The sequence below is a fragment of the Streptomyces sp. CNZ287 genome (assembly GCF_007827615.1).
On record NZ_VISV01000004.1, the window covers coordinates 1 to 57,206 of the forward strand.

The following is a 57,206-nucleotide window of genomic DNA, read 5'->3' on the forward strand; positions in this document are numbered from 1 at the left end:
TGCGTATACCCACCGGAACCCGACACGTCATCACGCTTCTGATGCGGCTGCCCCCACTGCACCTTCCGCTTGTTCCGCCGCGACTCCGGCGCCACGTACGCCTCGATACCGATGATCGGCGTCACCCCCGCCGCCGACGCCTGCACAAAGAAGTCATACGCACCATGAAGATTCCCATGATCCGTCATCGCGATATGCGACATCCCCATCTCACGACACGCCGCGAACATATCCTTCAACCGCGCCGCCCCGTCCAGCAGCGAATACTGCGTGTGCACATGCAGATGCGTAAAAGGCGGCTTGGCCACGACGGAGGACCTCCAGCAGACGGTGGGCGCGAGGGCTCGGGCAGGACGCTGGGAAGTCTAGGACGCGGCACTGACACCGCGGCCCCCGGCCGCACTGAACCCGGGCCTCCCCTTTAGCACCGGTTTACGGTCCGCCGTGGCACAATCACGCACGATGGAACACGCGGCCGTAACGATCAGGGTGATGCGCGCGGCGGTCTTCACCGCGCTGTGCATCAGCCTGTCCGCGGGCGCCCACGTGCTCCTCTCCGCCAACCCCCTGCCCCTGGGCATGCTGGCCGCGCTCTCCGCCGGCGTCTTCGCCGTCGCCTTTCTGCTCGCCGGCCGCCGCGAGCGCGGCTACTGGAGCATCGCGGCCCTGCTCGTGCCGCTGGAGCTGGCGGCGGACACCGTCTTCACCACCGGCCAGCACACCTGCTACGGCCAGTCCGGCGGCCCGGTCGCGGGCTCCATGCGCTCCCTGGGGCTCGATCTCCTCTGCTCCGGCGAGTTCGGCACCCCGCTGGCCCGGATGACCGCCCGCGGCGAGGCCCTGGCGGGTACCGCCGCCAGCCCCTGGCTGCTGCTCGGCGCCCACGTCGGCGTCGGCCTGGTCGCCGCCGCCTGGCTGCGCCGCGGGGAGGCGGCCCTCGCCGGGCTGCTGCGCGCCGCCGCGGCCGTCGCCTTCCGGCCGCTGCTGCTGGCCGTCGCGATCGTCACCGTCGCCCCGGTGCGGAGCACCGGCCGCCCCGGCCGCCGGCCGGACCGTACCCGCGCCGGCCGCCCCCAGCCGCACCTGCTCCACTCGGTCCTGCGGCGTGGCCCGCCGTGCCCGGCCGCTGCCTGATCCGGCAGCCAGGCCGAAGAAGCACGGACACAGCCACACCGACCACAGAGGGACCTCACCACCATGAGCAAGCGGAACAGCCAGGAAGCCAAGCGGGCTGCGCGCGAGCGGCTGCGCATCGAGCGCGAGAAGCAGGCCAAGAAGGAGAAGGTGCGCCGGCAGCTCTTCGTCGGCGGTGCCGTCGTCGGTCTGCTGGCCGTCGTCGGCGGCGTCGCCTTCGCGGTGACCACGCTCGGCGGCGACGACGGCACCGACAAGGACTGGGGCGCGGCGAAGAACGCCAAGCTCGTCCAGCCGGCGAACGCCGAGGGCGACAAGGGCACCACCGTCGTACTCGGCGGCAAGGACGCCGAGAAGACCGTCGACGTCTACGAGGACCTGCGCTGCCCCGCGTGCGCGCAGTTCGAGCAGCAGCTGGGCGAGCGGATCAAGAAGGGCGCCGAGGACGACAAGTACCAGCTCCGCGTCCACCTCGGCGCGATCATCGACGGCAACTTCGGCGGCAACGGCTCCAAGAACGCCGCCAGCGCCCTGGGCGCGGCGCTGGACGTCAGCACCGAGGCGTTCAAGGAGTACCACGGCCTGCTCTACTCGGCGGACCACCACCCCGCGGAGAGCGAGGACAAGTTCGCCGACAACGAGTACCTGCTGGACGTCGCCAAGAACGTCGACGAGCTGAAGGGCAACAAGCAGTTCCAGAAGAACGTCAACAAGGGCACGTTCGACAAGTGGGCCCTGGAGATGATCGACAGCTTCAACGACGCCGGCATCGAGGGCACGCCGACCATCAAGATCGACGGCAAGAAGGTCGAGAGCAACGCGCTCCCGGCCGAGCTGGACAAGCTCGGCGCGTAGGACCCCGCGTCACGTGGCGGAGCGCACGTCCAGCTCCGCCACGAACGCATCCGCCACCTGCCAGGCGGACTGCGCCGCCTCCGCGTCGTAGTCCGCCAGGCCCGGGTCGGTGAACAGGTGCCCGGCGCCCGGGTAGCGGAAGACCTCCACGTCGGCGCCGGCCCGGCCCATCCGCAGATACCAGGCCGTCAGCCAGTCGTGCGTCTCGTACGGGTCGGGGTCGGCCACGTGCAGTTGCACCGGCAGCTCGCCGGAGGCGGCCGCGGCCCCGTCGGCGATGTCGGACGTGCCGTGCATCAGCAGAAGTCCCCGCGCGTGCCGGTCCGCGAGCGCCAGGTTCTGCGCGAGCGCGCCGCCGAGCGAGAAGCCCGCGTACAGCACCCCGCCAGCCGAGTACGGCGCCGCGGCCTTCACGGCCCGCGCCAGCAGCTCGTCGGTGCCGATCTCGTCCCTGACCTCCTGGCCCTCCTCCTCCGTTTCCGGGGTACGCCCGTCGTAGAGGTCGGGCACGACCACCTCGTGCCCGGCGGCGCGCCAGCGCTCCGCGGTTTCGTGCACGGCCGGACGCACTCCGTACATGGAGTGGAAAAGCAGAATCGTCATCCGCCCATCGTGGCAGATACGGTCGGGAAGGTCCGCAGACGAAGGAGGCTCACGTGTCCACCGAGGATGTGCTCCGGCCCGTCCTGGTCATCGGGGGCGCCGTGGCGGTCACCGCGATCGCCGGGGTCGTGGTCGACCTGCTGCTGCGCCGGGCCGACGCCCGGCATCCCGAGACTCCGATATGGGGCCTGCTGCGAAGCTGCCGGGCGCCGCTGCAGTTCGCCCTGCTGACGTCGATCCTGCTGGGCACGTACAAGCGCGCGGACCTGGCGCACGGCGACGACAGCCGCACGATCGTCACCCGCGTGCTGACGCTGCTGCTGATCGCATCCCTGGCGTGGCTGCTGACGAAGGTGCTCGCGGCCGCCGTGGAGCTGACGTACCACCGCTACAAGGCCAGGGCCCGCGACTCCGCCCGCCGCCGGCGGGTGCGCACGCAGCTCACGCTCATCCAGCGCGTGGTGGTGTTCGTCATCTGCACGGTCGCGGTCGCCTCGATGCTGCTGACGTTCCCGCAGATGCGCGCGGTGGGCACCTCGATGCTCGCGTCCGCCGGCGTCATCGGCATCATCGCGGGCATCGCCGCCCAGTCGACGCTGGGCAACCTCTTCGCGGGGCTGCAGATCGCCTTCGGCGACCTGGTGCGCATCGGCGACACGGTCGTCGTGGAGGAAGAGTGGGGGACGGTCGAGGAGATCACGCTGACGTTCCTGACGGTGAAGACCTGGGACGAGCGCCGCATCACCATCCCCGTGTCGTACTTCACCAGCCAGCCCTTCGAGAACTGGTCGCGCGGCGGCCCCGAGCTGACCGGCACGGTCTTCTTCCACCTCGACCACTCCACGCCCGTGCGCGAGCTGCGCGAGCGGCTGCACGAAGTGCTGCTGGGCTGCGCGCACTGGGACGGGCGCGGCTGGAGCCTGGTGGTCACGGACACCACGCCGACCACGATGCAGGTACGGGCGCTGGCCACCGCGCGGGACGCCGACGCGCTGTGGGACCTGCGGTGCATGGTGCGCGAGGAACTGATCACCTGGCTGCGGGAGAAGCATCCCTACGCGCTGCCGAAGGTGATGACAGCGCAGGCCCCCCTGGACGGCGCCCGGAAGGGCCCGGACGTCGAGGTGCCGTAGGACACGGTCGACGCCTTCGCGGCGCGCAGCGTCATTTGGCGCTCCAACCGCGGCTCGGCCCCGGCGTCGGCGGCCACGTCGAGCCGCCGGACCAGCCAGGGCAGCTCAGGCCCTGGCAGAGCAGGGTGGCCAGGACCACGGCGACGACGGCGGCGGCCGCGCCCAGCGAGCGCCCCGTCGAAGTCGCCGGAGGCGACGACGGTGTGCATCTCGAGCCCGATCAGGCCGAGGACGCCGTCGGGGTCCGTGGCGTACTCGCCAGCAGCCCCGCGGCGCCGGCCACCGAGAAGCTGCCGGAGACGGTCGCGGCGATCGCCACGTGGGAGAGCACGATCGCGGTGACGTCGTTGAACAGCCCCTCGCCCTCCAGGATCGACACCAGCCGCCGCGGCAGCCCCAGCAACCCGGCGATGGACGTGGCGGCGATCGGGCCGTGCGGCGCCACCAGCGCGCCCAGCACCATTGCGGCGGCCAGCGGCAGCCCGGGGACGACGGCGCGTGAGCTGGTCCATGGCCGTCGCGCCGCCGCGGCCGTCAGGCGCTGTCCGCGCGTACGGTGTCCAGGGCCTGCCGCAGATCCTCGGGGTAGTCCGACTCGAACTCGACCCACCGGCCGTCCTCGGGGTGCTCGAAGCCGAGCCGTACGGCGTGCAGCCACTGCCGGTCCAGCCCGAGCCGCTTGGCGAACACCGGGTCGGCGCCGTAGGTGAGGTCGCCGACGCAGGGGTGGCGGTGGGCGGACATGTGCACGCGGATCTGATGGGTGCGGCCGGTCTCCAGCTTGATGTCGAGCAGGCTGGCGGCGCGGAACGCCTCCACGAGGTCGTAGTGCGTGACGCTGGGCTTGCCGTCGGCGACGACGGCCCACTTGTAGTCGTGCACGGGGTGGCGGCCCACGGGGGCGTCGATGGTGCCGCTGAGCGGGTCGGGGTGGCCCTGGACCAGCGCGTGGTAGCGCTTGTCGACCGTACGCTCCCGGAACTGCTGCTTCAGCAGCGTGTACGCGCGCTCCGACTTGGCCACCGCCATCAGCCCCGAGGTGCCGACGTCCAGCCGGTGCACCACGCCCTGCCGCTCGGCGGCGCCGGAGGTGGAGATGGCGTACCCCGCGGCGGCCAGGCCGCCGACGACGGTGGGCCCGCTCCAGCCGGGGCTGGGGTGGGCGGCGACGCCGACGGGCTTGTCCACGACGACCACGTGGCCGTCGTCGTAGACAACGGCCATCCCGGGCACCGGCTCGGCGACGATCCGCACCGGCGCCGCCGGCGCCGGCATCTCGACCTCCAGCCAGGCGCCCGCCGTGACCCGGTCCGACTTCCCGGCCTCCCGCCCGTCGACGAGGACCTTGCCGGCGCCGGCCAGTTCGGCGGCCTTGGTCCTGGAGAACCCGAACATCCGGGCGAGCGCGGCGTCGAGCCGCTCGCCTTCGAGGCCGTCGGGTACGGGCAGGGTGCGGATCTCGGGCACGGTACTCACCCGGGAAGTATCGCAGGCGCGTACGGCCGCCCCGGTCAGCCGCGGTGGATCGTGCCGTTCAGCCGCGGTGGATGGTGCCGTCGGGGTCGAGGCCGCGGAAGGAGAGGATCACGATGAGGATGCCACCGCAGACGATCGCGGAGTCGGCGAGGTTGAAGACCGCGAAGTGCTCGGGGGCGATGAAGTCCACCACGTGGCCCTCGAAGAAGCCCGGGGAGCGGAAGAGCCGGTCGGTGAGGTTGCCGAGCGGGCCGCCGAGCAGCAGGCCGAGCGCGATGGCCCAGGGCAGGCTGTAGAGCTTGCGCGCCAGCCGGGCGATGACGCCGATGACAATGACGGCGATCAGCGTGAAGATCACGGTCATCGACTCGCCGATGCCGAACGCCGCGCCGGCGTTGCGGACGACCTGGAAGCGCAACAGGTCGCCGACGACCTCGACGGAGCGGTTGTCCGGCTCCAGTCGGGCCACCACGATCAGCTTCGTGACGAGGTCGAGGGCGTAGACGAGGGCGGCGACGCCGAGGAGCACGCCGATACGGCGCGGCCCGCGGGCCGCCGCCTCCGGCACACCGTCCCCGGCCTCCGCGGCCGTGTCGCCCGCGGTCGCCTTCCCGGCCGGGTCGGCGGTGTCGGCGTCGGCCTTCTCGTCCGCGGCGGATGCTGCCTCGTCCTCCCCGCGGGGCTCCGTGGCGTCCCCGCTGATCCGCTCCGCCTCTGTCACGTGTGTGCCCTCCGGTGCGCTGACTGGGGTCGAGCGTACGACACACTCGTACGAGCCGTCGCACCACAGCCCGCAACCGCCGCCGTCCGGCCCCGTCAGCGCCTCCGGCGATCCCTCAGCGGCGTTCCTGCCGCTGCTTGCACTCCACGCACAGGGTGGCCCGCGGGAACGCCTGCATCCGCGCCTTGCCGATCGGCTTGCCGCAGGACTCGCACCGTCCGTACGTGCCGTCCTCCAGCCGGACGAGGGCACGCTCGGTCTGCACCAGCCGCTCCCTGGCGCCGGCGGCGAGCGCCATCTCGTGCTCGCGGGAGATGTTCTTCGTCCCCGTGTCGGCCTGGTCGTCCCCGGCGCCGCCGCCGGAGTCGCGCATCAGCCCGCTGACGGCCTCCTCGGAGGCGCGGATCTCCGAGCGCAGGCTCGCGACCTCGTCCAGCAGGCCCTGGCGGGCCTCCTCGATCTCCTCGGGAGTCCAGGGGTCCTCCCCCGGACGCACGGCCAGCTCCCCCGGCTCGGCCGGGGCTGCCGTCCCGCCCGCCGCCTCGGCCACCGAGGTCTCCACCACCTGCGTCTTCTTTGCGACCACCGTCTTGGCTCCCGTCTTCTTCCCCGGAGACGTCCTGGCGGACGTCTTCTTGGCCGCCGCCTTCTTCGCCGGCTTACGCGCCGGAGCGGCGGCCCGTGCCGCGGTTTTCCTCGCGGGCTCGGTCCCTGCGGCCGGCGCCTTCCTGGCCGCGGCCTTCTTCGCGCGCGGCGACTTCCCGGCGGGGACGGCCGCGCCGGCCGCCTCCGCGGTCGCCGCCGTCTTCTTCCCCGCCGTCTTCTTCGTAGCCTTCTTCGTGGTCTTCTTCGCGGCCTTCTTCGTGACCTTCTTCGCGGCCTGTTTCTTCGCCGCCCGCTCCTCCGGGGCCGTGGACCGGCCCGCGGCGGCCTTCCGCACCGGCGCCTTCTTTGCCGCCTGCTTCGCCGTGGTCTTCTTCGCTGTGGACTTCTTCGCCGCCGGCGCGGTCTTCTTCGCAACCATGGCCGGGACCCCTTCACATATTGTGATCTTGTTCGCGAACGGTGCCGGAACGATAAATCGACACTGGGTCCGCGGCAACAGGGCACGCCATGGCTGACCGGTCTCAAAACGTTGTGCCCAGCCCCGCGCCGGGTAATCCCGGGCTTCCGCTCGCACGTGCGGTTTGCCGGCGCTGGGCCGAACGGCCCAGCGCCCCGCCGCGGAAACCCGGTCGGCGGCGCGTACCCCGGGGCCGTACACTGTCGGCAGCGACAGGCGTGGATGGGGACGAGTACCTCCGTACGCAGCCGAGGAGCGACCCGGGGACGGTGCGAGCCCGGGCGGTGTGCGCGGAGCGAAGATCACCCCGGAGCCGCCGGAGGAAAGCCCCCGGGCGAGTAGAACCGGCAGCCGCTGCCCCAATGAGGGGGCGGTGGGCGCGCCCCGCGCGCTCCGCCGCCAAGGAGGGTGGTACCGCGGGAGCCCCGGCTCTCGTCCCTCCGGTTCGGCCGTCAGCACGCCAGCCGGAGGAAGAGTCCCCGATGACCACGCCCCTGTACCGCCCGGTACCCGCCCAGGTCGACCTGCCCGCCCTCGAGCACGCCGTGCTCGACTTCTGGCGCGAGCAAAAGGTCTTCGCCCGCTCCCTGGAGCAGTCGGAGGGCCGGCCCGAGTGGGTCTTCTACGAGGGTCCGCCCACCGCCAACGGCATGCCGGGTGCGCACCACATCGAGGCCCGCGTCTTCAAGGACGTCTTCCCCCGCTTCCGCACGATGCGCGGCTACCACGTGGCGCGCAAGGCCGGCTGGGACTGCCACGGGCTGCCGGTGGAGCTGGCCGTGGAGAAGGAGCTGGGCTTCAACGGCAAGCAGGACATCGAGGCGTTCGGCATCGCCGAGTTCAACGACAAGTGCCGCGCCTCGGTCCAGCGGCACACGGACGCCTTCGCCGAGCTGACCGAGCGGATGGGCTACTGGGTCGACCTGGACGACGCGTACTGGACGATGAACTCCGAGTACGTGGAGTCCGTCTGGTGGTCGCTGAAGCAGATCTTCGACAAGGGCCTGCTCGTCCAGGACTACCGGGTCTCCCCCTGGTGCCCGCGCTGCGGCACCGGCCTGTCCGACCACGAGCTGGCGCAGGGGTACGAGACCGTCGTCGACCCCTCGGTCTACGTCCGCTTCCCCCTCACCTCCGGCCCGCTGGCCGGCGAGGCGTCCCTGGTCATCTGGACCACCACGCCGTTCTCGCTCACCGCCAACTTCGCGGTCGCGGCCCACCCGGAGGTCACCTACGTCGTCGCCACCGACGGCAAGGAGAAGGTGGTCGTCGCCGAGCAGTTGACCGGCAAAGCGCTGGGCGAGGGCTGGGAGACGACCGGAGAGTCGTTCACCGGCGCCGAGATGGAGCGCTGGACGTACCGGCCGCCCTTCGGCCTGGTGGACCTCCGGGACGCGCACTACGTGGTCAACGCCGACTACGTCACCACCGAGGACGGCACCGGCCTGGTCCACCAGGCCCCGTTCGGCGAGGACGACTTCAAGGTCTCCCGGCAGTACGGCATCGAGGTCGAGGTCCCGGTACGCGCCGACGGCACCTTCGGCGAGGACCTGCCGCTCGTCGGCGGCCAGTTCTTCAAGAAGGCCGACGAGACACTGGTCGCCGACCTCGACGCCCGCGGCCTGCTCTTCCGCCACGAGCCGTACGAGCACAGCTACCCGCACTGCTGGCGCTGCCACACGCCGCTGATCTACTACCCGCAGCCCTCCTGGTACATCCGCACCACCCGCGTCAAGGACGCCCTGCAGCGCGAGAACGAGCGGACCGCCTGGCACCCGGACTCCGTCAAGCACGGCCGCTACGGCGACTGGCTCGACAACAACGTCGACTGGGCCCTCTCCCGCAACCGCTACTGGGGCACCCCGCTGCCCATCTGGCGCTGCGCCGGGGACCACCTCACCTGCGTCGGCTCCCTGGCCGAGCTCACCGAGCTGACCGGCACCGACCAGTCGTCCCTCGACCCCCACCGCCCGTACATCGACGAGGTCTCCTTCCCCTGCCCCGCCGACGGCTGCACGCTGCGCGCGGAGCGGGTGCCCGAGGTCATCGACGCCTGGTACGACTCGGGCTCGATGCCCTTCGCGCAGTGGGGCTACCCGTACAAGAACAAGGACGTCTTCGAGACCCGCTACCCCGCGCAGTTCATCTGCGAGGCCATCGACCAGACCCGCGGCTGGTTCTACACGCTGATGGCCGTCGGCACCCTCGTCTTCGACAAGTCCTCGTACGAGAACGTGGTCTGCCTCGGCCACATCCTCGCCGAGGACGGCCGCAAGATGTCCAAGCACCTGGGCAACATCCTGGAGCCCATCCCGCTCATGGAGCGGCACGGCGCGGACGCGGTGCGGTGGTTCATGGCCGCCGGCGGCTCCCCGTGGGCCTCCCGGCGGGTCGGTCACGGGACGATCCAGGAGGTCGTGCGCAAGACCCTGCTGACGTACTGGAACACGGTGTCCTTCCAGGCGCTCTACGCCCGCACCGCCGGCTGGGCGCCCTCGGCCGCCGATCCGGCGCCCGCGGACCGGCCGCTGCTGGACCGCTGGCTGCTCGGCGAGCTGGACGCGCTGACGACCCGGGTGACCGACGCCCTCGACGGCTACGACACCCAGCGCGCCGGCAAGCTGCTGTCCGCCTTCGTCGACGACCTGTCCAACTGGTACGTGCGCCGCTCCCGGCGGCGCTTCTGGCAGGGCGACCCGGCGGCGCTCCGCACGCTCCACGACGTACTGGAGACCGTGACCCGGCTGCTGGCCCCGGTGGTGCCGTTCATCACCGAGCGGGTCTGGCAGGACCTGGTGGTGCCCGTCGTGCCGGACGCCCCCGCCTCGGTGCACCTGGCGACGTGGCCGGAGCCGGCCGGCTCCGGCGCCACGGCGTACGACCCGGAGCTGTCGCGGCAGATGCAGCTCGTCCGGCGCCTGGTGGAGCTGGGCCGGGCCTCCCGGGCGGAGTCCGGGGTGAAGACCCGCCAGCCGCTGTCGCGGGCGCTGGTGGCCGCCGCGGGCTTCGCGGCGCTGCCGGAGGAGCTGCGCGCGCAGATCACCGAGGAGCTGAACGTCACCGCGCTCGCGACGCTCTCCGACGCCACCGGCGGCGCGGCCGGCGGCTCGCTGGTGGACACCACCGCGAAGGCCAACTTCCGGGCGCTCGGCAAGCGGTTCGGCAAGCGGGTGCAGGAGGTGGCCAAGGCCGTCGCGGCGGCGGACGCGGCGGCGCTGTCGGCCGCGCTGCGCGACGGCGGCAGCGCGACGGTGGAGGTCGACGGCGAGACGGTGGCCCTCTCCGCGGAGGAGGTCATCATCACGGAGACCCCGCGGGAGGGCTGGTCGGTGGCCTCCGACTCGGGTGCCACGGTGGCGCTCGACCTGGAGATCACCCCCGAGCTACGCCGTGCGGGCCTGGCCCGCGACGTGATCCGGCTTATCCAGGAGGCGCGGAAGAACTCCGGCCTGGACGTCGCGGACCGGATCCGGCTGCGCTGGTCGACGACCGACCCCGAGGTCCGCCAGGCGCTCACGGACCACGCCGGGCTGATCGCGGAGGAGGTCCTGGCGACGGACTTCGCGGCGGGCGAGGCGGCGGAAGCCGAGGGCTACGGCGAGCCGTTCACCGACGAGCCGCTCTCCCTGACCTTCCGGCTCGTACGGGCCTGACCCCGGAGCGCAGCGGCGGCGCCCCGTTCCCGTGCACCCGCGGGGGCGGGGCGCCGTCCGCGTCAGCGGTCCGGTCCCGCCTTGGCGCCGTACCGGATCCGCTCCCCCGGCCCCCGGGGCGTCCGGCCCCGTATACGGGCACGCAAAGGGCCGGGCCCCGCGGCGAGCGATCCGCGGGACCCGGCCCTTTGCGATATGCCGACGGCCGTCAGGCCGTGCTCAGTTGTCGTCCTCGTCGATGAGGAAGCCGCGCATCGGCGACGGCGGCTGCTGCATCGGACCGCCCTGGGGGCGCACCGGCGCCATGGGCTGCGTCATGGCCGGGGACATCTGCTGCTGGCTGCCGTACGACGGGCCGCCGGCCGGCGCCTGCCGGGTCGGCATGCCCTGCTGGCCGCCCATGGACCCGCCGCCCATCGAGCCGCCGCCCATGCTCGGAGGGCCGCTCATGGCACCGGCACCGGCCGGGGCCATCGAAGGCGTCGGCGCGGGCGCCGACGCCGCGGGCAGCGAGGCCGCCGCGGGCGTACGGGGCGGGGCCAGGGAGTCGTCCGCCTGGTTCTCCAACTGGCGGAGCTGGGACTCCAGGTACGACTTCAGCCGGGTGCGGTACTCGCGCTCGAAGCCGCGCAGGTCCTCGACCTTGCGCTCCAGCGTGGCGCGCGCGGACTCCAGGGAGCCCATCGCCACGCGGTGCTTCTCCTGCGCGTCCCGCTCCAGGGCGTCGGCCTTGGCACGCGCGTCGCGCTCCAGACCCTCGGCGCGGCTGCGGGCCTCGCCAACGATCTTGTTGGCCTCGGCGCGGGCCTCGGCGATCGCCTGGTCGGCGGTCTGCTGGGCCAGCGAGAGCACCCGGGCGGCACTGTCACCGCCGACGGGACCGCCCTGCTGCGGGCCGGGCCCGACGTGCTGCTGCTGGGGCGGGCCGCCGACGTGCTGCTGCTGCGGCGGGCCGCCGTGCGGGGCGTGCACCGGGCCACCGGGACCGCCGGGGCCGCCGTGCCCGCCCGGGCCACCGGGGCCCATCGGGCCGGGGCCGTGCGGACCGTGACCGGGAGGACCGCCGGGGCCACCGGGCCCACCCGGGCCCATGCCACCGGGACCTGCGGGCAGCTGGGGTGCGCCGGAAGGCAACTGAGGCGGGCCGCCCTGCGGCGGGCCCATCTGCTGCGGCGGCACCGGCTGCGGGCCCGATATGGCGGCGGGCACCGGCCCGCCGTGTCCGGGGGGTCCCGGCCGGTCCTGGGGCTCGGGGCCCTTGCGCATCCCCTGGTTCTGCGCCGCGGCCCGGGTCGCCGCGGCCAGCTTGGCCCGCAAGTCCTCGTTCTCGCGGAGCAGCCGGGTCAGTTCGGCCTCGACCTCGTCGAGGAACGCGTCGACTTCGTCCTCGTCGTAGCCCTCTCGGAGTCGGACGGTCGTGAACTGCTTGTTCCGCACGTCCTCGGGGGTCAGCGGCATTTCTTCACCTCAACGTAGTCATCGGCGACATCGGCATATCGACACTCTCCGTCCCGCTTCATCATCACCTCGCCCCGCCCACCACGGTGAGGAGGATGTAGACGATGATCATCAGGACGAAGAAGGACAGGTCCAGCGCCACGCCCCCTAGACGCAGTGGCGGAATGAACCGCCGCAGGAGCTTGAGTGGTGGATCCGTGACCGTGTAGGCGCCCTCAAGCAACACCACCATGGCTTTGCCCGGCTCCCAGGAGCGGGCGAACATGAACACGTAGTCCATGATCAACCGGAAGATCAGCACGATCAGGAAAACGAACAGCGCGATGTAGATCACTTGAAGCGCGACGTCCATCTCGCTGTGGTCCTCTCCCCTTCGCGTTCCGGCCCCACGGCCGCTCGCACAGTGTTGCTTGGCTCAGCTTTGGTTGAAGAACCCGCCCTCTGCGATGCGGGCCTTGTCCTCCGCTGTTACGTCGACGTTAGCAGGCGACAACAGGAACACCTTCTGAGTCACTCGCTCGATGCTGCCGTGCAGCCCGAAGACGAGTCCAGCCGCAAAGTCGACAAGTCGCTTCGCGTCCGTGTCGTCCATCTCGGTCAAGTTCATGATCACAGGCGTACCCTCGCGGAAGTGTTCCCCGATGGTACGTGCCTCGTTGTACGTACGCGGGTGGAGCGTCGTGATCCGGTAAGGCTCCCGCTCCGACACGGCCTTGGGCATGATCACCGGCGCACTCTTCTCCAGGCTGGGACGGTCAGGTGTGATGGAAGACACGGGAGCGATTCGCCCCGAACGCCCCGATTCGGGCAGGAGTCCGGGTGAACGCCCCGCCGGCTCGCGGTCCGTGGGCCGCTCCCGCTGCGCCGGCGGCGAAGCGATCGCCCGCGGCGGCTCCTCCTGGTGCGGCGGTTGCGGGGCCTGGTGGCGGTGGCGCCGCTCGGGCTCGGGCTCCGGCTCGAACTCGTCGTCGGGGTCGTACCCCGGGCCGTCGTACCCATCGTCCTCCACGAGGCCGAGGTAGACCGCCATCTTGCGCATTGCGCCGGCCATGCTCTACGCCCTCCGCTCTGCGGTGGATCGACCTTCGCCAGTGACGTGATCCACGCTACCCTGCCTGAATTGACCGGGAATGAAGCTTATTTTCTACTGTCGTCCGACTCGTTTGGCGACGTTACCGGAGCTGGGGCCGGACTCCGAGTACCGCGGTGCCGACGCGTACGTGTGTCGCTCCTGCGGCAATTGCCTCCTCCAGGTCCCCGCTCATCCCCGCCGAGACCATGGTTGCAGCCGGATGCGCGACGCGCAGGCCGGATGAGATTTCCATCAGCCGCTCGAACGCCGCCCGTTGCCGCCCCGCATACGCCCCCGCCAGGGGCGCGACCGTCATCAGCCCGCACAGCCGCAGCCCTTGGGCCGCCGCCACCGCGTCCGCGAGCGCCGGTACGTCACCGGGCGCGACGCCGCCGCGGTCCGCCGTCGCACCGCCGCCCGAATCCGTCCCGGGCGCCGCGTCCTTGTCGAGCGCCACCTGGAGCAGACAGCCCAGCTCGCGGCCCTCGCGCTCCGCGGCGGCGGCGAGCGCGGTGACCAGCCGGGGGCGGTCGACGGAGTGCACGTAGTCCGCATAGCGGGCCACGGAGCGCGCCTTGTTGGTCTGCAACTGGCCCACGAAGTGCCACGTGAGCGGTGCGTCCGCGCCCCGCTCCGCGCACCACGCGGCCTTGCCCGCGGCCTCCTGGTCGCGGTTCTCGGCCACGTGCCGTACGCCCAGGTCCGCCAGGAGCAGCACGTCGCTCGCCGGATAGGTCTTGGTCACGACGACGAGCGTGACCTCCTCGCGCTTGCGGCCCGCCGCCGCGCACGCGCCGGCGATACGTTCCTCCACCGCCGCCAGGTTCGCCGCCAACTCACCGCGGCGCTCCCGGTCCGCTGCCTCCTGCACTCCGCCGTCCCCCGTGAAGTCCGCCATCATTCCCCGTCCAGCCAGACGTATCCCGCGTGTCTGCCCGTGGCACCCTCGCGCCGGTACGAGAAGTGGTCCCCGGACTCCAGCGTGCACACGTCCGACACTGTGATCATTCCCACACCCAGCGCTTCCAACTGCGCGACCACACCCGCACGGATGTCCAGTGCCGGCGTCCCCCAGCTCGTCGTCGCCCGCGCCGCCGGCACCCGCCCGGCGGCCTCCTCGCGCAGCGCCTCGGGGACCTCGTAGCAGCGCCCGCAGACGGCCGGTCCGAGGTGGGCGACGATCCGCGCCGGCTCGGCGCCCAGCCCCACCATCGCCTCGACCGCGGCCCCGGCCACCCCGGCGACCATGCCGGGCCGGCCGGCGTGCGCGGCACCCGCCACGCCCGCGCCGGGGTCGGCGAGGAGCAGCGGGACGCAGTCGGCGCCGCGGGCGGCGAGCGGCACGTCCCGGGCGCGGGTGACGACGGCGTCCACGGCGGGCGGGGGCGCGTCGCCCCAGGGCCCGTCGACGACGGCGACGTCCCGCCCGTGCACCTGGTGCATCCACACCACCCGCGCCGGCTCCACCCCGAGCGAGCGAGCGGCGCGCTCGCGGTTGACCGCGACCGCCGCCGGGTCGTCGGCGCCGACGGCGCCGCCGAGGTTCAGCTCGGCGTACGGAGCGGCGCTCACGCCGCCCCACCGGTCGGTGAAGGCGAAGTGAGCGCCGCCTGTCGCGTATGTCTGCCCTATCACGGGTCGTACGTTACGTGATCAACACGCCGGTCACTTGAGGAAGTCCGGCACGTCCAGCTCCTCGGCCTCGCTGTCCTGGTACGGCCGGGCCGCCGGCACCTGCGGCGTGGCGGCCGGGGGGACGGGCGCAGGGGCGCTGTCTGCGGTGCTGTCGCCGGAGAGGGAACCGAGGCCGCCGAACGCGGGGCGCTCGGGCTCCGGGGACCGGGCGGGCCCGGGGTCCGCGACCGACTCGGCCGGGGCCTCGTCGCGCCCGCCGTACGAGCCGAGGACCTTGTCCCGGTTCTTCGACGGCAGTTGGCCGCCGTCGAAGCCCGCGGCGATGACCGTGACGCGCACCTCGTCGCCGAGGGCGTCGTCGATCACGGCGCCGAAGATGATGTTCGCCTCCGGGTGGGCCGCCTCGCTGACGAGCTGGGCCGCCTCGTTGATCTCGAAGAGCCCGAGGTCCGAGCCGCCGGAGATGGAGAGCAGCACACCGCGGGCGCCGTCGATGGACGCCTCCAGCAGCGGCGAGGAGATCGCCATCTCGGCCGCGGCCACCGCGCGGTCGTCGCCGCGCGCCGAGCCGATGCCCATGAGCGCGGAACCTGCCTCCGACATCACGGACTTGACGTCCGCGAAGTCCAGGTTGATCAGGCCCGGGGTGGTGATGAGGTCGGTGATGCCCTGGACACCGGAGAGCAGCACCTGGTCCGCGGAGCGGAAGGCGTCGAGGACGCTCACCTGGCGATCGGAGATCGACAGCAGCCGGTCGTTGGGGATCACGATGAGGGTGTCGACCTCGTCGCGCAGCGCGGCGATGCCGTCCTCGGCCTGGTTCGCGCGGCGCCGGCCCTCGAAGGTGAACGGGCGGGTCACGACGCCGATGGTGAGCGCGCCCAGCGAGCGGGCGATGTTCGCCACGACGGGCGCGCCCCCGGTGCCGGTGCCACCGCCCTCGCCGGCCGTGACGAAGACCATGTCGGCGCCCTTGAGCACCTCCTCGATCTCCTCCCGGTGGTCCTCGGCGGCCTTGCGGCCGACATCCGGGTTGGCGCCCGCGCCGAGTCCGCGGGTCAGCTCGCGACCGACGTCGAGCTTGACGTCCGCGTCGCTCATCAGCAGTGCCTGCGCGTCGGTGTTGATCGCGATGAACTCGACGCCCTTGAGACCGACCTCGATCATCCTGTTGATGGCGTTGACGCCACCGCCGCCGATACCGACGACCTTGATGACCGCGAGGTAGTTCTGTGGTGCTGCCACGTCGAAGGCCTCTCGCCTCGAGTTACGTCTGCCGTTTGTGGGGGTCCCCGAACGCCGGTCGAACCCTAAGCGTGAAGTTTAGGGTTACCGCAGCATCCCGTACCTGGACTCTTGGAACGAGACACTAAGTCGACAAGGCTTCCGCGTTCAATGAACACGCCGAACCTCCCGTTTTTCTTTTCACCCTATGTGATCAGGCGTTGCGACCCCTCACGGGGGGTCTGAACTGCGCATATGTACGTCAACTCGACGACGCCGCGGGGGCGCTGGGAACGCTGACGTCGAAGTACCGCGCATCGCGCTCCGCTTTCATGACCGCCGCGAGCGCCTTCGACTTCGCCGCGCCCCGCTCCGCGCTGCCCCACAGCACGGTCCGGCCTCCGGACAGCTCGAGCGTGACGGAGTCATATGAACGCACAAGGATAGTACGGGTGTCACGGCGCACGCTCTCGGAGAGCGCGCCCGCGACCCGTACCGCGCTCTCGCGCAGCCGCTGCCTGCCGAAACGGTCGAGGCTCGGTGAGTCCGCCACCTGCATCTCCACTATCGGCACGTTCTCGGGCGCCGTACGCACCGTGGCGAACCGCACACCCTCGTCGTCGACTTCCACGAAAGACTCCCCCTTGCGCAACAGCACCGCCGGCTGCCGCTCGGTGACCTGCACCGCGATCCGGTGCGGCCAGACCCGGTCGACGTCCACGGTGCCGATACGCGGCAACTCGGCCGCCAGCCGCGCCTCGACCGCGTCCGTGTCGACGGTGGCCATCGGCACGTCCTCGGAGACCCGGGCCGCGTCCAGCACCTCGTCGGCGCTGAGCACGTCGGTGCCGGAGACCGTGACCCGCTCCACCCGCAGCCAGTTCGAGCCGTACAGGGCCCAGACGGCGAACCCGCCGAGCACGATCACCGCCAGCAGCACGGCGACCACCACCCGGCGGCGCGGCGGCCGCAGCCGGCCGCGGCCGCCGGCCGGCCACCGGGCGGCGGGCGGGCCGCTCGGCCCGGCACCGCCGCCGCGCTCCTCGCGGCCGGCCGCCGCCTTCTCACGGACCGCTCCGGCCATCCCCGTACCCCCTTGACTGGTGTGGTGAGATCGCCGCGCCCTATGATCCCCGCCGGCCGTCCACAGCCTGGTACACCATGCCGACGAGGAGTTCGTCGGCATCCCTCCGGCCGAACTCCGCGGCGGCCCAGGACATCTCGTGCAGCCGCTGGCGGTTGGTGAGCACCGGCAGCACCTCCTGGCGCACCCAATCCGCCGTCAGCTCCGCGTCGTCGACCAGCAGCCCGCCGCCGGCCTTGACCACCGGCTGCGCGTTGAGCCGCTGCTCGCCGTTGCCGATGGGCAGCGGAACGTACGCGGCCGGGAGCCCGACCGCGGAGAGTTCGGCGACCGTCATCGCGCCGGCGCGGCAGAGCATCATGTCGGCCGCGGCGTAGGCGAGATCCATCCGGTCCACGTAGGGCACGGGGACGTACGGCGGCATGCCGGGCATATTGTCGACCTGCGGCAGCTCGTTCTTCGGCCCGACGACGTGCAGGATCTGCACGCCGGAGCGCTGGAGGTACGGCGCCACCGACTCGATGACCTCGTTCAGCCGCCGGGCACCCTGCGAGCCGCCGGAGACCAGCAGCGTCGGCAGGTTGGGGTTGAGCCCGAACGCGGCGCACCCCTCGGCGCGCACGGCGCCGCGGTCCAGGGTGGCGATGGAGCGGCGCAGCGGGATGCCGATGTAGTTCGCGTGCCGCAGCTTGCTGTCCGGCGTGGAGACCGCGACGAACTTCGTGTAGCGCGAGCCGATCTTGTTGGCAAGGCCGGGGCGGGCGTTGGCCTCGTGCACCACGATCGGCACGCCGCGGCGCTTGGCCGCCAGATAGCCGGGCAGGGCGACGTAGCCGCCGAAGCCGACGACGCAGTCGGCCTTCGTGCGCTCCAGCACCTCCTCGGCGGCCCTGATGGTCCCGCGCAGCCGTCCGGGGACGGTGATCAGCTCCGGCGTGGGCTTGCGCGGCAGCGGGACCGCGGGGATCAGCGCCAGTTCGTAGCCGCGCTCCGGGACCAGCCTGGTCTCGAGCCCGCGCTCGGTACCGAGCGCCGTGATGCCCACCGTGGGGTCCCGCCTGCGCAGGGCGTCGGCGAGGGCGAGCGCGGGCTCGATGTGGCCGGCGGTCCCCCCACCGGCGAGTACGACATGCACCGAATTTCACCGCTCTCCGCGACGGCCGCCCGCCGGCGGTCCGTCACCTTGTTTTCCTGGCTCTCCTGGCCGTGCTCTCCGGCCTTTTTCCGGCGAGCACTCTTCTAGCAGACTGCAGCACCCCCGCGGGCCGCATGGCCAGCGCCGCCCGCGCCGCGGGTTCCTCGCGCGCGAACGCGATCAGCAACCCCACGGCGAACATCGCCGGCAGCAGGGCGGAGCCTCCGTAGGAGAACAGCGGGAGCGGGACGCCGGCGATGGGCAGCAACCCCAGGACCGCACCGATGTTGATCACGACCTGCGCCATGATCCAGGCGGTCACGCCCCCCGCGGCGTACCTTACGAAGGCGTCCTCCGTACGTCCGGCCACGCGGATACCCGCATAGCCTAGAGCCGCGAAGAGTGCCAGCACCGACAGCGTCCCCGCCAGGCCGAGTTCCTCCCCGGTCACGGCGAAGATGAAGTCGGTGTGCGGTTCCGGGAGTTCGCCCCATTTTTCCATACTCGCGCCGAGTCCCGATCCGAACCAGCCGCCGGACGCCAGGGCGTAGATGCCGTGCAGGCCCTGCCAGCAGACGTCTCCGGGGCCCGGCTCGGTGGCGCCGATGCAGCGCAGCCGGTCCATCCGGTGCGGGCTGGAGGTGAACAGCACGACGGTCAGCGTCGCGCCGACCGCGATCACGGTGGCGAACAGCCGGGTCGGGGCGCCGGCGACCCACAGCAGGCCCAGCAGGATCGCGCCCAGGATCATCGCGGTGCCCATGTCGCCGCCGAGCATGATGAGGCCGAGCAGCACCATCGCGACCGGCGCCAGCGGCACCAGCATGTGCTTCCACTGGGTGAGCAGCTTCTTGTCCTGTTTACGCGCCAGCAGGTCGGCGCCCCACATCACCAGCGCCAGCTTGCCGAACTCGCTGGGCTGGAGCTGGAACGGGCCGCCGAAGTTCAGCCAGTTGGTGTTGCCGTTGACCGACTGCCCTATCCCCGGCACCTGCACCAGCGCCATGAGGAACAGCGACATCGCCAGGACCGGGTACGCCAGCGCGCGGTGCAGCCGGATCGGCATGCGGGCCGCGACGAGCAGCAGGATGGTGCCGAGGGTGGCGGCGACGAGCTGCTTGCGGAAGTAGTACGTGGACGCCAGGCCGCTGTTGAGCGCCTCGATCTGGGAGGCGGAGAAAACCATCACCAGACCCAGCACGGTGATCAGCAGACTGCCGCCGAGCAGCAGGTAGTACGCGGTGAGCGGCCGGTCCCAGGCCCGGCGCACGCGGCGCGCGAACCGGCGCAGGCCGGCGGGCCCCACGCCCCCTCCTCGGGCCGGGCGGGCCGCGGGGACGGAACGCGTCCCGCCGCGGGCGGGCCGCGGCGGGGTTTTCGACGCCGCGCCGCGCGCGGCAGCGGGCCGCCGCGCGCGCCGCTCCTGGTCCGCTCTGCTCATCCGCCGTCTCCTCGCTGGCACCGCCGCACTCCGCCCATGGGCAACGAGGTTGCCACGCCGACGCCCCGGCCGGGGCCACGACGCGACGGAGCGCGGTCGCCTTCGGGTCGTCCGGGTCCCGGAGTCTGCCGTCGATCTCCCGTACGCGGCCGGGGTACGGCCCCGCGCGCGGCGCGCCGCCCTTCGGCCGAAAGCAGGTGTGCCGGGGAGCCTAGGCCCCGTCGGCGGCGAGTTCGTGTACGGCGGCGGTGAAGACCTCGCCGCGCACGTTGTAGTTCGTGAACATGTCCATCGACGCGCAGGCCGGCGCCAGCAGCACGGTGTCGCCCTCGCGGGCCAGCCGCGCCGCCTCGGCGACGGCCACCGCCATCGCGCCGGAGTCCGTCCGCGCGATGTCCACCACCGGCACCTCCGGCGCCTGCCGCGCCAGCGCCCCGGCGATCAGCGCCCGGTCCCGGCCCAGCAGCACCGCCGCGCGCAGCCGCTTCGCCGCGCCCGCGACGAGGTCGTCGAAGGTGGCGCCCTTGGCGAGACCGCCGGCGATCCAGACGATCCCGTCGTACGCGGCCAGCGAGGCTTCGGTGGCGTGGGTGTTGGTGGCCTTGGAGTCGTCCACATACGTCACGCCGCCGATCTCGGCGACGCGTTCGATGCGGTGCGGCTCGGGGCGGAAGGCGCGCAGCCCCTCGCGTACGGCCGCGGGCCCGGCGCCGTACGCGCGCGCGAGGGCCGCGGCGGCAAGGGCGTTGGCGACGTTGTGCGGGGCGGGCGGCTGGACGTCGGCGACGGCGGCCAGCTCCTGCGCGGTGCGCTGCGGGTCCGGCACGAACGCCCGGTCCACCAGCAGCCCGTCGACCACTCCGAGCTGCCCGGGGGCGGGCGCGCCGAGGGTGAACCCGACCGCGCGGCAGCCCTCCTCGACGTCGGCCTTGCGCACCAGTTCCTCGGTGACCGGGTCGGCGGCGTTGTAGACGCACGCCACCCGGTTGCCCTCGTAGATGCGGCCCTTGTCGGCGGCGTACGCCTCCATGGAGCCGTGCCAGTCGAGGTGGTCGGGCGCGAGGTTGAGGACGGCGGCGGAGTGGGCGCGTACGGAAGTGGCCCAGTGGAGCTGGTAGCTGGACAGCTCGACGGCGAGCACGTCGAGGTCCGCGTACGGGCCGTGGCCGGTGACGACGTCGACGAGCGGGACGCCGATGTTGCCCACGGCGGCGGTGCGCAGCCCGGCGGCGGCGAGCATGGCGGCGAGCATCTTCACCGCGGTGGTCTTGCCGTTGGTGCCGGTGATCGCCAGCCACTCGGCGGGCGGCCGGCCCCCGGGCGAGGTGGCGCGCAGCCGCCAGGCCAGCTCGACGTCGCCCCAGACCGGCACCCCGGCCGCCTCGGCGGCGGCGAACAGCGGGGCGGAGGGCTGCCATCCGGGCGTGGTGACGACCAGTTCCGTGCCCTCGGGCAGGGTGTCGCCGTCGCCGAGGCGGACGGTCACGCCGAGCGGCTCCAGCTCCGCGGCCTGCGCCCGGGCCCGGTCGTGGTCAGCGCCGTCGACGACGGTGACCTCCGCGCCGAGCCGGTGCAGCGCGCGGGCGGCGGGGCCGCCGCTGACCCCGAGCCCCGCGACGGTCACACGGCGGCCCTCGAACTCGCTCATGTCGGCTCCCCGTCCGGGCCCCGGCCGCTCACCTTCTGGCCGCCCAGCCGGCGTAGAAGATGCCCAGGCCGACGATCACGCACATGCCCTGGATGATCCAGAATCTGACCACCACGAGCACTTCGCTCCAGCCTTTCAGCTCGAAGTGGTGCTGTAGTGGCGCCATTCTGAAGACGCGTTTCCCGGTCATCCGGAACGAGCCGACCTGGATCACCACCGAGAGCGTGATGAGGACGAACAGGCCGCCGAGGATGGCGAGGAGCAGTTCGGTGCGGGAGGCGATGGCCAGGCCGGCGAGGGCGCCGCCGAGGGCCAGCGAGCCGGTGTCGCCCATGAAGATCTTCGCGGGCGAGGTGTTCCACCACAGGAAGCCGAAGCACGCGCCCATCAGCGCGGAGGCGACGACGGCCAGGTCGAGCGGGTCGCGTACGTCGTAGCAGGCGGCCGGGTTGGTGAGGGTGTCGGCGTTGATGCAGGACTCCTGGTACTGCCACACGCCGATGAAGACGTACGCGCCGAAGACCATCACCGAGGCGCCGGTGGCGAGGCCGTCCAGGCCGTCGGTGAGGTTCACGCCGTTGGACATCGCCAGGATCATGAACAGCGCCCAGATGACGAAGAGCACCGGGCCGATCGACCAGCCGAAGTCCTGGGTGAAGGAGAGCTTCGTGGACGCCGGTGTCAGCTCGCGGGCGTCCTCGAAGTTCAGCGACAGCACCGCGAAGGCGATGCCGACGATGAACTGGCCGAGCATCTTCGCCTTGGCCCGCAGGCCCAGGCTGCGCTGCTTGATGATCTTGATGTAGTCGTCGAGGAAGCCGACCAGGCCCAAGCCGGCCATGAGGAAGAGCACCAGCAGCCCGGAGTACGTGGGCGAACTGCTGGTGACCACCTTGGTGATCGCGTACGCGATGATCGTGGCCAGGATGAACGCGATGCCGCCCATGCTGGGCGTACCGCGCTTGCTGTGGTGCGCCTGCGGCCCGTCGTCCCGGATGTACTGCCCGTAGCCGCGCCGGGCCAGGAGCTTGATCAGCAGCGGAGTGCCGAGGAGGGAGAGGAAGAGCCCGAGGGCCCCGGAGAAGAGGATCTGCCTCATCGGGCGGCGCCCTCCTCGAGCAGCGCTTCCGCCACGCGCCACAGCGCCTCGGATCTGGACGCCTTGACGAGCACGACATCTCCCGGCCGCAGCTCGCCGCGCATCAGGTCGACAGCCGCGTCGACGTCGGACACGTGCACCGACTCCTCACCCCACGAACCCTCGTTCTTCGCGCCCATGTCCAGCCAGGCGGCCTCCTGCCGGCCCACTGCCACGAGCTTGCTGATGCCCAGGCGGACGGCCAGCCGGCCCACGCCGTCGTGCTCGACCATGGCGTGGTCGCCCAGCTCGGCCATCGCGCCCAGCACGGCGAACGTCCGGCCCCCCGGCACCGTGCTGCCCCGGCCCATGGCGGCGAGCGCGCGCAGCGCGGCCCGCGTGGACTCGGGGTTGGCGTTGTACGCGTCGTTGACGACCGTCACGCCGTCCGGCCGCCGCCTGACCTCCATGCGCCGGCCGGACAGGGCCTCGGCGGCGGAGAGCGCCTCGGCGATCCGCGCCGGGGGCATGCCCAGCTCGTACGCGACGGCGGCGGCGGCAAGCGCGTTCGACACGTGGTGCTCACCGTACAGCCGCATGATCACACCGGCGCTGCCGGCAGGCGTGTGCAGGGTGAATTCCGGCCGCCCGTCTTCGGTGAGCCGGACGTCGGCGGCCCGTACGTCCGCCTCGGGCGCCTCGCCGTAGTAGATGATGCGCGCCCGGGTACGGGACGCCATCGCGCGGACGAGGGGATCGTCGGCGTTGAGCACCGCGACCCCGCCGTCCGCCCCCGCCGGCAGCGCCTCCACCAGCTCGCCCTTGGCCGCGGCGATCTGCTCCCGGCCGCCGAACTCGCCGATGTGCGCGGTGCCGACGTTGAGGACGAGCCCGATGCGCGGCGGCGTCACCTCCGCGAGATCGCGGATGTGGCCGAGGCCGCGCGCGCCCATCTCCAGCAGCAGGTACCGGGTGTCGGGGGCGGCCTGGAGGGCCGTGACCGGATGGCCGATCTCGTTGTTGAAGGAACCGTGGGTGTAGACCGTCGGGCCGAGGCGCTGCAGCAGTTGGGCGAGGAGGTCCTTGGTGGACGTCTTGCCCGAGGAGCCGGTGAGCGCGATGAGCGCGGTGAGGGTCTCGTCGAGGCGGGCGACGACGTGCTTGGCCAGTGCGCTGAGCGCCGGGGGCACGGAGCTGACCACGACGGTCGGCACGCCCTCGACCGGGCGGGTGCCCAGGACGCCGGTGGCGCCGGCGGCGACGGCGAGGGCGGCGTAGTCGTGCCCGTCGACGTGCTCGCCGGTGAACGCGGCGAAGAGGCTGCCCGGCTCCGCCTGCCGCGAGTCGATGACCACGGGGCGGGTGACCAGCGCCTGCGGATCCGGCACGCCGTGCAGCTCGCCGCCGGTCAGCTCGGCGACCTCGGCGAGGCTCAGCGGAATCACCGTACGCCTCCGGCGGGTTCGGCGGAATCCGGGTGCCCGGGGTCCGCGGAGCCGGCGCCCGCCCGCTCGCGGATCGCCCTGCGCAGCTCGTCGCGGTCGTCGAAGGGCCGTACGACGCCGGCCGTGTCCTGGCCCTGCTCGTGGCCCTTGCCGGCGATGAGCACCGTGTCGCCGGCGCCCGCGCGGGCCACCGCGATGGCGATGGCGCCCGCCCGGTCGGCCTCGACCAGCACGTCGCCGCGCTCGTAGACCGGCACCTCCGCGGCGCCGGCGAGCATCGCGGCGAGGATCGCGAGGGGATCCTCGGAGCGGGGGTTGTCGGAGGTGAGCACCGCGGTGTCGGCGAGCCGGGCGGCGGCGGCGCCCATGGGGCCGCGCTTGTGCGGGTCGCGGTCGCCGCCGCAGCCGACGACGACGTGCAGCCGGTTCTCGGTGACCTTGCGCAGCGCCCACAGCACGGACTCCAGCGCGTCGGGCTTGTGCGCGTAGTCGACGACGGCGAGGTAGCCCTGGCCCGCGTCGACCCGCTCCAGCCGGCCCGGCACGCCCGGCACAGCGGCCACGCCGCCCGCGGCGGTGGCCGGGTCGATGCCGGCGGTGACGAGCGCGGCGATGGCGGCGAGGGTGTTGGAGACGTTGAACGTGCCGGGCAGCGGGGCCTCGGCGGGGATCGCGATCCCGCCGGGGCCGACCGCGGTGAAGGTGGAGCCGAGCACGCCGATCTCCACGTCCTCGGCGCGCCAGTCGGCGTCCGGGTGGCCCTCGGCGGAGTACGTGGTCACGGGGTAGCTGCCGCCGCCCTCGGGGGCCGCGGCCTCCTCGGCGAGGCGCATCCCGTACTCGTCGTCGATGTTGACGACGCCCGCCCGCGACCTGGCCGGGGTGAAGAGCTGCGCCTTCGCCCGGTAGTAGTCCTCCATGTCGGTGTGGAAGTCCAGGTGCTCGGGGCTGAGGTTGGTGAAGACGGCGACGTCGAAGAGGACGCCGTCGACCCGGCCGAGCACCAGCGCGTGGCTGGAGACCTCCATCGCCACGGACGCGACGCCGCGCTGGCGCATGACGGCGAAGAGCGCCTGGAGGTCGGTCGCCTCCGGCGTGGTCCGCTCCGACTTCAGCCGCTCGTCGCCGATGCGCATCTCGACGGTGCCGATGAGGCCGGTGAGCCCGGCACCGTCCTTCTCGGCCGCCGCCCGCAGCCCGCCCTCGACGAGGTACGCGGTCGTGGTCTTGCCCGACGTGCCGGTGACCCCGAGCTGGAGCAGGTCCCGGCCCGGCTCGCCGTAGACCGCCGCGGCCAGCTCCCCCATCCGGCCCCGCGGGTCGCCGACGACCAGCACCGGCAGCCCGGTGCCCGCGGCCCGCTCCAGGCCGGCCGGGTCGGTGAGCACCGCGGCGGCGCCGAGGTCGGCGGCCTGGGCGGCGAAGTCGGCGCCGTGCAGCCGGGCGCCGGGCAGCGCGGCGTAGACGTCGCCGGGGCGTACGGCGCGGGAGTCGTGGGTGATGCCGGTGACGGTGACGCCCCCGGCCTCGCCGGTGACGCCGGTGCCCAGCCGGTCGGCCAGCTCCGTGAGCGGTACGGGGTCGACCTCGGCGGGGCGGGGCGCCCCCGGATGCTTCGCCGGGGCGCCCGACGCTTCCTGAGGGGACTGATCGGGGTGGGGCACGGCGGGCAGCGTACCGGGCCCGCCTGCCGCACCGCCAAGCCAGGGGGGGCGCGGTGCGCGGTTCCCCGGATCGTCCGTGATTGTGCTCACTGCGCAGGTCCGATCTTTCCGTTCTTATCCGCCGTCGGCCACGCCGCCGGCGTCCGTACCCTCGCCGTCCCCGCCTGTGCCGTCGGTGCCGGCGCCGAACGTGACCGGCATCGGCGGCGGCTCGACCCCCGTGGGCGGCACCTGGAGCGTCTTGAGCGCGAACTCCATGACCTTCTTGTACACGGGGCCGCAGATCTGGCCGCCGAAGTAGCTGCCTTCCGTGGGGTTCTGGATCGCGCAGTACACGGTCACGCGCGGTGCGTCCGCGGGCGCGAAGCCCGCGAACGAGGCCGTGTAGCCGTTGTAGCGGCCGGTCTGCGGATCCACCCTGTTGGAGGTGCCGGTCTTCCCGGCCGCGCGGTAGCCCGGGATGCGGGCCTTCACGCCGGTGCCCTCCTCGTCGTCGACGACGGACTCCAGCATCCGGGAGAGCGTCCTGGCCGTCTTCTGGCTGACGACGCGGTTCTTCTCCGGCTCGGGCGCCGGGTCGAAGCGGCCGTCGGGGCCGCGGCTGCCGCGGACGAGGGAGGGCTCGATCCGTACGCCGCCGTTGGCGACGGTCGAGTAGACGGAGGCGGCCTGCAGGGCGTTCACGGACAGGCCCTGGCCGAACGGGATCGTGTACTGCTGCGCCGCGTCCCACTCGGCCGCGGGCTTCAGCAGGCCGGGGGTCTCGCCCGCGACGCCGAGGCCGCTGCGCCGGCCGAGGCCGAAGTCGCTGAGGTAGGAGTGGAGGACCTTGTTGGCCTGCCGCTGGTTCTTCCCCAACTGCTCGACGGCGAGGATGGTGCCGATGTTGCTGGACTTGGCGAGCACGCCGTTCAGCGTCAGGTACCAGGTCGGGTGCTCGACGTCGTCGTGGAAGGCGTGGCCGCCGCGCGGCAGCACGTTCGGCACGGTGACCCGGGTGTCCGGGGTCGCGGCCTCCTCCTCCAGCACGGCGGCCATGGAGATGACCTTGTTGACGCTGCCGGGCTCGTACGCGTCCTCCAGGGCCGGGTTGCCGAGGGTGCCGGGGGTGGCGCCGGACAGGTCGTTGGGGTCGAAGCCGGGGGCGTTGGCCATGGCCAGGATCTCGCCGCTGCGGGTGTCCTGCACGATGACGTAGCCGCGGTCCGCCTCGGAGGCGTCGACCTGCTTCTCGATGGCGGTCTGGGCGGCCCACTGGATGTCGCGGTCGATGGTGAGCTCGACGTCGGAGCCGGGCTCGGCGGGGTTCTCCTCGGCGTCCGCGGTGGGGATGCGGCGGCCGGCGGACTGGGCGTAGACGAGCCTGCCGTCCTTGCCGGCGAGCAGCTTGTCGTGCTGCCGCTCGACGCCCCCGCCGCCCTCGCCCTCGGCGTTGACGAAGCCCAGTATCCCGGCGGCCAGATCGCCGTTCGGATAGACGCGCTTGTTCTGCTCCTCCGCGAACACCCCGCCGAGCACGTCCTGCCTGCCGCCCGCCGCCTCGCGCCCGGCGGACTCCGACTTCAGCTTCTTGATCTCGTCCCAGACCTGCGGCGTCTGCTTCGACGCGAGCTTCACATAGCGCGAGCCGGGCGTGGCGAGCTTGGCCTCCAGGTCCTTCGCGTCCGCCTTCAGCACGGGCGCCAGCGCCTCGGCGGCCCGCCGGGGCGCGTCCTTCACGTCGGCCTGCTCGGGCGTGAAGAGGTACGGGTCGGCGGTGATGTCGTACGCGTCGACCGTGGTGGCCAGCTCGACGCCGTTGCGGTCGGTGATGACGCCGCGCTCGGCGCTGAGCGTCATCGGCACGTACCGGTTGACCTGGGCCTTCTCCGCGTACTCGCCGGCGTCCACGGCCTGGACCTGGAGCAGCCTTGCGGTGAAGACCAGCAGGAGGAGGGTGAGGCCGACGCTGACGAGGCGCAACCGGGGGCGCGGCGAGGCGAGGCGGATGCGCGGACCGCCTCCGGCGGGGCGGGGGGGCCGGGGGCCGGGCGTGGACGCGCGGGTACGGGAACGGGGCCGGGCGGCACCGCCACGGCCACCGCTCGCGGGGCGCGGCACGCGGCGGCGCGCGTCGCGGCCGTCGCCGCCGTCGCGGGAGGAACCGCCGGAGTCGCGGGTCGTCACGGTGCCTCCTGAGCGGCGGGCCGCGGGGCGGCGGCCGAGGGGGAGGCGGAGGTCCCCGGTGCGGGGGACGCCGGCGGCTCGGCCGGGGCGCCCTCCGCCTGCCCCGCTTCGTCGGCCGCCCCCTGACCGGCCTTCCCGGGCGCCTCTGCCTTCTCGGCTGCCCGTGCCCTGGCGTCACCGTCCTCGGGCGACGGCTTCGCGGCGGCCGCCGGGCTCGGCGCGGGCGGCGGCGGGCCCGTCGCCGTCCACGGCTCGCCCCTGACGCCGCCCACCGGCGAGAGGAAGACCGGCGGCCCGCCCGGCACCATGCCCAGCTCCCGGGCCCGCTTCTCCAGCGCGTCAGGCGCCGACTGCTCCTCCACCTCCTGGCGCAGCCGCTGCTCCTCGTCCGTCAGCCGCGTCGTCTCCTTCTTCAGGTTGCCGACGCGGAACGAGCCCTGGTTGACCGCCGCGTTGAGCAGCAGCAGCGCGAGCAGACCGGCGCCCAGGAGCAGCACCACGAGCAGCACGAAGGGCGTGCGCGCCGCCGAGCTGCCGCCCAGCAGCCGGGCGCCGCCCTCGCGCGGGAACGCGATCCTCGGCCGTTTCACGGCGCACCCGCTCCGCTCCGGCTCACACGTCCTCCCGGATCCGCTCCGCCGCCCGCAGCCGCGCGGGGGCGGCCCTGCGGTTCTCCGCGATCTCCTCGTCCGCCGGCAGCTCAGCGCCGCGGGTGAGCAGCCGCAGCCGCGGCTGGTGGTGCTCGGGGACCACCGGCAGTCCGGGCGGCGCGGTGCTCGCGGCACCGGCCGCCAGCACCCGTTTGACGAGCCGGTCCTCGAGCGACTGGTACGCGAGGACGGCGATCCGGCCGCCGACGGCCAGCGCCGCGACGGCCGCGGGCACGGCCCGTTCGAGGACCGCCAGCTCGCCGTTGACCTCGATGCGCAGCGCCTGGAACGTCCGCTTCGCGGGATTGCCGCCGGTGCGCTTCGCGGCCTGCGGCAGCGCCTCGCGGATCACCTCGACCAGCCGCGCGCTGCGCGCGAACGGCTCCTTCTCCCGCTCCCTCACCACGGCCTCGACGATGCGCCGCGCCTGTTTCTCCTCGCCGTACGCGCGCAGGATGCGCACCAGCTCGCCGGGCGGGTACGTGTTCAGCACCTCGGCCGCGCTCACGCCCCTGGTCTGGTCCATCCGCATGTCGAGCGGCGCGTCCTGCGCGTACGCGAAGCCGCGCCCGGCCTCGTCCAGTTGCATGGACGACACGCCCAGGTCGAAGAGGATCCCCTGCACGTGGCCCACGGCCAGCTTGTCGAGCACGTCGGGCAGTTCGTCGTAGACCGCGTGCACGAGCGTCACCCGCCCGGTGTACGGGGCCAGCCGGCGGCCCGCCAGCTCCAGCGCGGCCGGGTCGCGGTCCAGCGCGATAAGCCGCAGCCCGGGGTGGGCGGCGAGCAGGGCCTCGCTGTGGCCGCCGAGGCCCAGCGTGCAGTCGACGGCGACCGCGCCGGGCGCGGACAGGGCGGGGGCCAGCAGTTCCGTGGTGCGGCGGAGCATGACGGGGACGTGGACAGCGGCGCGTGCGTCGTTCACGGTGCCGCCTCCTGTCCCGCCCGATCGCCGAAGGGGAGCGGCCGTAGCCGCCTGCGCGGCGGCGCCGGCCTGGCCCGGAGCGGGCCGCCGGCCGCACGGGCGACGGGCGAACCGCATGAAAGGGGGCGCCACGGCTCCCACTTCGCGTCACTTTAGCCCACTGCACCCCCCGGTCAATCAAGCACCGAAGGCGCGCCCCCGCCCCGGCCGCGGGCGCATGCCGCCGGGACTGCTCCCTGTGGGCTACCTCACGCGGGCCGGGCAGCGGCGCCCCGGCCCGGATACCGTCGTACGCATGACGCCCGCTGAGAGCACGTCGACCGCTGAGAACGCCGTCGCCGCCCCCACCGTCACCGACCGGCTCGTCGCCGCCAACCGCGGGTACGCGGGCGGCTTCGAGGACCCCGGCATGGACGCCAAGCCCGTCCTCCGGGTCGCCGTGGTGGCCTGCATGGACGCCCGGCTCGACCTGCACGCCGCGCTCGGCCTCGAGCTGGGCGACTGCCACACGATCCGCAACGCCGGCGGCGTGGTCACCGACGACACCATCCGCTCGCTGACCATCAGCCAGCGCGCCCTGGGCACCCGCAGCGTGGTCCTGATCCACCACACCGACTGCGGCCTCCTCCGCATCACCGAGGAGTTCCGCTTCGAGCTGGAGGCCGAGGTCGGCCAGCGGCCGGCCTGGTCGGTGGAGTCCTTCCGCGACCTGGACCAGGACGTGCGCCAGTCGATCCGCCGGGTGGAGACCTCCCCGTTCCTGCTGCACACCGACGACGTGCGAGGCTTCGTGTTCGACGTGCGCACGGGGCTGCTCCGCGAGGTGTCCGCGGAGCAAATCACGGCGGGCGACTGACGAAACCGGCATTCGGCAGCAAGAATGCGGGTGTGGTGGCTCCGATACGCCCCGGCCGGGCCGGCGGCGCACGGGGCACCACGGTATCGGGGAGGGCCGGACCGCGACCGCGGCGCACGGCCCGTGCGACGGGCCGAGGAGGGCCGGTGACGACGTATGACGAGCGAGCGAGCCTCAGCGATCTGACCAGTACCGCGGACGATGTCCGGCGGTCGGTGGAGAGCGTGATCGAGGGCAAGCCCGAGGCGGTCAGGCTGTCGCTGACCGTCCTGCTCGCCGAAGGCCACCTGTTGATCGAGGACGTGCCGGGCGTCGGGAAGACCATGCTCGCCAAGGCGCTGGCGAAGTCCATCGACTGCTCCGTGCGCCGCATCCAGTTCACGCCCGACCTGCTGCCCTCCGACATCACCGGCGTGAGCGTCTACGACCAGCAGAGCCGGGACTTCGAGTTCAAGCCCGGCGCGATCTTCGCCCAGATCGTCATCGGCGACGAGATCAACCGGGCCTCCCCGAAGACCCAGTCGGCGCTGCTGGAGTCGATGGAGGAGCGGCAGGTCACCATCGATACGCAGACGTACGAGCTGCCCAGCCCGTTCATGGTGGTCGCCACTCAGAACCCCATCGAGATGGAGGGCACGTACCCGCTGCCCGAGGCCCAGCGCGACCGCTTCATGGCCCGGCTGTCCATCGGCTACCCCAGCCCGGACGCGGAGCTGGAGATGCTGGACGTGCACGGCGGGGTCTCGCCGCTGGGCGACCTCCAGCCCGTCGCGCACGCGCACGACATCGTCAAGCTGATCGACGCGGTGCGCACGGTGCACGTGGCGGACTCCGTCCGGCGCTACGCGGTGGACCTCGTGACCTCCACCCGGCTCCACCCCGAGCTGCGCCTCGGCGCCTCGCCGCGGGCCACGCTGCACCTGCTGCGGGCGGCGAAGGCCGCCGCCGCGCTGGCGGGGCGGGAGTTCACGCTGCCCGACGACGTGCAGGCGCTGGCCGTGCACGTGCTCGCGCACCGGCTGCTGCCCACGGCGCAGGCCCAGCTCAACCGGCGCACGGCGGAGCAGATCGTCGCCGAGATCCTGCAGCAGGTGCCGGTGCCCGCCGCCGACATGCAGCGGCCGCCGCAGATGCCGCCCGCGTACGGCGGCGGCGCGCACAGCCCGGACGGCCGGCGGTTCTGATGTCCGGCCAGCCCCCGCCCGCCCCCGCCGCGCCGCCCGCCGGCCAGGACGCCCAGGCGGGCGGGCTGCGTACGGCCCTGGCCGGCACCACCACCCGCGGCCGCTCGTTCCTCGCCGCCGGGCTCGCGGCCGGCGCGTGCAGCTACATACTGGGCCAGCCCGACCTGCTGCGGGTGGGGCTGCTGCTGGCCGCGCTCCCGCTGGTGTGCGCGGCCGTGCTGCACCGCACCCGCTACCGCGTCGGCGGCAGCCGCAGGCTCTCGCCCGCCCGGGTGCCCGCGGGCTCCGAGGCCCGGGTGCACCTGCGGCTGGAGAACGTCTCCCGGCTGCCCACCGGGCTGCTCATGCTCCAGGACCGGCTGCCGTACGTGCTCGGCCCCCGGCCCCGCTTCGTGCTGGACCGGGTGGAGCCGGGCGGCAAGCGCGAGGTGACCTACCGGGTCCGCTCCGACCTGCGCGGGCGCTATCCGCTGGGCCCGCTGCAACTGCGGCTCTCCGACCCGTTCGGCATGTGCGAGATGACCCGCTCCTTCAGCGCGTACGACACCCTCACCGTCGTGCCGCGCACCGAGGCGCTGGCCCCCGTCCGGCTGGCCGGCGAGGCCACGGGCTACGGCGACGGCCGGCACCGCACCCTCGCCCTGGCCGGCGAGGACGACGTCATCCCCCGCGGCTACCGGCACGGGGACGACCTGCGGCGGGTGCACTGGCGCTCCACCGCGAAGTACGGCGAGCTGATGGTACGCCGCGAGGAACAGCCGCAGCGCGCGGGCTGCACGGTGCTGCTGGACACCCGGCGCGACGCCTACACCGGCGCGGGACCCGACTCGCCCTTCGAGTGGGCCGTCTCCGGCGCCGCCTCGGTCGCGCTGCACATGCTGGAGCGCGGCTACACCGTGCGGCTGCTCACCGACGGCGGCGAACTGGGGGCCGGCGTCGACGGGGCGCTGCACTCCCGCGGCGGCGAGTCGGCCGACGCGGCGGGGATACTCCTGGACACCCTCGCCGTCATCGACCACTCCGAGCGGGACACGGTCTCGGCCGCGTACGACGTGCTGCGCGGGGGGCACGAGGGGCTGCTCGTGGCGTTCTTCGGCGGGCTGGACGAGGAACAGGCCGCGCTCGCCGCGCGGATGCGGCAGCGTACGGCCGCGGGCGTGGCGTTCGTGACGGACGGCGCGGCCTGGGAGTCGCGCGCGGCGGCGCCCGCCGGGCAGAACGGCGCGGCGGCGGAGGGCGCCGAGCGGGTGCGGCAGCTCCGCGAGGCGGGCTGGACGGTGCTGTCCGTACGGCCGGGTATGACGATGGGCGACCTGTGGCGGGAGGCCGGCGACCAGGCCGGCCAGCTCGCCGCGGCGGCACGCGGAGGCGAGAGCTGAGATGAGCGGACGGGCCCGGCTCACGATCTGCGCGGCGGCGGCATCCCTGCTGGCCGCCACCGCGCTGCTGCCGCTGACCGACAGGATGACCTGGTTCTTCAAGGCGATCTTCATCGTCGCCGTGATCGGCGGCGTCGGCATGATCGCCCGCCGTATCCCGCTGGCGCGCCCGCTGACGGTGCTGGCGCAGACCGCGGTCACGGTGGTGCTGCTGACGATGCTCTTCACCGCCGACCAGGCGACGGGCGGAGTGCTCCCCAACCCGGCGGCGATCGAGGAGTTCCGGCAGCTCTTCCAGGAGGGCGGCGACGACGTCTCGCGCTACTCCATCCCGGCCCCGGTCACCGACGGCATAGAGCTGATGCTGCTCTCCGGCATCGCCGGGGTGGCGCTGCTGGTGGACGCGGTGGCGGTGACGTTCCGCAGCGCCGCGCCCGCAGGGCTGCCGCTGCTCGCGCTGTACTCCGTCGCCGCCGGGCTCAACCAGGGCGGGAGCTGGCTGACGTTCCTGCTCGCCGGCGCCGGTTACCTGCTGCTGCTGCTCGCCGAGGGGCGGGACCGGCTGGCGCAGTGGGGGCGGATGTTCGGCGGCGGGCAGTCCGTGGGCGCGCCGGGGGCCGCGGCGCCGGGCGGCGGCCGGCCGGTGGCCCCGGTGCGTACGGGCCGGCGGATCGGCGCCGTGGCGCTGGGCTTCGCCCTCGTCGTCCCCGCGGCGCTGCCGACGCTGGACGGCGGCCTGCTGGACGGCAAGACCACCGGTCCCGGGCAGGGTCCGGGCGGCGGTACGGTCACCGCGATCAACCCCGTGGTGCGGCTGCAGCAGAGCCTGAACCAGCCGGAGAACCGCGAGATCTTCCGCTACCGCGCCGAGGACGGCGCCCAGAACCAGGCGCTGTACATGCGCTTCGTCGCCCTCGACCGGTTCGACGGCACCTCCTGGCAGCCCTCGCGCCGCAGCATCGAGGACATCCCGGACCCGCTGCCCACCCCGCAGGGCTACTCCAACAGCCAGATCAGGTCCGCGCCCCTCACGCTGAACGTGCGGGCCGACGACGACTTCCGGCAGCAGTGGCTGCCGATGCCGTACCCCGCGTACCAGGTGCGGATTGGGGGCGACTGGCGCTACGAGCCGGAGGGCAGGTCCGTCGTCGGCGACGGCGGCACCACCACGAGCGGCGCCGAATACCAGGTCACCAGCCTGCTCATGGCGCCCACCGCGCGCCAGTTGGCCACCGCGCCGCCGCCGGACCCGGCGCTGAGCGAGGAGTACACGCAGGTGCCCGACTCGCTGCCGGACGAAGTCCGCCGGCAGGCGCAGGAGATCACCCGCGGCTCGGCGAACAACTACGAACGGGCGCTGGCGCTGCAGGACTACTTCACCACCAACTTCGTCTACGACACGGAGACCGACCTCGACGCCTCCGACCCCGAGGCGATCCTGCGGTTCCTGGAGGACAAGCAGGGCTTCTGCGTCCACTTCTCCTTCACGATGGCCGCGATGGCGCGGACCCTCGGCATCCCCGCCCGGGTCGCGGTCGGCTTCGTGCCGGGCACCGCGCAGAGCGACGGGTCGATGTCGGTGGGGCTGCAGGACGCGCACGCCTGGCCCGAGCTGTACTTCGAGGGCGCCGGCTGGACCCGCTTCGAGCCGACCCCGACCCGCGGCACGCTTCCCGACTACACGATGGAGGACCAGCCGAACGGCGGCGGCGACCCCGCGAACGAGCTGCCGGACCCCGGCAGCTCCGCGGACCCGACCCCGACCCCCTCCGCGTCGGAGGACGAGTGCCCGGCGTCGCTGCGGCGGGTGGACGGCTGCCCGGACGACGAGGCGGCGGGCGGCGGGGCCGCGGGCCCGACGGACAGCGGGCCGCCGGCGGCGGGTATCGCGGCGGGGGCCGCCGGAGTGCTGCTGCTCCTGCTCCTGCCGTCGCTGCCGGCCATCTGGCGCGTACGGGAACGGGGCAGAAGGCTCCGTCCGGGCGCGGGGCCGCTGGCGGCCTGGCGCGAACTGATCGACTCCGCCTGGGACTTCGGGCTGCCACCCGACGAGTCGCAGACCCCGCGGACGACGGCGGCGGCGCTCATCAGGTTCGGCGGCCTGGAAGGTGCGGCGGCGCAGTCGGCCCTGCGGGTGGCGGGGGCGGTGGAGCAGACGCTCTACGCGCCGCGCCCGCGGCAGGTCGACGGGCTGGCGGCGGACGTACGGAGGGCGCGGGCGGCGATGGGCCGCGACGCGGGCGCGGCCGCGCGGCTGCGCGCGGCGGTGGCGCCGCGCTCGTCGGTGCGGCTCCTGTGGGCGGTGTCGGCTCGCTGGGCGGCGGTGACGGGGCGCTGGCGCGGGGCGCTGCGGCGCGCGGGCGCGGCGCTGCGGCCGTCGCGGCAGCGGGCGTAGGGCGCAGCCGGAAGCGGACCCGAACGGCCCCGTCGCGCGGTTACGCGGCGGGGCCGTTCGGGTGGCGCGGGGGCTGCGACCGGGGACGGTCACGTCTCATGCGGTCTTCGTACGGACACGTCTCGTGCGGTCTTCGTACGGACGGTCGTGCGCGGAAGTCGTCCGCCGAGGGCGTAACGGGAATGGCACACTCCGCGAGGTGCGGTCGCCTGAGAGCCGATCGTGCCCGGACTACGGGCACCCGGCAGGACCGAAGGGGGTACCGCGTGCTGAGAGCTCCCGCGGGCCGGGCCCGGGGAGCTCTGCACGGGGAGGGACCTGGTGGCCTAGCGTCCCTCGTCGCGGCGGCGCTGCCACCGCTCTTCGATCCTGTTCATCATGGAACGGCGCTGCCGGGTCCTGCGACGCTGCTGACCGCCCTGGGGGGCCGCGGCTTCGCCCGGCTGCTGCTGTTGCTGTTCGCCCGGGTTCGCAGTCCTGCGCCAACCGGTGACGGCGAGCACCGCACATCCCAGCATGACGAGGAAGCCCACCACGCTTACCCAGATCTGCTGCGCGACCATTCCGGCCATCAGGAGCGCGATACCCACCAGGAAACCGGCTACGGCCTGGTACACCCGACGGCGGGTGTACGTGCGCAGCCTGCTTCCCTCAAGCGCTGTCGCAAACTTGGGATCTTCTGCGTACAGCGCTCGCTCCATCTGCTCGAGCATGCGCTGCTCGTGCTCCGAGAGCGGCACGGAGTCCTCCTACTCGTCGGTCGCTTGGGGGCGACCGGGACGCGGCACCTCCAGGATAGGCAGGTATGCGCCCCCGTGAAACCCGCCCCTCTGCGCCAAATCCGCCGATCCGCGGCGCGGATCTGGGCCTGCCCGCCGTAGCAGGCCCTGACTCAGATCATACGGCGCGCCGGGGCCGAACGGGTGGCCTGTGGCCTACTGCACCTTTGCCCGCGGGCGGACCGGTTATCACTTCCGGCCGCCCAGAACATGAAGCTGCGCCGCCACCGGCTGGAACGCCGGCGACTCCGCCGCGGCCCGCTCCAGCTCCAGCAGCGCGTCGAGCGCGCCCGGCTCGGACTCCGCGAGGCCGTCGGGCACCAGGTCGGAGAAGGTGCGTACGCCCTGCACGGCCCGTACGTCCACGCCGGCGGCGGCGACGAGCCGGGTGAGCTCCTCCGGGGTGAACCGGCGCGGCACCGGGTCCGCCTCGCCCCAGCGGCCGTCTCCGCCCGTGAGCGCGCGGCGGGCGGAGGAGAAGTGCCCGGCGAGCGCGCGGGCCAGCACGGCGCCGCCGACGCCCGCCGCCAGCACGCTGAGGAGGCCGCCGGGCCGCAGCGCGGCGACGGCGTTGGCGAGGCCCGCGGCGGGATCGTCGACGTACTCCAGGACGCCGTGGCAGAGCACCGCGTCGTACGCACCGGGCTCGGCGACGTCGAACAGGGCGTGGATGTCGCCCTGCACGCCCCGCACCCGGTCGGCGACGCCGGCCTCCGCGGCACGGCGCTGCAGCCCGAAGAGCGCGTTCGGGCTGGGGTCGACGACCGTCACCCGGTGCCCGAGCAGGGCCGCGGGCACGGCGAAGCCGCCGGTGCCGCCCCCGGTGTCCAGCACGTCGAGCGCCCGGCCGCCGGCCGCGGCGTCCGCGCCGCCCTGCCCGTCGGCCCCGTGCCGGGCCAGGGCGTCCTCCAGCGCCTCCCAGACGACGGCGGCGCGCAGCGACGCGCGCGGCAGGTGGTCGTGCGGTGTCGTACGGGGCATGGAGCGCTCCTCGAAGATCGGGCGTGGCCCAGCTTAGAGGCTGCGCACCGGCGCCCCGTGCCCGAGCGGACGGTCCCGGCACCCCCTGGCGGGAACGGTCTCCGCGCACGCCCGCGACCCGAACGGGGCGACGGGCACGGCGAAGTGCCCGGTACCGAGTCGGCGCCCGGGACTGCGCGCGCACGGCCGGGGCCGGCAGGCGACCGCGGAAGCGCACGGCGCCGCGTCCGGCATCCGGCATCCGGCATCCGGCACACCGGGTAGGCGCGGGCCGGCGGCGGGCCACGCCCGCCGGACCCGCGCGGCCCGCCCCCGGCCGGCGCGCAGCGCCCAGCGCGCCTCAGCGCGGCTCCGGGCCCGGTTGGGGGCGTATCAGCGGCTGGACCACGAGCATCCGCTCGACTATGCGCGTGAACATGCCTGCCGCGCGCAGGAGATCGGCCGCCTCCTCCGCGTCGACCGCATCCCTGATGCCCGCCTCCGCGCGGGCCCGCAGCCGGGCGCCGGCCGCGAACATCGCGCTCCACTCGGCGAGTTCCGGCGCGACCTCCGGCAGCACCTCCCACGCGCTGCGGATCCGCTGCCGGCGCCGCGGCGTCGGCTCCGGCCGCCCGCGCACCGCCAGGACCGCCGCGGCAGTGCGCAGCGCGGCGAGATGGGCCAGTGAGTAGCGCTCGTTCGCCGTCTCCATCTCCGCCGCCTCCGCCAGACCGGCGTGGGCTTGCGCGAGGAGCTCCAGCGCCGCCTTGGGCGCACTGCCCGGGCGCAGGACGGGGTGGACATCACTCGGTGGGGCGTAAGCCGGCTCGGCTGCCATGGCTTGCCTCCTGTCAGCGTCAGTCCTTCAGTCGTTCGTTCGTATGTGCCCATCGTGGCGCACCCCACTGACAATCGACCTGAACTGCCCCGCTACCTGCGACGATGCCCCCGACCGCACCCTCCGCGGCAATTGCGCCGAGCGGTGCCGCCCCGGGGTGGAGCGGCGCCCCGGCCGGGGCGGGCACCCTGGAAACGGGCGCTGCCCCGGCGCAGAGCGATCCCCCGTCGCTCCACCACCGGGGCAGCTTCCCCCCTCTTCCCCCGATCCCCCCTCGTGGGCCGGCACCGGGGTCCAGTTCCGCCACCCCGTGTCGGCGGTCCGTGGCCCCGTACTGCGTCCGTCCCACGTCCTTCACTCTGCCGTTTGTGCAGGTCGGGGCCCATCCGCTCGGATACTCAAGCAGGGGTCTGAGTACGCGTACCTACGACTGAGTACGCACCCCCAGCCCCACCGCTCCCGCCCGCGGGCCCGCGCGGGGCGGGGGATAAAGTCCGGGCCATGGCAGAGATCGCGGTAGTCGGGGCGGGCATGGGCGCCATGGCCGCCTCCGCGCGGCTGGCCCTCGCGGGCCACCGGGTGACGGTCCACGAGCGCTCGGGCACCCACGGCGGCGGCGTACGGCGGCTGGAGCGCGACGGCTTCGGCTTCGACACCGGCCCCGGGGTGCTGTACCTCCCCGCGGTCTACCGCGACCTCTTCCTCAAGACGGGCCGGCGGAAGCTGGAGAAGTGCGTGGACCTCGTGCCGGTGGACCCGGCCGAACGGCACGTCTTCCCCGACGGCACCGCCGCAACCCTGCCCAACGCCTCCCGCGCGGGCGTCGTACGGGCCCTCGACGCCGCCGCGGGCCCCGGCGCGGGCGAGGCGTGGACCGCCCTCCTCGACCGGGGCCGCCGGGTCTGGGAGGCCGCCCGCCGCCCGCTCGTCGAGGAGCCCCTGCCCGCAGACCCGGGCGCGCTGGCCGCCGACTTCTACCCCGTTCCCCCGCCGCCCGCGGGACGCGGGCTGCTGCGCCGCCTGCGCGGCCCCCGCCCGGCCGCCCCGCCCGCCACCGTGGCCGACGTCGGCGCGGGCGAGCTGGGCGCGTATCCCGCGCTGGGGACGATGCTCGCGCAGCACGCGCTGGCGTACGGCTTCGACCCGCGGCACGCCCCGGCGGGGGCGGCGATGCTGCCGTACGTGCAGGAGACCTTCGGCGGCTGGTACGTGCGGGGCGGCATGCGGGCGCTGGCGGACGCGCTGTACGAGCGCTGCCTGGAGCGGAAGATCGAGTTCGCGTTCGGCGCGGAGGTGGTCGCCGTCCGGGTGGGCGGGGACGGCCGGGCCGCGGGCGTCGAACTGGCCGGCGGCGGGCGTGCGGACGCCGACGTCGTGATCGCCGGGGTGCCGCGGGCCCGCCTGGCGGAGCTGGCGCCCGGCGGATACGGGGACGGCGGGAACCCGGCGGCGGCGCGGGCCGTACCGGCGCGGATGACCGTCTGCCTGGCGCTGCGCGGCGCGCAGGACGGCGACGCCGTGCACCGCACCGTCGTGCACTCCCCGGACCCCGCGCGCGAACTGGCCTGGATCTTCGACGGTGAGAAGCCCGGGACCGACCCGGAACCCACCGTCACCGTGCTGCGCCCCGACGACCCCGCGCAGCGCCCGGACGCCGAGCACGAGGCCGTGACGGTGACCGCCGTCGTCCCGGCCGGGGCGTGGGCGGCCGGGGGCGCGGAGAAGGCCGCGGAGGCGTTCGCGGACCGGATGGTGGCGGCGGCCGGGCGGGCGGTGCCGGGGCTGGCGGAGCGGGTGCTCTGGCGCGAGGTGCGTACGCCCGCGGACACCGCCGCCGAGACGGGCGCCCCGGGCGGCGCGGTGCCGGGGCCGGCGCTGGCGGGGGCCGGGGGCGCGTATCTGCCGCTGCCGAACACCACGGCGGTACCGGGGCTCTACGCGGTCGGCGGCTGGGCGCACCCGGGCGGCGGTCTTGCGCACGCGGGGATGTCGGGGGCCCTGGTCGCCGGTCTGATCATGGAGGGCGCGGACTTCCGCGGCTCCCGCTGAGGGCGCGCGCGGCCGGGGCGCGGCGGCGGCCGGTCGGGACGGCCAGTGGGGCGGGTGACCGACGGAGGTCAGTAGCGGTACTGCTGCTGCTCGTAGCCGGGGTAGCCCTGCTGCTGTGCGTACGGGTCCTCGGTGCCCAGCGGATCCGCGTCGCGCTGCTGCGGCATCCAGACGCTGTCGCCCGCCGTCCCGTAGTTCTCCTGGCCGTACGCGGGCTGCCGGCCGGTGTCGTAGCCCTCGGCGTACTGCTGGCCGTACTGCTGCTGGTCGTAGCCGGGGTATCCGGCGCCGCCCGTGTCGTACTGCTGCCCGCCGCCCTGCGTGGAGTCGTAGTACTGCGGCGGGGCCGGGGCGGCGTACTCCGTGCCGCCGTAGGGGTCCGGGTAGCCGCCGGGTGCGGGCGCGGCCGTGTCGTACCCGGCGTATGGGTGCTCCGTGCCGTAGCCGCCGGTGTCCGGGTATATCTGCTGATCCTGCCCGTAGCCGTCCATACCGGCGCCGTTGGTGGCGTAGCCCCCGGCCTCGTAGCCGGAGGTGGTCGCGTGGCTGCCGGTGTCATAGGCGGAGGCCGTGGCGTGGCTGCCGGTGTCGTACGCCGACGTGGTGGCGTAACCGCCGGAGTCGTAGGCGGAGGTGGTCGCGTAGCTGCCGGAGTCGTAGCCGGCGCCGCTGCTCCCGTTGCCGTACGCGTCGTATCCGCCCGCGTACGTCTGCTGTCCGGGGGCGGCTCCCGCGAGGGCCTGCTCGTCGCCGAAGGGCGAGAACTGCGAGGTCTGTTCCTGCGCCGCGACCGGCGCGCCCTCCGGCTCGTACGCCGGGTAGGGGGCGGCGTGCTCCGGGGGCGGCGGCGCCTGGCGGCCGTCGTACGGGCCGTCGTCGTACCCCTGCGCCTCGTACCCCTGCGCCTCGTATCCGCCGCCGTAGTCCTCGTCCTCCCCGCGCCTGTTCACCGCCCAGCCGCCGGAGTAGCCGCTGCGGTAGGAGAGCGTGACCTTGGCCTGGCCGAGCGCGAACACCACCACGCCGAGGCCGATCACGACCACCGAGGGCATGAGCACGCCGAGCACCACGCAGAGGAAGCCGACGAAGGCCAGCGCGCGCCAGCGCAGCGGGGCCTTGTACTGCATCAGCACTTCCCAGAGCAGCCACAGCGCGACGAGCCCGAACATGGCATAGAGGGCCAACCAGGCCAAGTCGCCCATCACGTGCCTCTCTTCCGCCCCCGCTAGGTGGTGCCTGCCCTCAGGACCGCCGGTGCAGTCCGAGGTTCTGGTAGATCTCCAGCGTTGCCGTGGAGTGGTTCAGCGTAATGAAGTGCAGTCCGGGGATTCCCTCGGAGAGCAACCGCTCGCACATGTCCGTGGCGTACTCGATGCCGATGGAGCGTACCGCGGCGCGGTCGTCCTCGACCGCGAGAACCCGATCCGCCAGCTCCGGCGGGAACGTGGCCCCGCTCAGCTCGGCGAACCGCTGGATCTGCCGGGCGTGGGTGACCGGCATGATCTCCGGGATGATCGGCGTCGCGCAGCCGGCGGCGGCCACCCGGTCGCGCAGCCGCAGGTAGTCCTCGACGTGGAAGAACATCTGGGTGATCGCGTAGTCGGCGCCCGCGCGGCACTTGTCGACGAAGTGCCGGATGTCGCTGTCCCAGTCCGTGGACCGCGGGTGCCGCTCGGGGAAGGCGGCGACGCCGACGCAGAAGTCGCCCGACTCCTTGATGAGCCGGACCAGGTCGGCGGCGTACGACACCCCCTGCGGGTGTGCGACCCACTCCCCCATCGGGTCGCCCGGGGGGTCGCCGCGGACCGCGAGCATGTTGCGGATGCCGGCGTCCGCGTACTGGCCGATGACGTTCCGCAGTTCGGCGACGGAGTGGTCGACCGCGGTGAGGTGCGCCACGGGCGTGAGCGTGGTGTCGGTGGCGATGCGCTCGGTGGCGCGGACGGTGCCCTCGCGGGACGAGCCGCCGGCGCCGTACGTCACGGAGACGAAGGTCGGTTGTACGGCCTCGATGCGCCGTACGGCGTTCCAGAGGGTCCGCTCGCCCTTGTCGGTTTTCGGGGCGGCGAACTCGAACGAAAACGACTGCTTGCCGGACGCGAGCAGTTCACGAACAGTGACTGCGCGATCATTCCTGGTCGAAGCGATGCCGGTGGCCATACGCGGCAGGTTAACCGCCGGTCACCTCCGGACCCAAGACGGCCAGCTCAATTGCCCGGGCGGGACCCGGCGCCCCGGGCCGCCCCGGCGATTACCGGACGTCACCGTTCCGGGCCGCGCGCAGCCGCCGTACGAACTCACCCGCCGCAGCTCCGGGGTCCTCCGCGGCCGTCAGGGCGCGCACGACGACGACGCGGCGGGCGCCGGCCGCCAGGACCTCGTCGAGGTTTCCGAGGTCGATTCCGCCGATGGCGAACCACGGGCGGTCGGTGCCGAGCCCCGCCGCGTACCGGACGAGGCCGAGGCCGGCCGCGGGGCGCCCGGCCTTCGTGGGGGTGGGCCAGCACGGGCCGGTGCAGAAGTAGTCGACGCCGGGCTCGGCGGCCGCGGCGCGGGTCTCCGGCTCGGCGTGGGTGGAGCGGCCGATCAGCACGTCCCCGGGCCCGGCGCCCAGGAGGGCGCGGGCGGCGGGCACGGGCAGGTCGCCCTGGCCCAGGTGCAGCACGTCGGCGCCCGCGGCGTGCGCCACGTCGGCGCGGTCGTTGACGGCGAGCAGCCGGCCGTGCCGGCGGCAGGCGTCGGCGAACACCTCCAGGTGCGCCAGCTCCTCGCGCGCCTCCATGCCCTTCTCGCGCAGTTGGACGATGTCCACGCCTGCGGCCAGCACGGCGTCGAGGAACTCGGGCAGGTCGCCCTGGCGGGTACGGGCGTCGGTGCAGAGGTAGAGCTGCGCGGCGCCGAGCCGGGCACGGGCGTCTGCGGTGGCGCGGGCGGCGGTTCCGGCCGTCATGCGGCACTCCCCCTTCGTACGGTCCCGTACGGTCGCGGGGCCGGACCCGCGGCTGCGCGCCCGGCCCCGCGAGGTTACACAGCCAGTGCCTGCGCCCTGCGCTTGACCTCCGTCCCGCGGTTCTCGCGCAGCGCCTGCGCGGGAGTCCCCGGAAGCGAGGGGTCGGGGGTGAACAGCCACTCCAGCGCCTCCGCGTCGCTGAAGCCGTCGTCCTTGAGCAGCGTCAGGGTGCCGGTGAGGCCCTTGATCACCTTCCCCTCGCCGATGAACTCGGCGGGCACGTGCAGCGCGTTGTTCTCACCCCGCCGCACCGCGATCAGCTGGCCTTCCCTCACCAACTGCCGCACGCGGGTCACCTCGACGCCGAGCTTCTCCGCGACGTCGGGAAGGGTGAGCCAGGAGGGGACGAGAGCATCGATCTTCGCATCAATCTCGGTCACACCCCCAGCCTGCCATCTCGGACCGCCTGCCGGTACAGGGCAGCGCCAAAGGGAGGCATATCACCGCGAAGCATCCCCGGATGCAGGGCTGCCGGCGCTGCGCGCGGCGCGCCGCGGACGTCAGAGCGCGGCCGATTTCAGCGGTACGGCCGCGTCGGCGGCCCGCTCGCGGTCCAGCGCGGCGCCGGCGTGGATCAGCTTGCGCCCCTGGGTGAGGTCCCGCGGCCGGCCCACGGCCAGCAGCGCGATGAGCCGGCCGGCGCGCAGCCAGCACACCGACCACGAGGAGCCGTCCGGGTCGCCGCGCCACAGCAGCTCGTCGCGGTCCGTGTGGTGGCCGACGTACTGCACGAAGCGGCCGAACTGCTCGGACCAGAAGTACGGCACCGGGTCGTACACCGCGCCCGGCGCGCCCGCGATGTCCGCGGCGACCGTCGTCGGGCCCTGCAGCGCGTTGTCCCAGTGGTGGATCAGCAGCCGTTCCCCGTAGCGCGCGGAGGGGAACGACGCGCAGTCGCCGACGGCCCAGACGCCGGGCACGTTCGTACGCAGCCGCTCGTCGGCCCGCACCGCCCCGTCGCCGCCCAGCGCGACGCCGGAGCCGGCGAGCCAGGCCGTGGTGGGGTGGGCGCCGATGCCGACGACGACGGCGTCGGCGGTCAGCTCCGTACCGTCGTCGAGGACCACCGCGACCGGGCCGTCCTCGCCGGCGCTCTCGACGCGCTCGACCCGGCGCCCCGTCAGCAGCCGGGCGCCGCTCTCCTCGTACCACGCGGCCATCGGCGCCGCGACCGCCGCGGGCAGCGCCGCCGCCAGCGGATGCCCGGCGGCCTCCACGACCGTCACCTCGCAGCCCTGCTCGCGCGCCGCGGTGGTCAGCTCCGCGCCGATCCAGCCCGCGCCGACCACCAGGACCCGGCTGCGCCGCACCAGCACCGCGCGCAGCCGCGCCGCGTCGTCGAGGGTGCGCAGCAGGTACACGCCGGGCGTGGCGCCTGCCGGGGCGCCGGGCAGCGGGATCGGCGCCGCGCCGGTGGCGAGCACCAGGTTTTCGTACGGCACGGGTCCGGCGTCCGTCTCCAGCATCCGCCCCTCGGTGTCCAGCCGGTCGGCGTGCAGCCCCAGCCGGAGCCCGATGCCGTACTCCGCGAAGTCCACCTCGAACGCCGAGCCCTCCGCCTTGCCCAGCAGCACCGCCTTCGACAGCGGCGGCCGGTCGTACGGATCGTGCGGCTCCGCGCCGACGAGGGTGACGGCGCCCGCGTACCCCTGCTCGCGCAGCGCCACCGCGGTCTGCACGCCGGCCATGCCGGCGCCGACGACGACGGTGCCCGCGGCGGGGCCCGCGGCGCGGCTGGGGCGGCTGGCGGCCCGGTCGGCGGGCGCGCGGTCGGGTTCGGCGTCGGTCACACGATCACTGTATGCCGCACCGGTCGGCCGCCGCTCGTGCCGGCCCGCTCGCGAGGCTCCCTTACAGCGGCCGGGCGTACGGAGTTAGGGTGGCCGGGAAGACTCGCGGGAGCCCGGCGCACCGGGCTGAGAGGGGGGCTGGCGGCCCCCGACCGTACGAACCTGATCCGGGTCATGCCGGCGAAGGGAGGGGCGAACGCGCCCATGCAGCCACGCGACACACCCCCGACGGAACCCACCACGACTCCCGCGGCACCACCCGCCGCCGCGCCCGCGGCGGGCCCAACCGGCGCGCCGCGCACGGCGGATGCCGCATACGACGTCCTCGTCGTCGGCGGCGGCGTCATCGGCCTGGTCACCGCCTGGCAGGCGGCGCGCCGCGGGCTGGCCACCGCCGTCGCCGACCCGGCGCCCGGCGGCGGCGCCGCGCAGGTCGCGGCCGGAATGCTCGCCGCCGTGACCGAACTCCACTACGGCGAGGAAGCGCTGCTGGCGCTCAACCTGGCCGCCGCGGAACGCTATCCGGCGTTCGCCGCCGAGCTGGCGGAGGCGTCCGGCCGGGACATCGGCTACCGCCGCTGCGGCGCGCTGTCCGTCGCGCTCGACGCGGACGACCGCGCCCAGCTGCGCGAACTCCACGGCTTCCAGCAGCGGCTGGGGCTCTCCGCGCAGTGGCTCAGCGGCAGCGAGTGCCGCCGCCTCGAGCCGATGCTCGCGCCCGGGGTACGCGGCGGGCTGCGCGTCGACGGCGACCACCAGACGGACCCGCGGCTGCTCACCGCGGCGCTCGTCACCGCCTGCGAGCGGGCCGGCGTCGCCTTCCACCGCAGCGTCGCGGCACGGTTGCGGATCGCCGGTGCGGGCGAAGGCGAGCGGGCGGCGGGCGCGGAGCTGGCGGACGGCACCCGGCTCGACGCCGGGCAGACGGTGCTCGCCGCGGGCAGCCGCAGCGGGAGCCTGGCGGGGGTGCCGGAGGCGGTGCGCCCGCCGGTGCGGCCGGTGAAGGGGCAGGTGCTGCGGTTGCGGATGCCCGACGCCGGGACGCCGTTCCTGTCCCGTACGGTACGGGCCGTGGTGCGCGGCAGCAGCGTCTACCTGGTGCCGCGGGAGAGCGGCGAGCTGGTCGTCGGCGCCACCAGCGAGGAGCTGGGCTGGGACACCACCGTCACCGCCGGCGGCGTGTACGAGCTGCTGCGCGACGCGCACGAGCTGCTGCCCGGGCTGACGGAGCTGCCGCTCGTGGAGACCGGCGCCGGGCTGCGCCCCGGTTCCCCCGACAACGCGCCGCTGCTGGGCCCCACCGCCCTGGCGGGGCTCCACCTGGCCACCGGCCACTACCGCAACGGGGTGCTCCTCACCCCCGTCACCGGCGACGCACTCGCCGCCGTCCTCACCGGCGGCGAACTCCCCGACGTGGCCCGCCCGTTCGCGGCCACCCGGTTCGGCCGTACGCACCAGCAGCACGAAGGGCGGCAGCACGCATGACCCAGGACGCCACGCAGACCCGTACCGACACCCGTACCGACTCCCCGGCCCACGCGCCCACCATCACCGTCAACGGCGCGCCCCGCACGATCGCCGCGGGCCTCACCCTCGACGCCCTCGTCGCCACCCTCACCGCCGCGCACCGCGGCGTCGCCGCCGCGGTCAACGAGGACGTCGTGCCGCGCGGCGACTGGCCCACCACCATCCTCGGCGACGGCGACCGCGTCGAGATCCTCACCGCGGTCCAGGGAGGCTGACCACCGTGACCAGCACCGTCCCCGCCCCCGTCCCCGCAGACCTCACCGGCGCCGACCCGCTCACCATCGCCGGCGTCCGCTTCTCCTCCCGCCTCATCATGGGCACCGGCGGCGCGAGCAGCCTGGACCTGATGGAGCGCGCGCTCCTCGCCTCCGGCACCGAGCTGACCACCGTCGCGATGCGCCGCGTCGACCCCGGCGTGCACGGCTCCGTGCTCGACGTGCTGCGCCGCCACGGCATCCGCGTGCTGCCGAACACCGCCGGCTGCTACACGGCGGGCGAGGCCGTCCTCACCGCCCGGCTGGCCCGCGAGGCGCTGGGCACGGACTGGGTGAAGCTGGAGGTCATCGCCGACGAGCGGACCCTGCTGCCCGACCCGGTCGAGCTGCTGGCCGCCGCCGAGACGCTCGTCGACGACGGCTTCACCGTGCTCCCGTACACCAACGACGACCCCGTGCTCGCCCGCAAGCTGGAGGACGCCGGCTGCGCCGCCGTGATGCCGCTGGGCTCCCCCATCGGCTCCGGGCTCGGCATCCGCAATCCGCACAACTTCCAGCTCATCACCGAGGCCGCCGGGGTGCCCGTCATCCTCGACGCCGGGGCGGGCACCGCCTCGGACGCCGCCCTGGCGATGGAGCTGGGCTGCGACGCGGTGATGCTGGCGTCCGCGGTGACGCGGGCGCAGGAGCCGGTGCTGATGGCGGAGGCGATGCGGTACGCGATCGCCGCGGGCCGGCTCGCCGCGCGCGCCGGGCGCATCCCGCGCCGGCACTTCGCGCGCGCGTCCTCCCCGGGGGCGGGCGTCGCGGAGCTGGGCCCCGGGGGCGGCCGGGACGAGGGTCCCGGGCCGGACCCGGAGCGGCCCGCGTTCGGGTGAACTGCCCGGCCCCGTAGCGGCACGCCTTCGGGAACGTACTGCAGCACAACGGTGACGGGAACGCGTCCCTCACCTCGTAGACTGCGGTGCGTGGACACGACTCTGGACCCGTCCCCCCATCCGCCGGGAGGGTGGGGAGACCCCATGGTCGGGCAGATGCTCGACGGGCGCTACCGCGTCGACGCACGCATCGCCGCCGGCGGCATGGCGACCGTCTACCGCGCGCTGGACACCCGGCTCGACCGGGTGCTCGCCGTCAAGGTCATGCACCCGTCGCTCGCCGCCGACGCCTCCTTCGTCCAGCGGTTCATCCTGGAGGCCAAGTCGGTCGCGGGACTCGCCCACCCGAACGTCGTGGGCGTCTACGACCAGGGCACCGACGGCCCGCACGTCTTCCTGGCCATGGAGTACGTCCCGGGCTGCACCCTGCGCGACGTGCTGCACGACCGCGGCGCGCTCCAGCCGCGGGCCGCGCTGGACATCCTGGAGCCCGTGCTCGCCGCGCTCGGCGCCGCGCACCGGGCCGGTTTCGTGCACCGCGACATGAAGCCGGAGAACGTCCTCATCGGCGACGACGGCCGGGTCAAGGTCGCCGACTTCGGGCTCGTCCGCGCCGTCGACACCCACACCACCGCCTCGACCGGCGCCGTGCTCGGCAGCGTGTCGTACCTGGCGCCCGAGCAGATCGAGCGCGGCGCCGCCGACCCCCGGGTCGACGTGTACGCCTGCGGTGTGATGCTCTACGAGATGCTCACCGGCGCCAAGCCGCACGCCGGCGAGCACGCCGCGCACGTGCTCTACCAGCACCTGCACGAGGACGTCGAGCCGCCGTCCGCCGTCGTCCCGGGGCTGCCCGCGCAGTTGGACGACCTGGTCGCCACCGCCGCTGCGCGCCGCAGCGCGGAGCGCCCGGCGGACGCCGTGGAGCTGCTGTCGTCCGTACGGAGGGCCCGCGCCCAGCTCACCGACGAGGAGCTGGACGCGGTGCCGCCGCAGGCCCTCGCCGAGGAGCGGATCGGCTCCGAGGACCGTACGGCCGTGGTGCCGAGCCCGGCCGTCACGCCGGCGCAGGAGCGGCTGAACGTCACCAGCGTGCTGGAGACGCCCGCCGCGGCGCCCCCGGGCACCACCGCCGCCCGGCCGCCGGGCCCGCCGGCGTCCGGCGGGCCGGCCCGGCCCGGCCGCCCCAAGCCGCGGCTCGGGCTGCTGGCGCTGCTGGCGGCGGTGCTCGTGCTGGGCGTCGGCACGGGCGTCTGGTACATCAACTCCGGGCAGTTCACCAAGGTCCCCTTCGTGCTCGGCAAGACCGAGGCCGAGGCGCGGAGCATGCTCTCCGGCGAGGACCTGGACGCGGACGTCAGGGAGGACTTCAGCGACACGGTGAAGGCCGGCCTCGTCATCCGTACCGACCCCGAGGGCGGCAACCGCATCCGCCAGGGCGACTCCGTGACGCTCGTGCTCTCCAAGGGCCCGGAGATGGTCGAGATCCCCGAGCTGTACGCGGTCCCGCTCGACGAGGCCAAGGACAGGCTGAACGACGCCGGGCTGAAGCCGGGCGTGACGCGGGAGGCGTTCAGCGAGGAGCTGCCAGCCGGGCGCGTGATCAGCACGGACCCGGAGGACGGCGAGAAGATCAAGGCGGGCCGGGCGGTGGCGATGGTCGTCAGCCGCGGCGCGCCGATCGAGGTGCCGGACGTCGTCGGCGACGACCAGAGCGACGCGGCGGAGGAACTGCGCGAGGAGGGCCTGACGGTCGAGGTCGCCACGGAGACGGTGTACTCCGAGGAGGACGCCGGCACCGTCGCCGAGACCTCGCCGGAGCCGGGCACGGAGCTGGGCGAGGGCGACAAGGTCACGCTGACGATCTCCAGGGGCCCCGAGCTGCTGGAGGTCCCGGACGTGGTCGACATGAGCGTGGACGACGCCGAGCAGACGCTGGAGGACGCCGGCTTCAGCGCGGACGTGAACCAGATCTTCTTCGGCGACAGCGTCTGGCGGCAGTCCCCCGACGGTGGGGACGAAGCGCCGCGCGGCAGCGAGATCACCCTCTGGGTGAGGTGACGTGTCCTCCCGTACGCCCGGTGAACGACGCTCCGACGGGTCCGCCGCGCGCGCCCGCAACCCCGTCGGCAGCCATGTGCGGGTCGCCGGCGGGCTGGCCGCGAAGGGCCTGGCGCACGCGCGCAGGATCGGCGCGGAGGCCGTCCAGGTCTTCGTCGCCAACGCCCGCGGCTGGGCCACGCCGCCCGGCGACCCGGCGCAGGACGAGGAGTTCCTCCGGCGCTGCGCCGAGGACGGCATCCCGGTGTACGTGCACGCCCCGTACCTGATCAACCTCGGCTCGCACACCCCGGCGACCGCGGCGAACTCCGTCGCCTCGCTGCAGCACTCGCTGCGCCGCGGCCGGGCGATCGGCGCCCGCGGGGTCGTGGTGCACACCGGCTCGGCGACCGGCGGGCGGCCTCGCGAGACCGCGCTCGCGCAGGTACGGGAGCTGACCCTGCCGCTCCTCGACGAGCTGGACGACGCCCCCGACGCGCCCGCGCTGCTCCTGGAGCCGACCGCGGGGCAGGGCTTCTCGCTCTGCTCCCGGCTGCCGGAGCTGGGCGCCTATCTGGACCTGCTGGACCGGCACCCGCGGCTCGGCGTCTGCCTCGACACCTGCCACGTCTTCGCCGCGGGCCACGACCTGGCGGCGAGCGGCGGCGCGAAGCAGGTGCTGGACGAGCTGGTGGAGGTGGCAGGACCGGGGCGGCTGCGGTTGCTGCACGCGAACGACTCGAAGGCCGCGGTGGGATCGCGCCTGGACCGGCACGAGAACATCGGGGCCGGGCAGATCGGCGCCGAGGCGTTCCGCGAGCTGATCCGCCATCCGGCGATGGCCGGCGTACCGCTGATCATCGAGACCCCCGGCGGCGGCCCGGAGGGCCCGAAGGCGGCGGCGGACATCGCCCTGCTGAAGGAGCTGCGGGAACCGGCGGGGCCGTAGCGGGGCCCGCGGGAGAAGCTAGGTTCTGTCTTCGATCTCGCGTCGTTCGCCCGCAGGGCGGGCGGGGCAGGGGGCACCGCCCACGCCCCCGGGGCGTAGGGGGAGTCTGGTGCGTGCGATCGCAAGGCGGAGGGCCGACCGCATAGCGGGCCTCTTCGGCCGATCCCGACAACGCAGCGAGCGTGCGTGCCAGGCTCCTCCCCCACAGCGCGCTGCGCGCACGTGGGCGGTACCCCCAGCCGCAGACGGGAGAGTGACGACAGACCCTAGAGGTCCGGGCCGTCGCCCGGTTCCTCCTGGTACGAGTAGCGCTGCTCGCGCCACGGGTCGCCGACGTTGTGGTAGCCGCGCTCCTCCCAGAAGCCGCGGCGGTCGGCCGTCATGTACTCGACGCCCCGCACCCACTTGGGGCCCTTCCACGCGTACAGGTGCGGCACCACGAGCCGGACCGGGAAGCCGTGCTCGGCGGTGAGCGGCTCGCCGTCCTTGTGCGTAGCGAAGATCGTCCGCTCGTCGGCGAAGTCGGCCAGCCGCAGGTTGGAGCTGAAGCCGTACTCCGCCCACACCATCACGTGCGTGACCCCGGGCGCGGGCGGCGCGAGCGCCAGCAGCGTACGGGCCAGTACCCCGCCCCACTCGGCGCCGAGCATGCTGAACTTCGTCACGCAGTGCAGATCGCCGACCACGGTCGCGTACGGCAGTGCCGTGAACTCGTCGTGCGTGAGGGAGCGCTTCGTGCCGTCCGCCGTGGCTCCGAAGACCTGAAGCTCCCAGCGGTCGGGCTTGAACCGCGGCACCGGGCCGTAGTGCGTCACAGGCCAGCCGCGCTGCAGTCGCTGGCCAGGAGGCAGATCCCCCTCGTGGCGCTCCGGCTGACCCATGACCCCATGGTGGCAGACGCTTGCGCATGGTCATGACCGGGGGCGTGCGGGGCCGGACGAGGGCAACCCGGCTAAGCCTGCACTTACTGGATCGTCCGGGCCCCGGGTGCGAGGATGCGCCCCTGACCTGCCCGACCCACGCGGAGAGGAGTCCCGGTTATGCAGGGTGACCACGAGGTGCTGGAATTCCTGAACGAGCAGCTCACGGCCGAGCTGACGGCGATCAACCAGTATTTCCTGCACGCGAAGATGCAGGAGAACTTCGGCTGGACGAAGCTGGCGAAGTACACCCGGTCCGAGTCGTTCGACGAGATGAAGCACGCGGAGATCCTGACGGACCGCATTCTGCTGCTGGAGGGGCTGCCGAACTACCAGCGGCTCTTCCACGTCCGGGTCGGGCAGACGGTCACCGAGATGTTCCAGGCCGACCGGCAGATCGAGGTGGAGGCGATCGACCGGCTGCGCCGCGGGATCGAGCTGATGCGCGCCAAGAGCGACATCACGTCCGCGAACATCTTCGAGGCGATCCTGGAGGACGAGGAGCACCACATCGACTACCTCGACACCCAGCTCGATCTCATCGAGAAGCTCGGCGAGGCGCTCTACATCGCGCAGCAGATCGAGCAGCCGGACTGAGCCCTGCGGGTAAGGACCGGGCTCAGGCGGCCTCGCGCAGCAGCGCGGCGCCGGCGGTGGCCGGGGCATCCGCCGCGACCGCGTTCTCCGAGGTCGCCTGGCTGCCGGCCGCCACCGGTGCCGCGCTCGCGCCGGCCGGCTGGCGATCCCCCAGCGGCTCCCGGCGGGCGCAGTCCGCGCCGCGGCCGAGCAGCGCCTGGATCCGGCGCACGCACGAGCCGCAGTCCGTGCCCGCCTTGCACTCCGAGGCGATCTGGCGGGGCGTGCAGCGCCCGGCCGAGGCGTGCGCGCGCACCTGCTCCTCGGTGATGCCGAAGCACGAGCAGACGAACACGCGGAACCCCCGGGCCGGGACGATTAGGTAACCCTAACCTTACCTGGCGCGGGGGTCCCGTGAAAGAGCCGCCCTGCCGTGACCTGCGTTACGCCGCGGCGGGACCGCTCACTGGCCCCGGTACATCTCGGCGACCAGGAACGCCAGGTCGAGCGACTGGCTGCGGTTGAGCCGCGGGTCGCACGCCGTCTCGTAGCGCTGGTGCAGGTCGTCCACGAAGATCTCGTCCCCGCCGCCCACGCACTCGGTCACGTCGTCGCCGGTCAGCTCCACGTGGATGCCGCCGGGGTGGGTGCCGAGCGCCTTGTGGACCTCGAAGAAGCCCTTGACCTCGTCCAGCACGTCGTCGAAGCGGCGCGTCTTGTGGCCCGAGGCGGCCTCGAAGGTGTTGCCGTGCATCGGGTCGGAGACCCACGCGACCTGGGCGCCGGACGCGGTGACCTTCTCCACCAGCGCGGGCAGCCGGTCGCGCACCTTGTCGGCGCCCATCCGGGTGACGAAGGTCAGCCGGCCCGGGATCCGCTCCGGGTCGAGGCGGTCGATCAGCGCGAGCGCCTCTTCCGGCGTGCTCGTCGGGCCCAGCTTGACCCCGATGGGGTTGCTGATCCGCGAGGCGAACTCGATGTGCGCGTGGTCGAGCTGCCGGGTGCGCTCGCCGATCCAGACCATGTGCCCGGAGACGTCGTACAGCTCACCGGTGCGCGAGTCGGTGCGGGTCAGCGCCGACTCGTAGTCGAGGATCAGCGCCTCGTGCGAGGAGAAGAACTCGACGGTCTTGAACTCCTCCGGGTCCACGCCGCAGGCGTGCATGAAGCTCATCGCCCGGTCGATCTCGCGCGCCAGCGCCTCGTACCGCTGGCCGGAGGGCGAGGAGCGGACGAAGTCCTGGTTCCAGGCGTGCACCTGGCGCAGGTGGGCGTAGCCGCCGGTGGTGAAGGCGCGCACCAGGTTCAGCGTGGCGGCCGAGGCGTGGTACATCCGCTTCAGCCGCTGCGGGTCCGGCGTGCGGGACTCGGGGGTGAACTCGAAGCCGTTGACGGAGTCGCCCCGGTAGACGGGCAGGGTGATGCCGTCGCGGGTCTCGGTGGGCTTGGAGCGGGGCTTGGAGTACTGCCCGGCGATCCGGCCGACCTTGACGACCGGGACGGACGCGGCGTAGGTGAGCACGGCGCTCATCTGGAGCAGCGTCTTCAGCTTGTTCCTGATGTGCTCGGCCGAGACCGCGTCGAACGCCTCCGCGCAGTCACCGCCCTGGAGCAGGAAAGCCTCGCCCCGGGCGACGGCACCCAGTTGGTCACGCAGTTGGTCGCACTCGCCGGCGAAGACCAGCGGCGGATACGACTGCAGCTCGGCGGTCACGTCGCGCAGAGCCGCGGGGTCCGGCCAGTCGGGCTGCTGCGCCGCGGGCAGGTCGCGCCAGGTCTGGGGGATACCGGCGGCGCTCGTGGCGGGTTCGGCGTTGACAGTCACGGATCCAAGATTACGGGTTCGCCCGCACGGTCCCGGCAGGTGACCGACAGATGAGACGGAGCAGACAGTGAGCGGTCGGACGCGCCGCGGTGGGCTATGGTTTCCGCCATGTACGCGCTCGATGTCCGCACCTGGTGGTGGCCCGTCCGACCGGCGGCCACCTGATCGCGCGTACCCACGAAGACTCCGCGAAGGCCGCCCGAGGGGCGGCCTTCGGTGTTTCCGCGGGCCGGTCCCTCCGTCGCAGGAAGGAACGACCCGTGCAGCATCCCCCCAGGTCACACCCGCAGGACCGGCCGGAGGACAGGGACGGCGAGCCCGGCGCCCCCGCCCCGGACACCGCCCAGGACCCGGCTCCGGACGCCGCCCCGGACGACGCCGCCGCCCTGGTGCGCCGGCTGCTGGCCGACGGCGCCCCGCCGTTCGCCGTCCTCCGCCGCCGCACCCCGGGCCGCCCCGACGCGCCCGTCGAGGTCCTCCTCGGCGCCGTCCACGAGGTGGACCGGCTCGCGGACATCCCCGGCAGCCCGGCGACCGGTGCCGTCGGCGCGCTCGCGCTCGTGCCGTACCGGCAGATCCGCGAGCGCGGCTTCGACGTCCGCGACGACGGCACGCCGCTGGCCGTGCTCGTCCCCGACGAGGTGCACGAGCTGCCCGCCGCCTCCCTCCTCGACGCCCTGCCCGCGCACGGCGTCCGCGTCGAGGGCGGCGGCTTCGACGTGCCGGACGAGGAGTACGCGGGCATCGTCGGCCGGGTCCTCGCCGACGAGATCGGCACCGGCGAGGGCGCCAACTTCGTCATCCGGCGCACCTACGAGGGCCGCGTCGACGGCTTCGGCGCCGCCGACGCGCTCGCCCTCTTCCGCCGGCTGCTGGCCGGCGAGCAGGGCGCGTACTGGACCTTCGTCGTGCACCGCCCGGGCGTGCGTACCCTCGTCGGCGCCAGCCCCGAGGTGCACGTGCGGATGACCGGCGGCACCGTCGTGATGAACCCCATCAGCGGCACGTACCGCTACCCGCCCGGCGGCCCGGACAGAAGCGGCCTGCTGGCGTTCCTGCACGACGCCAAGGAGATCGAGGAGCTCTCCATGGTCGTCGACGAGGAGCTGAAGATGATGTGCACGGTCGCGCGGGAGGGCGGGGTGGTCGTCGGGCCGCGGCTGAGGGAGATGGCGCACCTGGCGCACACCGAGTACGAGCTGCGCGGGCGCACCGCGCTCGACGCGCGCGACGTGCTCCGCGAGACGATGTTCGCCGCGACGGTGACCGGCTCGCCCGTGCAGAACGCCTGCCGCGTCATCGAGCGCTACGAGGCGGGCGGCCGCGGCTACTACGCCGGCGCGCTCGCCCTCCTCGGCCGCGACGCCGGCGGCGCGCAGACCCTGGACTCCCCCATCCTCATCCGCACCGCCGACATCGGCGCGGACGGCCTGCTGCGGGTGCCCGTCGGCGCCACGCTGGTCCGCGGCTCCCGGCCGGCCGACGAGGTAGCCGAGACCCACGCCAAGGCCGCCGGGGTGCTCGCCGCCCTCGGCGTACGGCCCGCGCGCCCAGGGCCCGCGGGCGGGAGCGGGCCGCGCTTCGCGGCGGACCCGGAGGTGCAGGCGGCGCTGGCGGCCCGCAGGACGCACCTGTCGCCGTTCTGGCTGCGCATGCAGCGGGTGCAGGACCCGGCCGCGGCGGGGCCGGTGCCCGGGCGGGTGCTGGTGGTCGACGGCGAGGACACGTTCACCGCGATGCTCGCCCACGTCCTGCGCGCGTCCGGCGCGGAGGTGGACGTACGCCGCTTCGACGCGCCCGGCGTACGGGACGCGGCGCTGGCGCACGAGGGCCCGGTCGTGCTCGGTCCCGGCCCCGGCGACCCGGCGGACACCGCGGACCCGAAGATGCGCTTCCTGCGCGGGCTGGCCGGCGACCTGCTGGCGGGACACCGGCACGGCCTGCTCGGCGTCTGCCTGGGCCACGAACTCCTCGCCGCCGAGCTGGGGTTGCCCCTGGTCCGCAAGGACGTGCCGTACCAGGGGGCGCAGGAGGAGATCGACTTCTTCGGCCGTCCCGAGACGGCCGGCTTCTACAGCACGTACACCGCGCGCTGCGACGACGCCGCCGCGGCCGCGCTGGCGGCGGCGCGCGGCGTCGAGCTGAGCCGCGACCCGCGCACGGGCGACGTGCACGCCCTGTGCGGGCCCGGCTTCGCCGGGGTGCAGTTCCATCCGGAGTCGGTGCTGACGCTGGACGGCGACCGGCTGGTGCGGCAGTTGCTGGCGGCGGTGCTGGTACGGAGCTGAGGGTGCGGGCCGGCGGCGGGCGCGGTGCGGGCCGCCGCCGGCCCGTACCGCCGCTCAGCCGAAGAAGACGCCGACCTCCTCGTACAGCTTCGGGTCCACGGTCTTGATCCGCGCCGTGGCGGCGGAGAGCGGCACCCGCACCACGTCGGTGCCCTGGAGGGCGACCATCTTGCCCCAGTCCTCGTCGTGCACGGCCTCGATCGCGTGCAGCCCGAAGCGGCTGGCGAGCCAGCGGTCGTACGCGCTGGGCGTACCGCCGCGCTGCACGTGCCCCAGGACCGTCGTGCGGGCCTCCTTGCCGGTGCGCCGCTCGATCTCCTTGGCCAGCCACTCGCCGACGCCCGACAGCCGGACGTGGCCGAAGGCGTCCAGGGACTCGTCCTTGAGCACCATGTCGCCGTCCTTCGGCATCGCGCCTTCCGCCACGCACACGATCGGCGCGTAGCTGGCCTTGAAGCGGGAGGTCACCCAGCCGCAGACCTTCTCGACGTCGAAGCGCTGCTCGGGGATGAGGATCACGTTCGCGCCGCCGGCGAGCCCGGAGTGCAGGGCGATCCAGCCGGCGTGCCGTCCCATCACCTCGACGACGAGGACGCGCATGTGGGACTCGGCCGTGGTGTGCAGCCGGTCGATGGCCTCGGTCGCGATGTTGACCGCGGTGTCGAAGCCGAAGGTGTAGTCGGTGGCGGAGAGGTCGTTGTCGATGGTCTTCGGGACGCCGATGACCTTGATGCCGTACTCGTCGGCGAGCCGCTGGGCGACGCCGAGGGTGTCCTCGCCGCCGATGGCGATGAGGGAGTCCACCTCCAGCTTCGCCATGTTCTCCTTGATGCGCTTGATGCCCCCCTCGACCTTGAGGGGGTTGGTGCGCGACGACCCGAGGATCGTTCCGCCACGCGGCAGGATGCCGCGGACGGCGGGGATGTCCAGGGTGACGGTGTCGGCCTCCAGCGGTCCGCGCCAGCCGTCCCGGAAGCCGGTGAACTCGTACCCGTACTCCTGGACGCCCTTGCGGACGACGGCCCGGATGACCGCGTTGAGCCCGGGGCAGTCACCGCCACCGGTCAGTACTCCTACCCGCATCACAGGTTTCCCTTCTGACGGTCGTGACCCCGCTGCAGCAACGCTAACGGTGATCCACCTCACACGACACGGAGCGAGCGGGATTCACGCACCAACCTGTCAATTAGGGGGCGGACATCACCCGGAGGGGGGACCGGGAGGGTATGAGGGTGTGGCGGCTCAGTCGTCGTCGAGGCCGCGCTCGATGGCGTAGCGGACGAGCTCGACGCGGTTGTGGAGCTGGAGCTTGCCGAGGGTGTTCTGCACATGGTTCTGGACCGTGCGGTGGGAGATGACGAGGCGTTCGGCGATCTGCTTGTACGAGAGGCCCTTGGCGACGAGGCGCAGCACCTCGGTCTCGCGGTCGGTGAGCTTGGGCACCTCGGGCTCGTCGGCGTTCTCGGCGACGGGCTCGCCGGCGAG

At 73.8% G+C, this 57,206-nt stretch carries 51 protein-coding genes, 1 pseudogene and 1 riboswitch (1 of these 53 running past the window's edge); of the genes and pseudogenes, 17 read left to right on the forward strand and 35 right to left on the reverse strand.

Annotated elements, in window-relative coordinates; translation table 11 throughout:
* The coding region (locus FB457_RS10070; RefSeq protein WP_145781589.1) for a PHP domain-containing protein at positions 1-308 on the reverse strand (308 nt) is incomplete at its 3' end.
* Positions 309-492: 184 nt separating this feature from the next.
* Between FB457_RS10070 and FB457_RS10075 the strand changes: the two genes are divergently transcribed.
* Together FB457_RS10075 and FB457_RS10080 are read left to right on the forward strand one after the other, a co-directional pair.
* Positions 493-1,134, forward strand: a complete 642-nt coding sequence (locus tag FB457_RS10075) for a hypothetical protein (protein ID WP_078898178.1) — start codon at positions 493-495, stop codon at positions 1,132-1,134.
* A gap of 63 nt (positions 1,135-1,197) precedes the next feature.
* Complete coding sequence (locus FB457_RS10080) at positions 1,198-1,989, forward strand: thioredoxin domain-containing protein (RefSeq protein WP_047015261.1); 792 nt, start codon at positions 1,198-1,200, stop codon at positions 1,987-1,989.
* 9 nt (positions 1,990-1,998) lie between these two features.
* Here the strand turns inward: FB457_RS10080 and FB457_RS10085 are convergent, their stop codons facing one another.
* Positions 1,999-2,592, reverse strand: coding sequence for a dienelactone hydrolase family protein (locus FB457_RS10085; protein ID WP_145781591.1), 594 nt, complete (start codon positions 2,590-2,592; stop codon positions 1,999-2,001).
* 53 nt (positions 2,593-2,645) lie between these two features.
* Between FB457_RS10085 and FB457_RS10090 the strand changes: the two genes are divergently transcribed.
* Positions 2,646-3,725 (forward strand): mechanosensitive ion channel family protein, encoded by a 1,080-nt coding sequence (locus FB457_RS10090; RefSeq protein ID WP_047015263.1) that lies wholly within the window; start codon positions 2,646-2,648, stop codon positions 3,723-3,725.
* A 259-nt stretch (positions 3,726-3,984) separates the two neighbouring features.
* Here FB457_RS10090 and FB457_RS10095 read toward each other — a convergent pair.
* From FB457_RS10095 to FB457_RS36040, 4 genes and pseudogenes are all read right to left on the reverse strand, one after another.
* A pseudogene (locus tag FB457_RS10095) lies at positions 3,985-4,227 on the reverse strand (cation:proton antiporter domain-containing protein); the annotation flags it as partial.
* 32 nt (positions 4,228-4,259) lie between these two features.
* Positions 4,260-5,201, reverse strand: a complete 942-nt coding sequence (locus FB457_RS10100; RefSeq protein WP_047015265.1) for an RluA family pseudouridine synthase — start codon at positions 5,199-5,201, stop codon at positions 4,260-4,262.
* Between the two features lie 58 nt (positions 5,202-5,259).
* Complete coding sequence (lspA, locus tag FB457_RS10105) at positions 5,260-5,922, reverse strand: signal peptidase II (protein WP_047015266.1); 663 nt, start codon at positions 5,920-5,922, stop codon at positions 5,260-5,262.
* 115 nt (positions 5,923-6,037) lie between these two features.
* Positions 6,038-6,508 (reverse strand): TraR/DksA family transcriptional regulator, encoded by a 471-nt coding sequence (locus FB457_RS36040; RefSeq protein WP_347614517.1) that lies wholly within the window; start codon positions 6,506-6,508, stop codon positions 6,038-6,040.
* 49 nt (positions 6,509-6,557) lie between these two features.
* Between FB457_RS36040 and FB457_RS36045 the strand changes: the two genes are divergently transcribed.
* Positions 6,558-7,043, forward strand: coding sequence for a hypothetical protein (locus FB457_RS36045; RefSeq protein WP_347614519.1), 486 nt, complete (start codon positions 6,558-6,560; stop codon positions 7,041-7,043).
* Positions 7,044-7,467: 424 nt separating this feature from the next.
* A complete protein-coding gene (gene ileS, locus FB457_RS10115) occupies positions 7,468-10,638 on the forward strand; it encodes an isoleucine--tRNA ligase (RefSeq protein WP_047015268.1) in 3,171 nt (1,056 codons plus the stop codon).
* 219 nt (positions 10,639-10,857) lie between these two features.
* On the opposite strand, the gene FB457_RS10120 is transcribed toward ileS, so the two are convergent.
* The 16 genes from FB457_RS10120 to rsmH form a co-directional block, all read right to left on the reverse strand.
* Positions 10,858-12,096, reverse strand: a complete 1,239-nt coding sequence (locus FB457_RS10120) for a DivIVA domain-containing protein (protein WP_047015269.1) — start codon at positions 12,094-12,096, stop codon at positions 10,858-10,860.
* A gap of 64 nt (positions 12,097-12,160) precedes the next feature.
* Entirely contained in the window at positions 12,161-12,448 is a 288-nt protein-coding gene (locus tag FB457_RS10125; RefSeq protein WP_018837714.1) for a YggT family protein, read from the reverse strand.
* Between the two features lie 63 nt (positions 12,449-12,511).
* Entirely contained in the window at positions 12,512-13,147 is a 636-nt protein-coding gene (locus tag FB457_RS10130; protein ID WP_047015270.1) for a cell division protein SepF, read from the reverse strand.
* Between the two features lie 121 nt (positions 13,148-13,268).
* Entirely contained in the window at positions 13,269-14,066 is a 798-nt protein-coding gene (locus FB457_RS10135; RefSeq protein WP_047015271.1) for a YggS family pyridoxal phosphate-dependent enzyme, read from the reverse strand.
* Positions 14,066-14,800 (reverse strand): peptidoglycan editing factor PgeF, encoded by a 735-nt coding sequence (gene pgeF / locus FB457_RS10140; protein WP_078898621.1) that lies wholly within the window; start codon positions 14,798-14,800, stop codon positions 14,066-14,068. Before pgeF ends, FB457_RS10135 begins: the two co-directional genes overlap by 1 nt.
* Positions 14,801-14,833: 33 nt before the next feature.
* Positions 14,834-16,048: a cell division protein FtsZ gene (ftsZ, locus tag FB457_RS10145; RefSeq protein ID WP_145781593.1), complete on the reverse strand. Its 1,215-nt coding sequence runs from the start codon at positions 16,046-16,048 to the stop codon at positions 14,834-14,836.
* A gap of 241 nt (positions 16,049-16,289) precedes the next feature.
* Positions 16,290-17,111, reverse strand: coding sequence for a cell division protein FtsQ/DivIB (locus FB457_RS10150; protein ID WP_047015274.1), 822 nt, complete (start codon positions 17,109-17,111; stop codon positions 16,290-16,292).
* 40 nt (positions 17,112-17,151) lie between these two features.
* Positions 17,152-18,246, reverse strand: a complete 1,095-nt coding sequence (gene murG, locus FB457_RS10155; RefSeq protein WP_047015275.1) for an undecaprenyldiphospho-muramoylpentapeptide beta-N-acetylglucosaminyltransferase — start codon at positions 18,244-18,246, stop codon at positions 17,152-17,154.
* A 43-nt stretch (positions 18,247-18,289) separates the two neighbouring features.
* Positions 18,290-19,687, reverse strand: coding sequence for a putative lipid II flippase FtsW (ftsW, locus tag FB457_RS10160; RefSeq protein WP_253911177.1), 1,398 nt, complete (start codon positions 19,685-19,687; stop codon positions 18,290-18,292).
* Positions 19,688-19,898: 211 nt separating this feature from the next.
* Positions 19,899-21,335, reverse strand: a complete 1,437-nt coding sequence (murD, locus tag FB457_RS10165) for a UDP-N-acetylmuramoyl-L-alanine--D-glutamate ligase (RefSeq protein WP_047015276.1) — start codon at positions 21,333-21,335, stop codon at positions 19,899-19,901.
* Between the two features lie 28 nt (positions 21,336-21,363).
* A complete protein-coding gene (gene mraY, locus FB457_RS10170; protein ID WP_047015277.1) occupies positions 21,364-22,434 on the reverse strand; it encodes a phospho-N-acetylmuramoyl-pentapeptide-transferase in 1,071 nt (356 codons plus the stop codon).
* Complete coding sequence (locus tag FB457_RS10175; protein WP_047015278.1) at positions 22,431-23,858, reverse strand: UDP-N-acetylmuramoyl-tripeptide--D-alanyl-D-alanine ligase; 1,428 nt, start codon at positions 23,856-23,858, stop codon at positions 22,431-22,433. Before FB457_RS10175 ends, mraY begins: the two co-directional genes overlap by 4 nt.
* A complete protein-coding gene (locus FB457_RS10180) occupies positions 23,855-25,612 on the reverse strand; it encodes a UDP-N-acetylmuramoyl-L-alanyl-D-glutamate--2,6-diaminopimelate ligase (RefSeq protein ID WP_486588982.1) in 1,758 nt (585 codons plus the stop codon). The genes FB457_RS10175 and FB457_RS10180 overlap by 4 nt, the downstream gene beginning before the upstream one ends.
* 24 nt (positions 25,613-25,636) lie before the next feature.
* Positions 25,637-27,688 carry a peptidoglycan D,D-transpeptidase FtsI family protein gene (locus FB457_RS10185; RefSeq protein ID WP_047015280.1) on the reverse strand — a complete coding sequence of 684 codons (2,052 nt, stop codon included), beginning with the start codon at positions 27,686-27,688 and terminating at the stop codon, positions 25,637-25,639.
* Positions 27,685-28,278: a cell division protein FtsL gene (gene ftsL / locus FB457_RS10190; protein ID WP_047015281.1), complete on the reverse strand. Its 594-nt coding sequence runs from the start codon at positions 28,276-28,278 to the stop codon at positions 27,685-27,687. Before ftsL ends, FB457_RS10185 begins: the two co-directional genes overlap by 4 nt.
* 22 nt (positions 28,279-28,300) lie before the next feature.
* Positions 28,301-29,263, reverse strand: a complete 963-nt coding sequence (gene rsmH / locus FB457_RS10195; protein WP_145781595.1) for a 16S rRNA (cytosine(1402)-N(4))-methyltransferase RsmH — start codon at positions 29,261-29,263, stop codon at positions 28,301-28,303.
* A gap of 295 nt (positions 29,264-29,558) precedes the next feature.
* Here rsmH and FB457_RS10200 point away from each other — a divergent pair, with 295 nt between their 5' ends.
* The 4 genes from FB457_RS10200 to FB457_RS10215 all read left to right on the forward strand — a co-directional run bounded on the left by FB457_RS10200 (position 29,559) and on the right by FB457_RS10215 (position 35,077).
* Complete coding sequence (locus FB457_RS10200) at positions 29,559-30,119, forward strand: beta-class carbonic anhydrase (RefSeq protein ID WP_047019828.1); 561 nt, start codon at positions 29,559-29,561, stop codon at positions 30,117-30,119.
* Positions 30,120-30,265: 146 nt separating this feature from the next.
* Entirely contained in the window at positions 30,266-31,303 is a 1,038-nt protein-coding gene (locus tag FB457_RS10205) for an AAA family ATPase (RefSeq protein WP_047015282.1), read from the forward strand.
* Positions 31,303-32,682 carry a DUF58 domain-containing protein gene (locus FB457_RS10210; protein WP_145781597.1) on the forward strand — a complete coding sequence of 460 codons (1,380 nt, stop codon included), beginning with the start codon at positions 31,303-31,305 and terminating at the stop codon, positions 32,680-32,682. Before FB457_RS10205 ends, FB457_RS10210 begins: the two co-directional genes overlap by 1 nt.
* 1 nt (position 32,683) lies before the next feature.
* Positions 32,684-35,077: a transglutaminase TgpA family protein gene (locus FB457_RS10215; RefSeq protein ID WP_145781600.1), complete on the forward strand. Its 2,394-nt coding sequence runs from the start codon at positions 32,684-32,686 to the stop codon at positions 35,075-35,077.
* A 326-nt stretch (positions 35,078-35,403) separates the two neighbouring features.
* Here the strand turns inward: FB457_RS10215 and FB457_RS10220 are convergent, their stop codons facing one another.
* The 3 genes from FB457_RS10220 to FB457_RS10230 form a co-directional block, all read right to left on the reverse strand.
* A complete protein-coding gene (locus tag FB457_RS10220; protein ID WP_047015285.1) occupies positions 35,404-35,817 on the reverse strand; it encodes a DUF3040 domain-containing protein in 414 nt (137 codons plus the stop codon).
* Positions 35,818-36,045: 228 nt separating this feature from the next.
* Positions 36,046-36,837, reverse strand: coding sequence for a methyltransferase (locus FB457_RS10225; protein ID WP_145781602.1), 792 nt, complete (start codon positions 36,835-36,837; stop codon positions 36,046-36,048).
* A 340-nt stretch (positions 36,838-37,177) separates the two neighbouring features.
* The gene (locus tag FB457_RS10230) at positions 37,178-37,654 is read right to left on the reverse strand and encodes an SAV_6107 family HEPN domain-containing protein (RefSeq protein ID WP_047015287.1); all 477 of its coding nucleotides are present in this window, start codon (positions 37,652-37,654) and stop codon (positions 37,178-37,180) included.
* A gap of 501 nt (positions 37,655-38,155) precedes the next feature.
* Between FB457_RS10230 and FB457_RS10235 the strand changes: the two genes are divergently transcribed.
* Entirely contained in the window at positions 38,156-39,703 is a 1,548-nt protein-coding gene (locus tag FB457_RS10235; protein ID WP_186461957.1) for a phytoene desaturase family protein, read from the forward strand.
* Positions 39,704-39,771: 68 nt separating this feature from the next.
* Here the strand turns inward: FB457_RS10235 and FB457_RS10240 are convergent, their stop codons facing one another.
* From FB457_RS10240 to FB457_RS10260, 5 genes are all read right to left on the reverse strand, one after another.
* The gene (locus FB457_RS10240; protein ID WP_145781604.1) at positions 39,772-40,905 is read right to left on the reverse strand and encodes a hypothetical protein; all 1,134 of its coding nucleotides are present in this window, start codon (positions 40,903-40,905) and stop codon (positions 39,772-39,774) included.
* A gap of 40 nt (positions 40,906-40,945) precedes the next feature.
* A complete protein-coding gene (metF, locus tag FB457_RS10245) occupies positions 40,946-41,863 on the reverse strand; it encodes a methylenetetrahydrofolate reductase [NAD(P)H] (protein WP_047015290.1) in 918 nt (305 codons plus the stop codon).
* Between the two features lie 91 nt (positions 41,864-41,954).
* On the reverse strand, positions 41,955-42,653 hold the full coding sequence (gene thiE / locus FB457_RS10250) for a thiamine phosphate synthase (RefSeq protein WP_145781605.1): 699 nt from the start codon (positions 42,651-42,653) through the stop codon (positions 41,955-41,957).
* Between the two features lie 74 nt (positions 42,654-42,727).
* Positions 42,728-43,093 (reverse strand): Rv2175c family DNA-binding protein, encoded by a 366-nt coding sequence (locus FB457_RS10255; protein WP_047015292.1) that lies wholly within the window; start codon positions 43,091-43,093, stop codon positions 42,728-42,730.
* A gap of 120 nt (positions 43,094-43,213) precedes the next feature.
* Positions 43,214-44,401: an NAD(P)/FAD-dependent oxidoreductase gene (locus FB457_RS10260; RefSeq protein ID WP_253911582.1), complete on the reverse strand. Its 1,188-nt coding sequence runs from the start codon at positions 44,399-44,401 to the stop codon at positions 43,214-43,216.
* Positions 44,402-44,598: 197 nt separating this feature from the next.
* Positions 44,599-44,709, forward strand: a riboswitch (TPP riboswitch).
* Between FB457_RS10260 and thiO the strand changes: the two genes are divergently transcribed.
* The 5 genes from thiO to FB457_RS10285 all read left to right on the forward strand — a co-directional run bounded on the left by thiO (position 44,708) and on the right by FB457_RS10285 (position 50,112).
* Entirely contained in the window at positions 44,708-45,988 is a 1,281-nt protein-coding gene (gene thiO, locus FB457_RS10265) for a glycine oxidase ThiO (protein ID WP_047019829.1), read from the forward strand. (Overlaps the previous riboswitch by 2 nt.)
* Positions 45,985-46,245, forward strand: coding sequence for a sulfur carrier protein ThiS (gene thiS / locus FB457_RS10270; RefSeq protein ID WP_047015294.1), 261 nt, complete (start codon positions 45,985-45,987; stop codon positions 46,243-46,245). The genes thiO and thiS overlap by 4 nt, the downstream gene beginning before the upstream one ends.
* A 5-nt stretch (positions 46,246-46,250) precedes the next feature.
* Positions 46,251-47,123 carry a thiazole synthase gene (locus FB457_RS10275; RefSeq protein ID WP_301540161.1) on the forward strand — a complete coding sequence of 291 codons (873 nt, stop codon included), beginning with the start codon at positions 46,251-46,253 and terminating at the stop codon, positions 47,121-47,123.
* A 144-nt stretch (positions 47,124-47,267) separates the two neighbouring features.
* On the forward strand, positions 47,268-49,184 hold the full coding sequence (pknB, locus tag FB457_RS10280) for a Stk1 family PASTA domain-containing Ser/Thr kinase (RefSeq protein ID WP_047015295.1): 1,917 nt from the start codon (positions 47,268-47,270) through the stop codon (positions 49,182-49,184).
* 1 nt (position 49,185) lies between these two features.
* Complete coding sequence (locus FB457_RS10285) at positions 49,186-50,112, forward strand: deoxyribonuclease IV (RefSeq protein WP_047015296.1); 927 nt, start codon at positions 49,186-49,188, stop codon at positions 50,110-50,112.
* A gap of 266 nt (positions 50,113-50,378) precedes the next feature.
* Here the strand turns inward: FB457_RS10285 and FB457_RS10290 are convergent, their stop codons facing one another.
* Entirely contained in the window at positions 50,379-50,993 is a 615-nt protein-coding gene (locus tag FB457_RS10290; RefSeq protein WP_047015297.1) for a sulfite oxidase-like oxidoreductase, read from the reverse strand.
* A 159-nt stretch (positions 50,994-51,152) separates the two neighbouring features.
* On the opposite strand from FB457_RS10290, the gene bfr reads away from it, so the two are divergent.
* Entirely contained in the window at positions 51,153-51,629 is a 477-nt protein-coding gene (bfr, locus tag FB457_RS10295; RefSeq protein WP_047015298.1) for a bacterioferritin, read from the forward strand.
* Positions 51,630-51,651: 22 nt separating this feature from the next.
* On the opposite strand, the gene FB457_RS10300 is transcribed toward bfr, so the two are convergent.
* A complete protein-coding gene (locus tag FB457_RS10300; protein WP_145781607.1) occupies positions 51,652-51,963 on the reverse strand; it encodes a (2Fe-2S)-binding protein in 312 nt (103 codons plus the stop codon).
* Positions 51,964-52,071: 108 nt separating this feature from the next.
* Complete coding sequence (locus FB457_RS10305; protein WP_125934388.1) at positions 52,072-53,433, reverse strand: class II 3-deoxy-7-phosphoheptulonate synthase; 1,362 nt, start codon at positions 53,431-53,433, stop codon at positions 52,072-52,074.
* Positions 53,434-53,819: 386 nt separating this feature from the next.
* On the opposite strand from FB457_RS10305, the gene FB457_RS10310 reads away from it, so the two are divergent.
* Positions 53,820-55,721 carry an anthranilate synthase family protein gene (locus tag FB457_RS10310; protein ID WP_222439498.1) on the forward strand — a complete coding sequence of 634 codons (1,902 nt, stop codon included), beginning with the start codon at positions 53,820-53,822 and terminating at the stop codon, positions 55,719-55,721.
* A gap of 54 nt (positions 55,722-55,775) precedes the next feature.
* Here the strand turns inward: FB457_RS10310 and FB457_RS10315 are convergent, their stop codons facing one another.
* Together FB457_RS10315 and FB457_RS10320 are read right to left on the reverse strand one after the other, a co-directional pair.
* Complete coding sequence (locus tag FB457_RS10315) at positions 55,776-56,804, reverse strand: 6-phosphofructokinase (protein WP_047015301.1); 1,029 nt, start codon at positions 56,802-56,804, stop codon at positions 55,776-55,778.
* Between the two features lie 159 nt (positions 56,805-56,963).
* Positions 56,964-57,206, reverse strand: partial view of a response regulator gene (locus tag FB457_RS10320; protein WP_047015302.1) — the end only. It continues 402 nt past the right edge of the window; only the last 243 of its 645 coding nucleotides appear in the window; its start codon lies beyond the right edge, outside the window; its stop codon occupies positions 56,964-56,966.

What these genes read in the sequence shown, in the direction of transcription:
- FB457_RS10260 (WP_253911582.1), bottom strand. Translation starts at nt 44,401, where the DNA reads ATGGCCGGCGTGCAGACCGCGGTGGCGCTGCGCGAGCAGGGGTACGCG.
- thiE (WP_145781605.1), bottom strand. Translation starts at nt 42,653, where the DNA reads ATGACGGCCGGAACCGCCGCCCGCGCCACCGCAGACGCCCGTGCCCGG.
- FB457_RS10120 (WP_047015269.1), bottom strand. Translation starts at nt 12,096, where the DNA reads ATGCCGCTGACCCCCGAGGACGTGCGGAACAAGCAGTTCACGACCGTC.
- FB457_RS10125 (WP_018837714.1), bottom strand. Translation starts at nt 12,448, where the DNA reads ATGGACGTCGCGCTTCAAGTGATCTACATCGCGCTGTTCGTTTTCCTG.
- FB457_RS10240 (WP_145781604.1), bottom strand. Translation starts at nt 40,905, where the DNA reads ATGGGCGACTTGGCCTGGTTGGCCCTCTATGCCATGTTCGGGCTCGTC.
- FB457_RS10235 (WP_186461957.1), top strand. Translation starts at nt 38,156, where the DNA reads ATGGCAGAGATCGCGGTAGTCGGGGCGGGCATGGGCGCCATGGCCGCC.
- ftsW (WP_253911177.1), bottom strand. Translation starts at nt 19,687, where the DNA reads ATGAGCAGAGCGGACCAGGAGCGGCGCGCGCGGCGGCCCGCTGCCGCG.
- FB457_RS10230 (WP_047015287.1), bottom strand. Translation starts at nt 37,654, where the DNA reads ATGGCAGCCGAGCCGGCTTACGCCCCACCGAGTGATGTCCACCCCGTC.
- FB457_RS10150 (WP_047015274.1), bottom strand. Translation starts at nt 17,111, where the DNA reads ATGGCCGGAGCGGTCCGTGAGAAGGCGGCGGCCGGCCGCGAGGAGCGC.
- FB457_RS10210 (WP_145781597.1), top strand. Translation starts at nt 31,303, where the DNA reads ATGTCCGGCCAGCCCCCGCCCGCCCCCGCCGCGCCGCCCGCCGGCCAG.
- thiS (WP_047015294.1), top strand. Translation starts at nt 45,985, where the DNA reads ATGACCCAGGACGCCACGCAGACCCGTACCGACACCCGTACCGACTCC.
- FB457_RS10215 (WP_145781600.1), top strand. Translation starts at nt 32,684, where the DNA reads ATGAGCGGACGGGCCCGGCTCACGATCTGCGCGGCGGCGGCATCCCTG.
- thiO (WP_047019829.1), top strand. Translation starts at nt 44,708, where the DNA reads ATGCAGCCACGCGACACACCCCCGACGGAACCCACCACGACTCCCGCG.
- FB457_RS10290 (WP_047015297.1), bottom strand. Translation starts at nt 50,993, where the DNA reads ATGGGTCAGCCGGAGCGCCACGAGGGGGATCTGCCTCCTGGCCAGCGA.
- ileS (WP_047015268.1), top strand. Translation starts at nt 7,468, where the DNA reads ATGACCACGCCCCTGTACCGCCCGGTACCCGCCCAGGTCGACCTGCCC.
- FB457_RS10075 (WP_078898178.1), top strand. Translation starts at nt 493, where the DNA reads ATGCGCGCGGCGGTCTTCACCGCGCTGTGCATCAGCCTGTCCGCGGGC.
- murD (WP_047015276.1), bottom strand. Translation starts at nt 21,335, where the DNA reads ATGAGCGAGTTCGAGGGCCGCCGTGTGACCGTCGCGGGGCTCGGGGTC.
- FB457_RS10130 (WP_047015270.1), bottom strand. Translation starts at nt 13,147, where the DNA reads ATGGCCGGCGCAATGCGCAAGATGGCGGTCTACCTCGGCCTCGTGGAG.
- FB457_RS10080 (WP_047015261.1), top strand. Translation starts at nt 1,198, where the DNA reads ATGAGCAAGCGGAACAGCCAGGAAGCCAAGCGGGCTGCGCGCGAGCGG.
- FB457_RS10135 (WP_047015271.1), bottom strand. Translation starts at nt 14,066, where the DNA reads ATGGCGGACTTCACGGGGGACGGCGGAGTGCAGGAGGCAGCGGACCGG.
- FB457_RS10200 (WP_047019828.1), top strand. Translation starts at nt 29,559, where the DNA reads ATGACGCCCGCTGAGAGCACGTCGACCGCTGAGAACGCCGTCGCCGCC.
- metF (WP_047015290.1), bottom strand. Translation starts at nt 41,863, where the DNA reads ATGGCCACCGGCATCGCTTCGACCAGGAATGATCGCGCAGTCACTGTT.
- mraY (WP_047015277.1), bottom strand. Translation starts at nt 22,434, where the DNA reads ATGAGGCAGATCCTCTTCTCCGGGGCCCTCGGGCTCTTCCTCTCCCTC.
- FB457_RS10315 (WP_047015301.1), bottom strand. Translation starts at nt 56,804, where the DNA reads ATGCGGGTAGGAGTACTGACCGGTGGCGGTGACTGCCCCGGGCTCAAC.
- FB457_RS10225 (WP_145781602.1), bottom strand. Translation starts at nt 36,837, where the DNA reads ATGCCCCGTACGACACCGCACGACCACCTGCCGCGCGCGTCGCTGCGC.
- bfr (WP_047015298.1), top strand. Translation starts at nt 51,153, where the DNA reads ATGCAGGGTGACCACGAGGTGCTGGAATTCCTGAACGAGCAGCTCACG.
- FB457_RS10085 (WP_145781591.1), bottom strand. Translation starts at nt 2,592, where the DNA reads ATGACGATTCTGCTTTTCCACTCCATGTACGGAGTGCGTCCGGCCGTG.
- pknB (WP_047015295.1), top strand. Translation starts at nt 47,268, where the DNA reads ATGGTCGGGCAGATGCTCGACGGGCGCTACCGCGTCGACGCACGCATC.